45 protein-coding genes and 8 pseudogenes (1 of these 53 running past the window's edge) are annotated in these 57227 nt (G+C 73.4%); 36 read left to right on the top strand and 17 right to left on the bottom strand.

Going from position 1 to position 57227, the window contains the following annotated elements:
- The 3 genes and pseudogenes from ACQEUR_RS20940 to ACQEUR_RS20930 form a co-directional block, all read right to left on the bottom strand.
- Nucleotides 1-1015 carry the 5' portion of a PQQ-dependent sugar dehydrogenase gene (locus tag ACQEUR_RS20940; protein ID WP_433033834.1) on the bottom strand. Its footprint begins 14 nt before the window's first position, so 1015 of the gene's 1029 nt are visible here — the first part of the coding sequence; its start codon is at nt 1013-1015; its stop codon lies beyond the left edge, outside the window.
- A gap of 100 nt (nt 1016-1115) precedes the next feature.
- Nucleotides 1116-1400: a GNAT family N-acetyltransferase gene (locus ACQEUR_RS20935; RefSeq protein ID WP_433033802.1), complete on the bottom strand. Its 285-nt coding sequence runs from the start codon at nt 1398-1400 to the stop codon at nt 1116-1118.
- 112 nt (nt 1401-1512) lie between these two features.
- Nucleotides 1513-2721: pseudogene (locus ACQEUR_RS20930) on the bottom strand (cysteine desulfurase-like protein); the annotation flags it as partial.
- Nucleotides 2722-2795: 74 nt separating this feature from the next.
- Between ACQEUR_RS20930 and ACQEUR_RS20925 the strand changes: the two are divergent.
- From ACQEUR_RS20925 to ACQEUR_RS20895, 7 genes are all read left to right on the top strand, one after another.
- Nucleotides 2796-3158: a hypothetical protein gene (locus ACQEUR_RS20925; RefSeq protein ID WP_433033799.1), complete on the top strand. Its 363-nt coding sequence runs from the start codon at nt 2796-2798 to the stop codon at nt 3156-3158.
- Between the two features lie 87 nt (nt 3159-3245).
- The gene (locus ACQEUR_RS20920) at nt 3246-4067 is read left to right on the top strand and encodes a DUF1206 domain-containing protein (protein WP_433033796.1); all 822 of its coding nucleotides are present in this window, start codon (nt 3246-3248) and stop codon (nt 4065-4067) included.
- A 131-nt stretch (nt 4068-4198) separates the two neighbouring features.
- Complete coding sequence (locus ACQEUR_RS20915; protein WP_433033793.1) at nt 4199-5413, top strand: mechanosensitive ion channel family protein; 1215 nt, start codon at nt 4199-4201, stop codon at nt 5411-5413.
- Nucleotides 5414-5795: 382 nt separating this feature from the next.
- Nucleotides 5796-6227 carry a phage holin family protein gene (locus ACQEUR_RS20910; RefSeq protein WP_433033790.1) on the top strand — a complete coding sequence of 144 codons (432 nt, stop codon included), beginning with the start codon at nt 5796-5798 and terminating at the stop codon, nt 6225-6227.
- Entirely contained in the window at nt 6224-6535 is a 312-nt protein-coding gene (locus tag ACQEUR_RS20905; RefSeq protein WP_433033787.1) for a DUF3618 domain-containing protein, read from the top strand. Before ACQEUR_RS20910 ends, ACQEUR_RS20905 begins: the two co-directional genes overlap by 4 nt.
- Complete coding sequence (locus ACQEUR_RS20900) at nt 6532-6804, top strand: DUF4235 domain-containing protein (RefSeq protein WP_433033784.1); 273 nt, start codon at nt 6532-6534, stop codon at nt 6802-6804. Before ACQEUR_RS20905 ends, ACQEUR_RS20900 begins: the two co-directional genes overlap by 4 nt.
- A gap of 497 nt (nt 6805-7301) precedes the next feature.
- Nucleotides 7302-7505 (top strand): cold-shock protein, encoded by a 204-nt coding sequence (locus ACQEUR_RS20895; RefSeq protein WP_007075740.1) that lies wholly within the window; start codon nt 7302-7304, stop codon nt 7503-7505.
- A gap of 93 nt (nt 7506-7598) precedes the next feature.
- Here the strand turns inward: ACQEUR_RS20895 and ACQEUR_RS20890 are convergent, their stop codons facing one another.
- Together ACQEUR_RS20890 and ACQEUR_RS20885 are read right to left on the bottom strand one after the other, a co-directional pair.
- Nucleotides 7599-7841 carry a hypothetical protein gene (locus ACQEUR_RS20890; protein WP_433033778.1) on the bottom strand — a complete coding sequence of 81 codons (243 nt, stop codon included), beginning with the start codon at nt 7839-7841 and terminating at the stop codon, nt 7599-7601.
- A gap of 23 nt (nt 7842-7864) precedes the next feature.
- Nucleotides 7865-8848 (bottom strand): aldo/keto reductase, encoded by a 984-nt coding sequence (locus tag ACQEUR_RS20885; protein ID WP_433033775.1) that lies wholly within the window; start codon nt 8846-8848, stop codon nt 7865-7867.
- A gap of 98 nt (nt 8849-8946) precedes the next feature.
- Here ACQEUR_RS20885 and ACQEUR_RS20880 point away from each other — a divergent pair, with 98 nt between their 5' ends.
- Together ACQEUR_RS20880 and ACQEUR_RS20875 are read left to right on the top strand one after the other, a co-directional pair.
- Nucleotides 8947-9750, top strand: a complete 804-nt coding sequence (locus ACQEUR_RS20880) for a trans-aconitate 2-methyltransferase (protein WP_433033772.1) — start codon at nt 8947-8949, stop codon at nt 9748-9750.
- 40 nt (nt 9751-9790) lie between these two features.
- The gene (locus ACQEUR_RS20875; protein ID WP_433033769.1) at nt 9791-10807 is read left to right on the top strand and encodes an adenosine deaminase; all 1017 of its coding nucleotides are present in this window, start codon (nt 9791-9793) and stop codon (nt 10805-10807) included.
- Nucleotides 10808-10849: 42 nt separating this feature from the next.
- Here the strand turns inward: ACQEUR_RS20875 and ACQEUR_RS20870 are convergent, their stop codons facing one another.
- From ACQEUR_RS20870 to ACQEUR_RS20855, 4 genes are all read right to left on the bottom strand, one after another.
- Nucleotides 10850-11386, bottom strand: coding sequence for a hypothetical protein (locus ACQEUR_RS20870; protein WP_433033766.1), 537 nt, complete (start codon nt 11384-11386; stop codon nt 10850-10852).
- Nucleotides 11387-11953: 567 nt separating this feature from the next.
- The gene (locus ACQEUR_RS20865; RefSeq protein ID WP_433033763.1) at nt 11954-13348 is read right to left on the bottom strand and encodes an ATP-binding protein; all 1395 of its coding nucleotides are present in this window, start codon (nt 13346-13348) and stop codon (nt 11954-11956) included.
- A gap of 29 nt (nt 13349-13377) precedes the next feature.
- A complete protein-coding gene (locus ACQEUR_RS20860) occupies nt 13378-14067 on the bottom strand; it encodes a response regulator transcription factor (RefSeq protein ID WP_433033760.1) in 690 nt (229 codons plus the stop codon).
- 82 nt (nt 14068-14149) lie between these two features.
- On the bottom strand, nt 14150-16015 hold the full coding sequence (locus ACQEUR_RS20855) for a glycoside hydrolase family 3 protein (RefSeq protein ID WP_433033757.1): 1866 nt from the start codon (nt 16013-16015) through the stop codon (nt 14150-14152).
- 313 nt (nt 16016-16328) lie between these two features.
- Between ACQEUR_RS20855 and ACQEUR_RS20850 the strand changes: the two genes are divergently transcribed.
- On the top strand, nt 16329-18068 hold the full coding sequence (locus ACQEUR_RS20850; RefSeq protein WP_433033754.1) for an ArnT family glycosyltransferase: 1740 nt from the start codon (nt 16329-16331) through the stop codon (nt 18066-18068).
- A 74-nt stretch (nt 18069-18142) separates the two neighbouring features.
- Here the strand turns inward: ACQEUR_RS20850 and ACQEUR_RS20845 are convergent, their stop codons facing one another.
- Nucleotides 18143-19294 (bottom strand): class I SAM-dependent methyltransferase, encoded by a 1152-nt coding sequence (locus tag ACQEUR_RS20845; protein WP_433033751.1) that lies wholly within the window; start codon nt 19292-19294, stop codon nt 18143-18145.
- 135 nt (nt 19295-19429) lie between these two features.
- Between ACQEUR_RS20845 and thrS the strand changes: the two genes are divergently transcribed.
- From thrS to ACQEUR_RS20830, 3 genes are all read left to right on the top strand, one after another.
- On the top strand, nt 19430-21481 hold the full coding sequence (gene thrS / locus ACQEUR_RS20840) for a threonine--tRNA ligase (RefSeq protein WP_433033748.1): 2052 nt from the start codon (nt 19430-19432) through the stop codon (nt 21479-21481).
- 185 nt (nt 21482-21666) lie between these two features.
- Nucleotides 21667-22146: an HIT family protein gene (locus tag ACQEUR_RS20835; protein ID WP_433033831.1), complete on the top strand. Its 480-nt coding sequence runs from the start codon at nt 21667-21669 to the stop codon at nt 22144-22146.
- A 49-nt stretch (nt 22147-22195) separates the two neighbouring features.
- Nucleotides 22196-22735, top strand: a complete 540-nt coding sequence (locus tag ACQEUR_RS20830; protein ID WP_433033745.1) for a shikimate kinase — start codon at nt 22196-22198, stop codon at nt 22733-22735.
- On the opposite strand, the gene ACQEUR_RS20825 is transcribed toward ACQEUR_RS20830, so the two are convergent.
- A complete protein-coding gene (locus tag ACQEUR_RS20825; RefSeq protein ID WP_433033743.1) occupies nt 22674-23648 on the bottom strand; it encodes a bifunctional DNA primase/polymerase in 975 nt (324 codons plus the stop codon). The genes ACQEUR_RS20830 and ACQEUR_RS20825 overlap by 62 nt on opposite strands.
- A gap of 101 nt (nt 23649-23749) precedes the next feature.
- Complete coding sequence (locus ACQEUR_RS20820; RefSeq protein ID WP_433033740.1) at nt 23750-24280, bottom strand: hypothetical protein; 531 nt, start codon at nt 24278-24280, stop codon at nt 23750-23752.
- Nucleotides 24281-24408: 128 nt separating this feature from the next.
- On the opposite strand from ACQEUR_RS20820, the pseudogene ACQEUR_RS20815 reads away from it, so the two are divergent.
- Nucleotides 24409-25427, top strand: a pseudogene (locus ACQEUR_RS20815) (aldo/keto reductase).
- Nucleotides 25428-25571: 144 nt separating this feature from the next.
- Here ACQEUR_RS20815 and ACQEUR_RS20810 read toward each other — a convergent pair.
- Nucleotides 25572-27731: an elongation factor G-like protein EF-G2 gene (locus tag ACQEUR_RS20810; RefSeq protein WP_433033737.1), complete on the bottom strand. Its 2160-nt coding sequence runs from the start codon at nt 27729-27731 to the stop codon at nt 25572-25574.
- 252 nt (nt 27732-27983) lie between these two features.
- Here ACQEUR_RS20810 and pgsA point away from each other — a divergent pair, with 252 nt between their 5' ends.
- The 11 genes and pseudogenes from pgsA to ACQEUR_RS20755 all read left to right on the top strand — a co-directional run bounded on the left by pgsA (nt 27984) and on the right by ACQEUR_RS20755 (nt 39077).
- Complete coding sequence (pgsA, locus tag ACQEUR_RS20805) at nt 27984-28613, top strand: phosphatidylinositol phosphate synthase (protein WP_433033734.1); 630 nt, start codon at nt 27984-27986, stop codon at nt 28611-28613.
- Nucleotides 28614-28632: 19 nt separating this feature from the next.
- Nucleotides 28633-29535, top strand: a pseudogene (locus tag ACQEUR_RS20800) (phosphatidylinositol mannoside acyltransferase); the annotation flags it as partial.
- 118 nt (nt 29536-29653) lie between these two features.
- Nucleotides 29654-30814: a glycosyltransferase family 4 protein gene (locus ACQEUR_RS20795; RefSeq protein WP_433033731.1), complete on the top strand. Its 1161-nt coding sequence runs from the start codon at nt 29654-29656 to the stop codon at nt 30812-30814.
- Nucleotides 30815-30883: 69 nt separating this feature from the next.
- Complete coding sequence (locus ACQEUR_RS20790) at nt 30884-31387, top strand: hypothetical protein (protein WP_433033728.1); 504 nt, start codon at nt 30884-30886, stop codon at nt 31385-31387.
- Nucleotides 31388-31759: 372 nt separating this feature from the next.
- Complete coding sequence (gene pdxS / locus ACQEUR_RS20785) at nt 31760-32680, top strand: pyridoxal 5'-phosphate synthase lyase subunit PdxS (protein WP_433033828.1); 921 nt, start codon at nt 31760-31762, stop codon at nt 32678-32680.
- Nucleotides 32677-33297, top strand: a complete 621-nt coding sequence (gene pdxT / locus ACQEUR_RS20780) for a pyridoxal 5'-phosphate synthase glutaminase subunit PdxT (protein WP_433033725.1) — start codon at nt 32677-32679, stop codon at nt 33295-33297. Before pdxS ends, pdxT begins: the two co-directional genes overlap by 4 nt.
- A gap of 189 nt (nt 33298-33486) precedes the next feature.
- Complete coding sequence (locus ACQEUR_RS20775; protein ID WP_433033722.1) at nt 33487-34236, top strand: YebC/PmpR family DNA-binding transcriptional regulator; 750 nt, start codon at nt 33487-33489, stop codon at nt 34234-34236.
- Nucleotides 34237-34294: 58 nt separating this feature from the next.
- Nucleotides 34295-35695, top strand: a complete 1401-nt coding sequence (locus tag ACQEUR_RS20770) for a hypothetical protein (RefSeq protein WP_433033720.1) — start codon at nt 34295-34297, stop codon at nt 35693-35695.
- A gap of 350 nt (nt 35696-36045) precedes the next feature.
- Complete coding sequence (locus ACQEUR_RS20765) at nt 36046-36747, top strand: HAD family hydrolase (protein WP_433033716.1); 702 nt, start codon at nt 36046-36048, stop codon at nt 36745-36747.
- 139 nt (nt 36748-36886) lie between these two features.
- Nucleotides 36887-38458, top strand: a complete 1572-nt coding sequence (locus tag ACQEUR_RS20760; RefSeq protein ID WP_433033713.1) for an MFS transporter — start codon at nt 36887-36889, stop codon at nt 38456-38458.
- A 10-nt stretch (nt 38459-38468) separates the two neighbouring features.
- Nucleotides 38469-39077, top strand: coding sequence for a TetR/AcrR family transcriptional regulator (locus ACQEUR_RS20755; protein WP_433033710.1), 609 nt, complete (start codon nt 38469-38471; stop codon nt 39075-39077).
- Between the two features lie 50 nt (nt 39078-39127).
- Here the strand turns inward: ACQEUR_RS20755 and ACQEUR_RS20750 are convergent, their stop codons facing one another.
- Both ACQEUR_RS20750 and ACQEUR_RS20745 read right to left on the bottom strand, forming a co-directional pair.
- Complete coding sequence (locus tag ACQEUR_RS20750) at nt 39128-41050, bottom strand: helix-turn-helix domain-containing protein (RefSeq protein ID WP_433033707.1); 1923 nt, start codon at nt 41048-41050, stop codon at nt 39128-39130.
- 38 nt (nt 41051-41088) lie between these two features.
- Nucleotides 41089-41943, bottom strand: coding sequence for a 3-hydroxybutyrate dehydrogenase (locus ACQEUR_RS20745; RefSeq protein WP_433033704.1), 855 nt, complete (start codon nt 41941-41943; stop codon nt 41089-41091).
- A gap of 201 nt (nt 41944-42144) precedes the next feature.
- On the opposite strand from ACQEUR_RS20745, the pseudogene ruvC reads away from it, so the two are divergent.
- The 8 genes and pseudogenes from ruvC to ACQEUR_RS20705 form a co-directional block, all read left to right on the top strand.
- Nucleotides 42145-42660 (top strand): annotated as a pseudogene (ruvC, locus tag ACQEUR_RS20740) (crossover junction endodeoxyribonuclease RuvC); the annotation flags it as partial.
- Between the two features lie 83 nt (nt 42661-42743).
- Nucleotides 42744-43346, top strand: coding sequence for a Holliday junction branch migration protein RuvA (gene ruvA / locus ACQEUR_RS20735; protein WP_433033702.1), 603 nt, complete (start codon nt 42744-42746; stop codon nt 43344-43346).
- Nucleotides 43343-44410, top strand: coding sequence for a Holliday junction branch migration DNA helicase RuvB (gene ruvB, locus ACQEUR_RS20730; protein WP_433033699.1), 1068 nt, complete (start codon nt 43343-43345; stop codon nt 44408-44410). Before ruvA ends, ruvB begins: the two co-directional genes overlap by 4 nt.
- Before the next feature lie 135 nt (nt 44411-44545).
- Nucleotides 44546-44872, top strand: a complete 327-nt coding sequence (gene yajC / locus ACQEUR_RS20725) for a preprotein translocase subunit YajC (RefSeq protein WP_433033696.1) — start codon at nt 44546-44548, stop codon at nt 44870-44872.
- Nucleotides 44873-45024: 152 nt separating this feature from the next.
- Nucleotides 45025-46926: a protein translocase subunit SecD gene (gene secD / locus ACQEUR_RS20720; protein ID WP_433033693.1), complete on the top strand. Its 1902-nt coding sequence runs from the start codon at nt 45025-45027 to the stop codon at nt 46924-46926.
- Nucleotide 46927: 1 nt separating this feature from the next.
- A complete protein-coding gene (gene secF, locus ACQEUR_RS20715; protein ID WP_433033690.1) occupies nt 46928-48154 on the top strand; it encodes a protein translocase subunit SecF in 1227 nt (408 codons plus the stop codon).
- Nucleotides 48155-48272: 118 nt separating this feature from the next.
- On the top strand, nt 48273-48791 hold the full coding sequence (locus ACQEUR_RS20710; RefSeq protein WP_433033825.1) for an adenine phosphoribosyltransferase: 519 nt from the start codon (nt 48273-48275) through the stop codon (nt 48789-48791).
- Between the two features lie 518 nt (nt 48792-49309).
- Nucleotides 49310-51821, top strand: a pseudogene (locus ACQEUR_RS20705) (RelA/SpoT family protein).
- Between the two features lie 121 nt (nt 51822-51942).
- On the opposite strand, the pseudogene ACQEUR_RS20700 reads toward ACQEUR_RS20705, so the two are convergent.
- Nucleotides 51943-52777 (bottom strand): annotated as a pseudogene (locus ACQEUR_RS20700) (peptidylprolyl isomerase).
- Nucleotides 52778-52847: 70 nt separating this feature from the next.
- Nucleotides 52848-53773 (bottom strand): annotated as a pseudogene (locus tag ACQEUR_RS20695) (peptidylprolyl isomerase).
- A gap of 302 nt (nt 53774-54075) precedes the next feature.
- Between ACQEUR_RS20695 and ACQEUR_RS20690 the strand changes: the two are divergent.
- The 3 genes and pseudogenes from ACQEUR_RS20690 to ACQEUR_RS20680 all read left to right on the top strand — a co-directional run.
- Nucleotides 54076-54822 (top strand): annotated as a pseudogene (locus tag ACQEUR_RS20690) (MBL fold metallo-hydrolase); the annotation flags it as partial.
- Between the two features lie 91 nt (nt 54823-54913).
- Entirely contained in the window at nt 54914-56176 is a 1263-nt protein-coding gene (gene hisS / locus ACQEUR_RS20685) for a histidine--tRNA ligase (protein WP_433033687.1), read from the top strand.
- Nucleotides 56177-56269: 93 nt separating this feature from the next.
- Entirely contained in the window at nt 56270-57214 is a 945-nt protein-coding gene (locus ACQEUR_RS20680; RefSeq protein WP_433033684.1) for an acyl-ACP desaturase, read from the top strand.
- Nucleotides 57215-57227 lie beyond the last annotated feature (13 nt).

The raw sequence follows: 57227 nt of genomic DNA, 5'->3' as shown, positions 1-57227 counted from the left end.
GCAGGATCCGGTCGTCGCCCTCGTCCGGCGAGCCGCGCCCGTCCCGGTTCGAGGTGAGCACCCAGAGCGACCCGTCCGGCGCCGCCGCGACATGCCGCAGCCGGCCGTACTCGCCGCTCAGCAGCGCCTCCGGGCCGGTGCCGTCGGTGCCGATCCGGTAGAGCCGCTGACCGCGCAGGCACGCCAGCCAGGCCTGGTCGCCGACCACCGCCAGACCGCTGGGCGAGGCCTCGTCGGTGGCCCAGGTGGCCAGCGGGGTGACGTACCGGGAGTCGTCCGAGGGGCCCTCCACCAGCGGCCAGCCGTAGTTGCCGCCGGGCGAGATCCGGTTCAGCTCGTCGTAGTGGTTCTGCCCGAACTCGGCCGCGAACAGGGTGCCCCTGGCGTCCCAGGCGATCCCCTGGACGTTGCGGTGGCCGAGGCTGTAGACCAGCGAACCCTCGTCCGGATTGCCCGGGGCGGGCTGGCCGTCCGGGGTCATCCGCAGGATCTTGCCGGCCAGGCTGCCCCGGTCCTGCGCGGCGTCGCGCTCACCGGCGTCGCCGGTGCCGGCGTAGAGCATCCCGTCCGGCCCGAACGCGATCCGGCCCCCGTTGTGGGTGCGGCTGCCCCGGGGGATGCCGGTGAGGACCGGCTCCGGGCGTTCGCCCAGGCGCAGCCGGGCGATCCGGTTGTCCCGCTCGGCTGTGTAGTAGACGTACACCCACCGGTCCCGGGCGTAGTCGGGGGAGACGGCGATGCCGAGCAGCCCGCCCTCGCCCGCCGGCGCCGCCTCGTCGATCCGGGCCACCTCGCGGGCCGTACCCCCGGAGACCTGGAGGATCCGCCCGCTGTCCCGCTCGGTCACCAGGGCGGAGGAGTCGGGCAGGAAGGCCAGGCCCCACGGCGCGGCGAGGTCGCCGACCACCGTCTCCACCGCGCCGGCCCGGGCGCGCGGCGCGTCGGAGACCGACGGGTCCGCGAACCAGCCCCGCCACACGCCCACCCCGACGACGGCCCCGACCACCGCGGCCACCGCGATCGCCGCCACCACCACCCGGCCGGTCCGGCCCGTCCCGCGCGCTGTCGACTCCGTCACGGGTACGACGGTAGCCGCCCCGCCGCGCGGGCGCCGCTCAGCCTCCGTCGACGATCGAGGCGTACTCGGGGTGACGCTCGACGAACGTGAGCAGGAACGGGCAGGTGATCCGCACCGTGTCGCCGCGCTCGCGGAGCTGGTCCAGGGTGCCGGCGGCGAGCCTGCTCCCCACCCCCTGCCCCTCGAACCCCGGGTCGACCTCGGTGTGTACCAGCACGGTCGTGCCGGACTCGACCTGGTAGCCGATGAAGCCGGCCAGGCTGTCGTCGAGCAGGATCTCGAAGCGCCGCTGCGCGGGATTGTCTTGCACCAGGAGGTTCACCGGACCGATTCTCCTCCCGGACGCCCGGTCCCGCCCGTCATCCCGCCGCCACCTCGTCACCGAGCCGGCCGTCCGGCGAGCCGCCCGGGGCCGGCACGTCCGGGCCGCCCTGGCCGGAACCGGCCACCCGGCCGAGTTCGGCCAGCAGCCGGTCGATCTCCTCGACCGTGTTGTAGTGGTAGACGCTGGCCCGCACCGCCCCACCGCGCTCCCGCAGGCCCAGCGACTGGAAGTACTCGTAGGCGTAGTAGTCACCGGCCGAGACGCAGACGCCCCGCTCGCCCAGTGCGGCGGCGGTCCGCGCCGGGGCCTGGTCGGTCACCCGGAACGAGACCGTCGGGCAGCGCCGCCGGGCGGCGCCGTACACGGTCACCCGCGGCAGCGCGCCGAGCCCGGCGAGCAGTCGGGCGAAGAGCCGCTCCTCGTGCGCGCGGGCCGCGCTCAGCCCGGCGAGCAGCCGGGCCCGCCGGTCCCCGGTCGCGGCGGGATCCAGCCCGGCGAGGTGGTCGACGGCCGCCCGCAGCCCGGCCAGCAGCGGGAAGCTCGGGGTGCCCAGCTCGAACCGGTCCGGCACCCGGTCCGGGGAGGGCAGCAGCTTCGCCGGGCGCAGCTCCGCCCACTGCTGCGCGGTGGCGACCACCGCCGCCACGTGCGGGCCGGACCACTTGTAGGCGCTGGTGACGTAGAAGTCGGCGCCGAGCGTGGCGACGTCGGTGGGGCCGTGCGGGGTGGCGTGCACCCCGTCCACGTAGACCAGGGCGCCGGCCGCGTGCGCGATCCCGGCGACGGCGGCCACGTCCGGCACCGTACCGACCGCGTTGCTGCCGGCGGTCAGCGCGACCAGCCGGGTGCGGGGGCCGACCAGCTCCGCGTACTGCCCGGCGGGCAGCTCGGCGGTCTCCGGGTCGACCTCCGCCCAGCGCACCACGGCACCGGTCGCCTCCGCCGCCTGCACCCAGGGGCGGACGTTGGCGTCGTGGTCCAGCCGGGAGACCACCACCTCGTCGCCCGCGCGCCAGCCCCGACTCAGGGTCCGGGCCACCTGGTACGTCAGCGCGGTGGCGCTCGGCCCCAGCACCACCCCGTCCGGGGCCACCCCGAGCAGGTCGGCGACCGCCCCCCGCGCCTCGTCGACCAGTTCCCGGGAGCGCCGGCCCGGGACGTGCGCGGGGCTCAGGTTGGCCACCGCGCCGCGCATCGCGGCCGAGACCGCGTCGGCGACCGGCGCCGCGACCTGGGTGCCGGCGGCTCCGTCGAAGTGCGCGTAGCCCTCGGCGAGGGCGGGGTAGGCGGCCCGGACCCGGGCGACGTCGAAGGACATGCCGGCACCCTAGTCAAACCCGGGCCGGATGATGTTGATCAGTCGCCTGGATCACTCCGGCTATCCTGTTAAGGGTGACGAACCCTCCCGCGTACCGCCAAATGACCCCCGTCCGTCGTGCCGCCGGCCTTTTCGCCGGCCTTGCCCTCGGAGCGGCCGTCCTGGCCGGCTGCAGTTCCGAGGGGACCTCCACCGACTGCGGGCTCGACGCCTGCACGGTCACGTTCGACCGAGGTGTCAACGCCCAGACCAGCGTCCTCGGCGTCGAGGCGAAGCTGATCGGCGTCGACGGCGACAAGGTGACCATCGAGGTGGCCGGCGAGCAGTTGACGCTCACCACCGGCCAGCAGGCGACCGAGGTGGGTGGCCTCTACGCCACGGTCGAGAGCGCCACCGCGGAGCAGGTGGTGGTCCGGATCGGCCGCAACGCCGGCTGAGCACCGGCGGCGGTGGCGCCGGAGGTGCTGGTCCGGGCCGGAGCGGCGGACGTTTGGAAATCTTGCCGACCGGTGAAATGACACGCCATGTCAGTGACCAGTAACGCCGGCGCCACCGCCAGCCGGGCGGCAAACAGCAGGACCCTGGAACTTCTCGCCCGGGCCGGGTTCGTGGGCTACGGGATCGTGCACCTGCTCTTCGCCTGGCTGGCGTTGCAGATCGCGTTCGGTCGCCCCGCCGCCGACGGCGACCAGTCCGGCGCGCTGCGCACCCTGGCCGCGCAGCCGCTGGGGCGGTTCCTCGTCGGCGCGGTCGGAGTCGGCCTGCTGGCCATGGCGATCTGGCAGGCGTTCGAGGCCACCATCGGACACCGTGAGGAGCGCGGCGGCCAGCGCACCGTGGAGCGGCTGACCTCGGTCGGCCGGACCCTGGTCTACTTCTACTTCGCCTGGACCTCGTACCAGGTGATCCAGCACGCCAGCTCGTCGAGCGCCGACAAGCAGCAGGCGCTGACCGAGAAGTTGATGACCTCGGACGGCGGCCGCTGGCTGGTCGGGCTGGCCGGGCTGGCGCTCACCGCGCTCGGCGTCGGGCTGATCTGGTACGGCTGGGTCAAGCGCTTCGAGAAGCACCTGCGGACCGGTCAGATGGACCACCGGACCCGTACCCTCTCGCGGCGTCTCGGCGTCGCCGGTTACGTCGCCAAGGGCGTCGCGTACGGCATCGCCGGGGTGCTGGTGCTGACCGCCGCGGTGACCTACGACCCGGACCGGGCCCGGGGGCTGGACGCCGCCCTGCACGCCCTCCGGGAGCAGGCGTACGGATCGATCCTGCTCACCCTCGTGGCGCTCGGCATCGCCGCGTTCGCCGCCTTCTGCCTCGTCCAGGCGAGGTACCGCAAGGTTTAGTCCCGGCCCATCGGGCTAAGTTGGGCATTCTACATTTTTTCCGATGCCCCGACGACAGCTCCGACAGGCCCGCCGGGCCGCCCGCCGACTCCGGGGGCGGCCACCGGCCGGGCGCGGGAGGGAGAACCTTGGTGGAGAGCTATCTGTGGACGATCGCCGTCGCGCTGGGCGCGGCGGCGATCGCGCTGATCGTGGTCGAGGTGGTGCACCGGATCGTGCGCCGGCTCGGCCGGCGGTCCGTCCTGCTGACCGAGTTGTCCGAGCACTCGCACCGTCCGTTCCAGGTGGCCGGGACGGTGGTCGCGGTCCAGTTCGGCGTCCGGTTCAGCACCGGGTACGGCGTCGGCACACCGTGGCGGCAGACCCTGCTGCACCTCCTCGTGCTGGCCGTCATCGGGGCGACCGCCTGGCTGGTCGCGTCGCTGCTGCTGGTGAGCGAGGACACCGCGCTGGCCCGGTTCCGCACCGACGTGCCGGACAACCGCCAGGCCCGGCGGATCAAGACCCAGATCGTGATGCTGCGCCGGATCACCATCGCGGTGATCGTGGTGCTCACCCTGGGCACGATGCTGATGACCTTCCCGAGTGTGCGGGGGATCGGCGCGAGCGTGCTCGCCTCCGCCGGGGTGATCGGCGTGGTCGCCGCGCTGGCCGCGCAGAGCGTGCTCGGCAACGTCTTCGCCGGGCTGCAACTGGCGTTCAGCGACGCCGTCCGGCTGGACGACGTGGTGGTGGTCGAGGGGGAGTGGGGCCGGATCGAGGAGCTGACCCTCAGCTACGTGGTGGTGCAGATCTGGGACGACCGCCGGCTGATCCTGCCGACGTCGTACTTCACCACGAAGCCGTTCCAGAACTGGACCCGTACCCAGGCGGCCGTGCTCGGCACCGCCGAGTTCGAGGTGGACTGGTCGGTGCCGGTGCAGGAGATGCGCGAGGAGCTGCGCCGGCTGGTGGAGGGGACCGAGCTGTGGGACGGCCGGACCTGCGTGCTCCAGGTGACCGACGCGGTCGGCGGCATGGTGCGGCTGCGGGCCCTGGTCAGTGCCGCCGACGCGCCCCGGCTGTGGGACCTGCGCTGCCTGGTCCGCGAGCACCTGGTCTGCTGGCTGCGCGACCGGCGGCCGACCGCGCTGCCCCGGCTGCGTACCGAGATCGGGGACGCCTCCAGCGCCCTGCCCTGGCAGTGGGTGCAGACCCGCCCGCCGGACCGCCCCACCAACGGCCGCCGGCCGCCGGACAACGAACCGGCGGAGGACGCCCGGCTCTTCGGCGGCAGCGACGACGGCGACGCCCGCAGCAGCGCCTTCGTCGGGCCGGACGAGCCGGCCGAGGCCCCGCCCCGCTGATGCCGTCCCGCCGCGCTGATCCCGCCGTCCGGTGAGAGCCGGTCCGCGGTCGTCCCCGCCGTCCGGTGAGGGTCGGCCCGCGTCACGGCGGCGCCGGCCCGCCTGAGGGGATTCCGGGCCGGCTGACGGGTCACCGTCCGGTCCGCCGGGTCTCCGCCGGGCCGGGCCGGTCTGGGCCGACCTGCCGGATCCGCCGGCACCGGGGCGGTCGGTGGCGGACACTAACGACAGCGGGATCACGCGGTGGGATCCACCTCGTCGGCTCCCGCCCAGGTCGGTCCCGGCCCGCGCGGTGCGAAACCGCGGCAGCCGGCACCGGCTCGCAGGGTTGACGGCCGGCCGGCCGGGGCATAGACCCCAGGGACTGGGAAAGGAGGACACCATGGCCGATGTGGTACGGGATTCTTCCCGCCCGGTCGCGGAGCAGTCCACCGCCGAGCTGGTGCAGCGCGCGACCGAGCAGCTGTCCCGACTGGTGCGCGACGAGCTGGCACTGGCCCGGATCGAGCTGGCCGACAAGGGCAGGCACGCCGGGATCGGGGTCGGTCTCTTCGGCGGTAGCGCGGCGTTGGCGCTCTGCGGGCTGGGCGTGCTGGTCGCCGCCGTGGTGCTGGCCCTGGCGTTGGTGCTGCCGGCCTGGGCGGCCGCCCTGCTGGTGGCCGTGCTGCTCTTCGCGGCGGCCGGGGTCCTCGCGCTGATCGGCAGGCGGCAGGTCCGCCGGGCCGTGCCACCGACGCCGAGCGCGGCGGCGGAGAGCGTGCGCGCGGACGTCAAGACGGTGACCGCCGCGGTACGCGACAGGGGGCGGGCATGAGCGGGGACAACGGAACCGGCAACCCGGAGGCCCTCCGGGCCGAGATCCGGCAGACCCGGGCCGAACTGGGCGAGACGGTGCAGGCGCTGGCGGCCAAGGCGGACGTCAAGGCGCGGATCAAGGGCTCTGCCGCGCAGACCCGGGAACGGGTACTGCAGCGGGCGGGGCAGACCACCACCACGGTCCGGTCGACCGTGCACGACGCGGGCTCGGTCGCGTTGCGCAATCCCGTCCCCTGGGCCGTGATCGCGGCCGGCGCACTGGCCCTGACCATCGTGGTGCTCGTCGTGCGGGGGAGGCGAGGATGAGGGCCCGGATCGACAAGGTGGCCTACCGGCCCGTCGGCATCCTGCTCGGCATGGCTGCCGGGGTCGCCGCCGGCGCTCTGTTCCGCCGGGTCTGGCAGTTCACCGCCGGAGACGGCGAGGCACCGGACGCCACCGACGAGGACCGCGGCTGGGGCGAGATCCTGGCCGCCGCCGCCCTCCAGGGCGCCATCTTCGCGGTGGTACGGGCGGCGGTGGACCGGGGTGGCGCGGTCGGCGTCCGCCGGCTCACCGGCCGCTGGCCGGACTGAACCCGGCCCCTCCGGTCGCCCCCGGCGTTCCGCCGCCGGCGCTGTCGCCCCGCGCTCTGCGGCCGTCGCCCCGCGCTCTGCCGCTGACGCCCCGCGTCCAGCCACCGCCATCGCTGCATCCTTGTCGCCGTGCCGTCCCGGGGCCCTGCCGTCCCGTCGATTCGTCGCGGTGATTTCTCGCCGCCGCCCGACGCCCGGCAACCGCCCGCAATCCCTGTGGGCGCAACCGTTCTGCCTGGTCAACACCCCCTCCCGGGCGTGCCCCGGCATCGATGGCGGTCCCCTTCCTTCCCCCGCCGTCAGGTCACATGTCGGAGAATTTCGTCGGCTGGGCTATGCGAAGTTTTTGCGTACGTGGTTTGCTGTTCCACGCTGTTGAGAGACGGCGTGGGTCGGGAGAAGTCCTCCTTCGTGGGGGCCGCTCAAGGCGCCGCTGCTCGAAAACGGCCAACCGGCCGCACGGCGTGCTCGGCCGCCAGTTTTAGAAGGAGATACACATGGCGCAGGGAACCGTGAAGTGGTTCAACGCAGACAAGGGCTTCGGCTTCATCACCGTCGACGGCGGGGGTGCTGACGTGTTCGTCCACTTCTCGGCCATCCAGACCAGCGGCTACCGCACGCTGGAGGAGAACCAGCGGGTGGAGTTCGAAATTGCTCAGGGCCAGAAGGGGCCGCAGGCTGAGCAGGTTCGTCCCATCTGATCCGTGACGGCCGGCCCGCCGGCCAGAGCCACGATCCGAAGTCGGATCACGTCGAGCCCCGCGCCCCGCGCGGGGCTCGACGCGTTTCCGGGCTCAGCCGGGCGGTTCGTCCTCGGTCACGTGCCGTGGGCCCGGTCCGGGGTCGGCGCGGCGGCGCAGCCGGAGGCCGACGACGAGCATGACCAGCCCGGCCACGCCGACGACCGGGCCGACCACCACCCACAGCCGCTCGCCACTCATCGCGCTGCCGTCCAGGTAACCCAGCCCCTGCACCGTCCACAGGGCGCCGACGACCACCCCGAGCAGCCCCACCGCGAGTGGAAACCAACCCCTCATCGTGCGTACCTCCCGAACGGCGGTCACCAGCGGTCGTGCACCTGCGGCCGGATCAGCTCGTCGTACACCGCGTCCACCGTGGTCCGCGCCTCCGCCGACAGCGGGGCCAGGCCGGCGGCCGCGACGTTGCCACGGGCCTGCTCCGGGTTGCGGGCACCGGGGATCACGACGGTCACGCCGGGCTGGTCGAGGATCCAGCGGAGCGCGAACTGCGCCATCGTGGCCCCCTCCGGGACCAGCGGCAGCAACCGGCGTACGGCCCGCAGACCGGTCTCGTAGTCCACCCCGGAGAAGGTCTCGCCGACGTCGAACGACTCGCCGTGCCGGTTGTAGTTGCGGTGGTCGTCGCTGGGGAAGGTGGTGTTCTCGTCGTACCGGCCGGAGAGCAGGCCGCTGGCGAGCGGGACGCGGGCGATGATGCCGACTCCGGCGGCGCGGGCGGCCGGCAGCACCTGGTCGGTCGGCTTGTGCCGCAGGGCGTTCAGGATGATCTGCACGCTGGCCACCCCGGGCCGGGCGATGGCGGCGAGCGCCTCCGCGCAGGTCTCCACGCTCACCCCGTACGCGGCGATACGCTCCTCGGCGACCAGGGTGTCGAGGGCGTCGAAGACGGCGTCGGTGTGGAACACCGGGGTGGGTGGGCAGTGCAGCTGCACGAGGTCGAGCACGTCGACCCCGAGGTTGGTGCGGGACCGGTCGGTCCAGGCCCGGAAGTTCTCCAGGACGTACGCCTCGGGGGTCTGCGGGACGCGACGGCCCATCTTGGTGGCCACCGTGAGCCCGGCGTCGGGCCGCTCGCGCAGGAAGCGGCCGATCAGCCGCTCGCTGCGTCCGTCGCCGTACACGTCGGCGGTGTCCAGAAAGGTGACCCCGCCCTCGACGGCGGCGCTCAGCACCGCCAGGGCTTCGTCCTCGCTGACCTGGCCCCAGTCGGCGCCGAGCTGCCAGGCGCCGAGGCCGATCACGCCGACGTCGCGGCCCAGCCGGGAGAAGATGCGTTTTTCCACGCGGCCGAGCCTATGCCCCGGGGCCGCCCGACCCCGACGGGCCTCCCGGCACGGCCCGGAGGTACGGTAACAAGACGTACGTACGGTTTGGAGGCGCCATGTGGGATCCGGCCAGCTACCTGCGCTACGGCGACGAACGATCCCGCCCCTTCCTCGACCTGGTCGCCCGGGTCGGCGCGGAAGCACCCGGGGCGGTGGTCGACCTCGGCTGCGGACCCGGCAACCTGACCGCGACCCTGGCCCTGCGCTGGCCCGCCGCCCGGATCACCGGCCTGGACTCCTCGGCCGAGATGATCGCGTCGGCCCAGGCGCAGGACGACACGGTGCCGGGCGCCTCGTCGGTCGGCTTCGCGGTGGCCGACGTACGCACCTGGTCGCCCGAGCCGGAGGTCGACGTGGTGATCTCGAACGCGGTCCTGCAGTGGGTACCCGGGCACGAGGCACTGCTGGAACGCTGGGTGGCCGAGCTCGGTGCCGGCGCCTGGCTCGCGGTCCAGGTGCCGGGAAACTTCGACGCGGCGTCGCACCGGGCCCTGCGCGCGGTCGCGGCGGACCCGCGCTGGCGCGACCCGGTGACCCCGCTGCTGCGGGCGGCACCGGTCCTGGACGCCGCCGGCTACGCGGAGCTGCTCACCCGGCTCGGCTGCGAGGTGGACGCCTGGGAAACTACCTACATGCACCTGCTGCCGGTCCGGGACGCCGACCATCCGGTGCTGGCCTGGATGGAGGGGACCGCGCTGCGTCCGGTCCGTACGGCGCTGCGCGGGTCGGGCGAGGCGTGGGCCAGGTTCCGCGCGGCTCTCGCCGAACGACTGGCCGAGGCCTATCCGGTCCGGGACGGGCTGGTGTTCTTCCCGTTCCGCCGGATCTTCTTCGTCGCGCGGACCGGCACCCGCCGGTAGCCCGCACCACCTCGACACCGAACGTCAAATGGGAGTAGCCGTGACCGATCTCTCCGCCTTCATCGCCGGACTGCCCAAGGTGGAGCTGCACGTGCACCACGTCGGGTCGGCCCTGCCCCGCATCGTGGCGGAACTGGCCGCCCGGCACGAGGGCCGTACCGCCGTGCCGGCGGATCCGGAGGCGCTGGCCGACTACTTCGCGTTCCGCGACTTCGCGCACTTCGTCGAGATCTACCTCAGCGTCGTGGACCTGATCCGGGACCAGGAGGACGTCCGGCTGCTCACCTTCGAGGTGGCCCGGGAGCTGGCCCGCCAACAGGTCCGGTACGCCGAGCTGACCGTCACGCCCTACTCCCACGTGCACCGGGGAATCCCCGCCCCGGCGTTCTGCGAGGCGATCGAGGACGCCCGCAAGAGCGCCGAGTCCGAGCTGGGCGTCTCGCTGCGCTGGTGCTTCGACATCCCGGGCGAGGCGGGGCTGCCGGCGGCCGAGGAGACCCTGCGGATCGCCCTGGACGAGCGGCCGGACGGCCTGATCGCTTTCGGGCTGGGCGGCCCGGAGATCGGCGTGCCGCGGCCCCAGTTCAAGCCGTACTTCGACCAGGCGCGGGCGGCCGGCCTGCGCTCGGTGCCGCACGCCGGGGAGACCACCGGGCCGGAGACCATCTGGGACGCCGTCCGCGAACTCGGCGCGGAGCGGATCGGACACGGCATCTCGGCCGTACGCGATCCCGAGCTGCTCGCCCTGCTCGCCGAGCGGCAGATCCCGTTGGAGGTCTGCCCCACCTCCAACGTGCGGACCCGGGCGGTCGCGACGATCGAGGAGCACCCGCTGCCCCAGCTCGTCGCCGCGGGCCTGCTGGTCACCGTCAACTCCGACGACCCGCCGATGTTCGGCACCACGCTCAACGACGAGTACGCGGTCGCCGCCCGGCTGCTGGACCTCGACGCCGCCGGGGTGGCCGGGCTGGCCCGCAACGCGGTCACCGCCTCCTTCCTGCCCGCGCCGGAGAAGGCCCGGATCCTCACCGAGATCGACACCTACACCACCCCCTGAGCGCGGTGATCACGGTGTTCCGCCGCCGGCGTGCTGGGAGGGTCAGGTCGTCGGGGTGCGGAGCCGGCGCCGGACGAGCACGACGGCGGTCACGGCCGCGGCGGCGACCGCGCCCACGGCGACGAGCGTGACGACCAGGTTCGTCGCGCCGCCCGCTTCGTCGGATACCGCCGCCGGGGCGTCAGCGCAGGCGACCGACTCGGGCCCCCGGTCGGGTCCGACCGTGAGCACGGCCGTGCAGCTGCCGCGTCCCGGCCGGTCGGCGTCGACGGTCACCGTCCAGCGGCCGGCGGCGAGGGTGCCCGGGTAGACGACGGTGCCGGTCGACGGCCCCGGTCGCATCGGCTCCGGTGCGATCAGGCGGCCCGCGGACTCCCGGGCGCTGACGGTGGCCGAGATCACCTCGGTCACCGGATGGCCGTCCCGCCAGACCGCCGTCACCCAGACGGAGCCGTGCCCGTCGTGCTGGACGGTGAGCCGGAGGCTGTCGTGGGCGTAGCCGGGCGCCGACCACCAGACGAGGGTGGCGAGGAGGAACGCGCCGATCACGGCGGTCCGGCGCGGCAGCGAGCGGGTCATCGTTCACCTCGTACGACGGTGATGGCTGGCCCGGCGCGGGGTGCTGCGGGCGGCCGCGCCGGGCCAGCGATCGGGGGGCGGTCGACCGGCGCCCGGTGCGGCACGACGAGCGTGCGCGGCGGTACGCGGGATGGCGGTCGGTCGCCAGTATCGCGCGAAGTCGATGTTGGTGCAGCCGGAGCCGCCGGGGATATGCGCGCGCGGCGGGAACCAGGTGTGGGGGACCGTGTTCCCGCCGCGCGCACGGCTCCACCGGACCGGGGTTGGGGCACATCTGTGGGTGACGACCCGGTGGAGCGGTTGGGATCTTCCACGATCGTGCCACCGGGCGGCGGAGGTGGCCCGACCGTTAACCGAGACCTAAGGAAGACTTGCGGCAGACCAGAACCAGCCTCACGACGAGCGAGGTCGCTACGGCGCCGCGCACCTGTAGAGCTGCCCCGCCGGCGCGCCCACTGCCGGCAGCGCCGGACCCCGGGCCGAGCCTGCCCCGTTCGTGCGCCCAGCTCTACAGGCGCTCCCACCCCTGGTCGCCGCGCCCCGTCGGCCCGTCGACGGGTACGGGCGTCAGTCGCTCGGCGGGCGAGGGCGGGACCAGGGGCGGCGGGTGTCCGGGTCCTTCTCCCGGGCCAGCCGGCCGACCAGTCCGAACCGGCTCACCTGCCGGGGGGTCGCCTCGGGATCGGCCAGCAGCATCACCACGCTGGCGCCGCCGAGCCGGGCCCGGTCGATGCTGACGGAGCCGTTCGCCTGCTGGGAAACCCGGCGGGCGATGTCCAGGCCGAGGCCGGTGGAGCCCTGGTCGCTGCTGCCCCGCCGCAGGGCCCGGTCCGGATCGGGGATGCCGGGACCCGCGTCGTCGACCCGGACGGCGACGTAGCCGTCCCGCCGGGTGACCGCCACCTCGAACGCGGTCCCCTGCGGGGTGTAGCGGAAGACGTTGCCGAGCACCGCGTCCAACGCCGCCGCCAACTCGGCCCGGGGGACCGGTACCGGGATGCGGGTGTGCGCGCCGATGACCCGGTGGGAGCGGTTCTGGTCGCCGGCCAGGGCGGCCCAGAAGACCATCCGGTCCCGGACCACCTCGCTGACGTCGCAGCTGCCCGGCGCCGCCTCCTGGGCGACCGTCTTGCGGGTCGTGTTGATCAGTACGTCGATCTCGCCTTCCAACGTCACGATCGCCTGCCGGATCCGGCGGATCGTCCGGCGCCGGTCCAGCTCGGCGGCGCTGAACGAGCCCACGCTGGTGTCGTCGGAGTCCAGCGCGTCGGCATCGAGCCGCAGCACGGTCAGCGGGGTACGCAGCCGGTGCGACAGGTCCGCCACCAGTTCCCGTTCGTCGGTGCGCGAGGTGACCAGCCGGTCCGCCATCCGGTTGAAGGCGTACCCGGCCTCGGCCAGCTCGCGGGGCCCGCTGGGCTGGATGCGCAACTCCAGGTTGCCGTCGCCGACGGCGAGGGCCGCCTCGACCAGGCCCCGGGCCGAACCGACCGCCCGGGCGGCGAGCCGGTCCACGATGATCACCGACGCCACCACCAGCCCGATCGCCACCAGGACCAGCATCAGCCAGGTGCCCCCGGTGCCGGCGTGCAGGGCCGCGTCGGTCACGAAGACCTCCACCACGGCGACCGCGCCGGCCAGCGGGACCGGTTCCAGCCGGACGACCCCGCCCGGCACCTCGGCGACGACCGGGGTGCCGGTGCGGGTCGCCCGGTTCACGTCGGCGGCACCGGCCCGGGGCTTGCCCCCGGTGGCCAGCCCGTGCACGACGGGCGGCTCGGCGGCGTTGCCCCGGTCGGCCTCGACCACCCGGCGGATCACCGCCGGATCCCGGCTGACCCGCAACGCGCCGGCGACCGCTGCGCTGCGCCGGGCCGCGTCGCCGAGCGCCTCCTCCCGGGCGTCGCGCTGGAGCGCGGAGCCGAGGGGGATCAGGAAGACCAGCGCCACGATGGTGGTCATCCCGGCGCCGAGATAGGCCAGCGAGAGTCTTAGTCCGGTACCACCAACCGGAATCCGACCCCCCGCACGGTGCGCAGGTAGCGCGGCTTCGCCGCGGACTCGCCCATTTTGCGGCGGAGCCAATACAGATGTACGTCGATGGTCTGATCCTCGCCGACCGATGGCTGCCGCCATACCTCCTCCAAGAGTTCCCGGCGGGACACTACCCGGCCGGGTCGGGCCGCGAGATAAGCCAGCAGGTCGAATTCCTTGCGGGTCAGCGCCAGCGGCACCCCGTCGAGGTGCGCGCTGCGCTCGCCGACGTCCACCCGCAGCCCGCCGACCGAGTGCACGGCCGGCTCGACGGTGCGGCTGGCCCGCCCGACCCGGCGCAGCACGGTGGTGATCCGGGCGTCCAGATGGGCGCCGGTGAAGGGCTTGACCATGTAGTCGTCGGCGCCCGCCCGCAACAACCGGACGATCGCCTGCTCGTCGTCGCGGGCGGTGGCGATGATGATCGGCACGTCGGTGATGCCGCGGAGCATCCGCAGCGCGTCGGCGCCGTCCAGGTCGGGCAGTCCGAGGTCGAGGACGACCAGGTCAGGCGTTTCCGCGGCGACCCGGCGCAGGGCGTCGAGAGCCGTACCGACCGCGTGCACCGCGTGCCCGCGGTCGGCCAGGGAACGCAGCATCGCGCCGCGCACGACATGGTCGTCTTCGACCAGCAGGACCGTGGCCACCTGATGACCGTACTGCCCATGGCAAGTCGGGTGAATCGGTGCCCGGGGCGTCGGGTCGACCCGGGGGAGCGGGGCTGGCCGTTCAGGATGAACCCGGTCGACCGGAGTAGTCCAGCCCGAAGCCGTACGGGAAGAGCGGCGCCTTGCCGTCGCCGTCGTTGATCGGCTGCTGGCTCGCGCTCGCCATCCAGCTGACCGGAAGGGTGCCGGTCGGTGGCTGGGCGCCGAAGAGGACGTCGGCCACTCCGGCCCCCTCGGTGCCGGGGAGCCATGCGGCGAGCAGGGCGTCCCACTCGGGCAGCTGCGCGGCGATGTCCAGGGGTCGGCCGGAGACCAGGACCACGACCACCGGCACCCCGGAGGCGCGCAGGGTGGCCAGGGTGGCCAGGTCGGTGGCGTCGAGTCCCATCCCGCCGGGCCGGTCCCCGCGCCCCTCGGCGTACGGGGTCTCGCCGAGCACCGCGACAGCGACCCGGTACGAGCTGTCGATGCCGGTGCCGCCCGCCTGGTAGGTGACGGTGCTGGACGGCGCGACGGCGTCGCGGATGCCCTGGAGGATCGAGGTGCCGGGGGTGATCGCGCCGCTGCCGCCCTGCCAGGTCACGGTCCAGCCGCCGCTGGCGTACCCGATGTTGTCCGCGCTCCTGCCGGCCACGAAGATCTTGTTGCCGGCGGTGGCCAGCGGCAGGATGCCGCCGTCGTTCTTCAGCAGCACCTGCGAGCGGGCCACCGCCTCCCGGGCCAGCGCCCGGTGCGCGGCGCTGCCGACCGTGGGGGTGTAGGAGCGGTCGGCCAGCGGCCGCTCGAAGAGGCCCAGCTCGAACTTCTTCGTCAGGATCCGCCGGTTCGCGTCGTCGATCCGGGCCTGGCTGACCCCGCCGGACTGCACCTCGGCCCGCAGGTGGGTGATGAACTGCCGCCACCCGGTCGGTGCCATCACCATGTCGATGCCGGCGTTCACCGCCTGGCGGACCTCGGCCGCGGTGAACCCGGTGGCGCCGTCGAGCTGGTCGATGCCGTTCCAGTCGGAGACCACGAAGCCGGTGAAGCCCAGCTCGCCCTTGAGCACGTCGTTGATCAGGTACGCGTGTCCGTGCAGCTTCTGTCCGTTCCAGCTGCTGTAGGAGACCATCACCGAGCCGACGCCCCGGCGTACCGCCTCGGCGAACGGCGGCAGGTGCACGGCGCGCAGCTCGGCCTCGGCGAGTTGGGTGTTGCCCTGGTCGGTGCCGTTGGTGGTGCCGCCGTCGCCGAGGTAGTGCTTGGCGGTGGCCAGCACCGATGCCGGGCCGGCCAGCGAGGCGCCCTGTAGACCCTCGATGACGCTGGTCATCGAGCTGACCAACGCCGGCTGCTCCCCGAAGGACTCGTATGAGCGTCCCCAGCGGTCGTTGCGGACGACGCAGAGACACGGGGCGAAGGTCCAGTTCACGCCGGTGCCCGCGACCTCCTCGGCGGTGGCCCGGCCGATCCGCCGGACCAGCTCCGGGTCGCGGGTCGCGCCGAGACCGATGTTGTGCGGGAAGATCGTCGCCCCGACCACGTTGTTGTGCCCGTGCACCGCGTCCGAGCCGTAGATCATCGGGATGCGCAGCGGGGTGGCGAGGGCCCCGTTCTGGAACCGGTCGTACATGTCGGCCCAGCTTGTGGCGTTGTTCGGGGTGGGCGCGGAGCCGCCGCCGGAGAGCACCGACCCGAGCCGGTACGTGGTGATGTCGGCGGGGGTCACCGAGGCCCGCTCGCCCTGGGTCATCTGGCCGATCTTCTCGTCCAGGCTCATCCGGCCGAGCAGGTCGGCGACCCGGGTCGGGACCGGCAGCGTCGGATCCTCGTACGGCAGTGCGGCGGCGCTGGCGGGCGGCGTGGGCGTGCCGACCCCGGTGAGGGCGAGGGCCAGGGCGGCGGCGAGCAGTACGCGGCGCGGGGCGGCGGTGGGTCGGGTAGGCACGGGAGTTCCTCCGGTGGCGTCCCGTACGCCCGGCGCCGCTTCCCGCCGTACGGTGACCCCAGAGATCGATGACCGTCAAAATCTCGGCTCCCGTCGACCATATTCGGGAGCGCTCCCATGCGCGTTTGATGATCGGTAACAATCAAATAACAGCATCGTTACCCGGCCATCCCGCGCCGGGGCAGCGCCGTAACTACCGACGGTGAACACTGTGCCCCGTCTGTCCGACCGGGCGCCCGGTGGGCCGTTCGCTCGTGCCGGCCCCGGTGGCGCCCGGGCACCGTTGCCCGACCTCCGGAGGAGGCGCAGCGCCATGACCGCGACCAGCGCGGGCGAGTCCGGCACCCGCCGCCTCGCCGAGACCGCCGACGACCCGGAGCCGGGCCCCGGGCGGGGAACACCGGCCGGCTTCCTCCGCCGGCACGGCCGCCGGGTGCAGGCGCTGCTCGTCCTCGCGCTGCTCGGCCAGATGGCGCTGGGCCTGGTCACCGCGGCCCGCGAACAGTCGCCGACGGCCGACGAACCGGTGTACATCGGGGCGGCGGTCAGCTACGTCCAGCAACACGACCTGCGGCTCAACCCCGAACACCCGCCGCTGGCCAAGCTCCTCGCCGCGGCCGGGTTGAGCTTCCTGGACGTACGGCTCGACCCCGGCTACCGGGGCACGCAGTGGGAGGTCGGCGCCCGGGTGCTCTACGGCGAGGGCAACGACCCGGAGCGGGTGCTGTGGTCGGCCCGGCTCCCGTTGATCGTGCTGACCCTGCTGTTCGGCCTGGTGGTCTTCGCCTTCGCCCGGGACCTGTTCGGGGTCGGGGGCGGCCTGCTGGCCCTCGCGCTCTACTCGTTCTCGCCCGACGTCATCGCGCACGGTTCGCTCGCCACCAACGACGTGCCGCTGGCGGGTTTCCTGCTCACCACGGTGTGGCTGCTGTGGCGGGCCCGGCACCGGCCACGCTGGTACCTGCCGCTGGCCGGGGCGGCCTTCGGCTGCGCGCTGGCCACCAAGATGACGGCCCTGCCGGTACTGCCGGTCGTGCTGCTGCTGGCGGCGCTGCCCGCCTGGATCTCGGCGCGGTCCGCCCGGACCTCCGCGGAGCCGGCCGGCCGGTGGGTCCGACCGGACCGCCGCCGGGTGCTGCGGGGTCTCGGCTGCGCGGCCGCCGTCGGCGTGATCGCGGTCGCCGTCGTGTGGGCCAGCTACCTGGTGGTCGACCCCGCCCTGCGGTACGAACCGGTCGCCCGGTTCGACGCCGGACCGAAGAGGTACCTGGCCGGCCTGCTGCCGTTCCCGGAGCCGTACCGGGACGGGCTGCTCGTCCAACTCCGCTTCGAGGGGCGGGAGTTCAACGGCTACCTGTTCGGCGAGCGGTACCACGGCGGCCGGTGGTATTACCTGCCCGCCGCCCTGCTGGTCAAGACCCCGCTCGGCATGACGGCACTGTGGCTGGGCTCGGTCGTGGCGCTGCTGTCGATCCGGCGGCTCCGGCCGATCGCGCTCTACCTGCTGCTGCCGTTGGCGATCCTGCTGCCGGCGGCGATGACCGGGTCCCGCAGCTTCGGCTCCCGGTACGCCATCTGGCTGCCGATCTTCCTCGCCGTGGCCGTCGCGGCGATCCTGGCGTACCGCCGCCGCTGGGTGCTCCCGGCCGTGCTGGCCCTGGTCGCCTTCGTCGCGGTCAGCTCGCTGCGCACCTTCCCCTACTACCTGCCCTACTCCAACGAGGCCTTCGGCGGCCCGGCCAACACCTACCGGCACCTCAACGACTCGAACGTCGACTGGGGGCAGGACCTGGGCCGGCTCGGCGACTACCTGGCCGAGCGGGGCCTGAGCCAGGAGCGGGTCTGGCTGGTACACAAGCAGCGCGCGAACGCCGGGCACTGGGGGATCAACGCCGCCGACCCGACGGGGGTACCGCCGGAGCAGGTGCACGGGCTGCTCGCGATCTCGCTCGTGCGCCTCGTGGCCCGCCCGGGCGGCTACGCCGCGCTGATCCGTGGACAGCAGCCGATCGCCACGATCGGCCACACCCTGCGGCTGTACCGCATCCCCTGATCCGGGGGCCCGACGTGTTAGGAGGGGGCCCTTCCTATGCAGAAAGCGATAAGAAGGGGCCCTTCCTTACCCGCTCAGCGGGCGGGGGGCAGTTGCAGCACCCAGCGGTACGCCTGCACCAGGCCGGTGTCGAAACCGGCGGCCGACCCCCAGAGGAAGAGCCGGAACCGCCGGTAGAGCGGATCACCCCAGCGCCGGCCGATCTCGTCCCGGGCCCCGTCCAGTCGGCGGGCCCACTCCCGGCAGGTCAGGTAGTAGTTGTGCCGGTCGTCCACCAGGCTCAGCAGCTCGAACGGGGAGTGCGCCACGTGCCGCAGGTACTGGTGCAGCAGCAGCGGGGCGGAGCCGCCCGGGTAGACGTAGCGCTTCATGAAGGTCGACACGATGTGCTTGCGGCGCATCGCCAGCGCGTCGAGGTAGACCCGGCCGCCGGGACGCAGCAGTTCGGCGTACTTGCGCAGGGTGGTGCGGTAGTCGGGGAGGTGCTCGGTGACGCCCATGTTGACGATCGCGTCGAAGCGCTCGGGCGGCGAGTAGCCGAAGATGTGCTCCCGGACCACCCGCACCGGCAGCCGCTCGCGGTCGAACAGCTCGGTCAGGAAGCGCTCCGACTCCCTCGACAGCGTGGTGGTGGTGACCCGGATCCCCTTCCGGGCGGCGTACTCCGAGAAGGCGCCCCAGCCGCCGCCGACCTCCAGCACGTGATCACCCGGCTTGACCGCGATCGCCTCCAGCGCCAGGTCCATCTTCCGGGTCATCGCGTCCTCCAACGGCTCGTCGTCGGAGGCGAAGACACCCTCGGTGTAGCAGCGGTGCCGGTGGTCGAGGAAGGTCAGGAAGAAGTCGGAGTCCTCGTCGTAGTGGTGCGAGATCGACCGGCGGTCGTCCTCCCGTCGCCCGCGCAGCAGCGCCGGCACGAACCGGCCCAGCCAGGCGATCGGATGCCGGTCGGTGAAGAACGACCGCATCCGCAGCGCCGCCGCCAGGTCGCCCTCGACGTCCAGCGACCCCTGCAGGTAGGCCACGGCGACGGCGAACTGGTCCAGCGCGGCGAGCGCCTTCGCACCCCGGTCGTCCTTGACCAGGATGGTGAACTGCGGGTCGTCGCCGCCGAGGGTGTGTGCCGGGCCATCGGCCGGAGCCACCGCGAACGGCACCGCCGGGCCGGTGGCGAAGAAGGTCTGGTATCTGCGCTCCAGCGCACTGATCGCGTCCACGAGTGCCACGGCGTCAATCTAACTCCGTGGTAGCCCCCTGGCAGGCGGAAAAAGGCCGCCGGGTGGTGGAAAAAGCAGGACCGATAGCATCGCAGCAGCCGAAGAGCCGGCGTCGCCCGATTCGTCCAGATCGAAGGAGCCACCGTGTCCGAAGCCCGTACCCCCGCCGCGGCCGACCCCGTCGTCGTCCCGGCCGGGACGACGGCGGCCGAGGCGGTGGCCGCGGCCGGGCTGCCGGCCGCCGGCCCGGGGGCGATCGTGGTGGTCCGCGACCCGGACGGGCGGCTGCGGGACCTGGACTGGAGCCCGGAGGCCGACACGCCGGTGGCACCGGTCCGGCTCGACTCGCCGGACGGGCTCACCGTGCTGCGCCACTCGACCGCGCACGTGCTCGCCCAGGCGGTCCAGGACCTCTTCCCGGAGGCGAAGCTCGGCATCGGCCCGCCCATCGACAACGGCTTCTACTACGACTTCGACGTCGACCGGCCGTTCCAGCCGGACGATCTCGGCAAGCTGGAAAAGCGGATGCAGGAGATCGTCAAGTCCGGACAGCGGTTCCGGCGGCGCCGCTTCGACAGCCTGGAGGCGGCCCGCACCGAGCTGGCCGACGAGCCGTTCAAGCTGGAGCTGATCGAGATCAAGGGCGCCGGTGACGCCAGCGGCGGCACGGGGCTCGACGCGGGCGAGGTGATGGAGGTCGGCGCCGGCGACCTGACCATCTACGACAACCTGGACGCCGAGTCCGGCAAGGTCTGCTGGTCCGACCTGTGCCGGGGACCGCACCTGCCGACCACCCGGCTGATCGGCGCCTTCAAGCTGATGCGTTCGGCCGCCGCCTACTGGCGGGGCAACGAGCGCAACCCGCAGCTCCAGCGGGTGTACGGCACCGCGTGGCCGACCCGGGACGGGCTGAAGGCGTACCTGAAGCTCCTGGAGGAGGCCGCCCGCCGCGACCACCGCAAGCTCGGCGCGGACCTCGACCTGTTCAGCTTCCCCGACGAGATCGGCTCCGGCCTGGCGGTCTTCCACCCCAGGGGCGGGATCATCCGTCGCGAGATGGAGGACTACTCGCGACGCCGGCACGAGTCGGCGGGCTACGAGTTCGTCAACTCCCCGCACATCACCAAGGCCCAGCTCTTCGAGACCTCCGGCCACCTGCCGTACTACGCCGAGACCATGTTCCCGCCCATGAAGCTGGAGGGCGCGGAGTACTACCTCAAGGCCATGAACTGCCCGATGCACAACCTGATCTTCAGGGCGCGCGGGCGGTCCTACCGGGAGCTGCCGCTGCGGCTCTTCGAGTTCGGCACCGTCTACCGGTACGAGAAGTCCGGCGTGGTGCACGGGCTGACCCGGGTGCGCGGGCTGACCCAGGACGACTCGCACATCTACTGCACCCGGGAGCAGATGCCCGGCGAGCTGACCACCCTGCTGGCGTTCGTGCTCGACCTGCTCCGCGACTACGGCCTGGACGACTTCTACCTGGAACTCTCCACCCGCGACGACTCGCCGAAGTTCATCGGCGCGGACGCCGACTGGGCGGAGGCGACCGAGGCGCTGCGGACCGCCGCCGAGGCCTCCGGGCTGGACCTGGTGCCGGATCCGGGCGGGGCGGCCTTCTACGGGCCCAAGATCAGCGTGCAGGCCAGGGACGCGATCGGCCGGACCTGGCAGATGTCCACCATCCAGGTCGACTTCAACCAGCCGGAGCGGTTCGGGTTGGAGTACCAGGCCGCCGACGGCACCCGGCAGCGCCCGGTGATGATCCACCGGGCGCTCTTCGGCTCCATCGAGCGGTTCTTCGGGGTGCTGACCGAGCACTACGCCGGGGCCTTCCCGGCCTGGCTGGCCCCGGTGCAGGTGGTCGGCATCCCGATTCGCGACGAGCACGCCAGCCACCTGGCCGGCTTCGTGGCGGCGCTGCGGGCCGAGGGGATCCGCGCCGAGGTGGACGCCTCCGACGACCGGATGCAGAAGAAGATCCGCACCGCCCAACAGCAGAAGATCCCGTTCATGGCCATCGCCGGCGACGCCGACGTGGAGGCGGGGGCGATCTCGTTCCGCTACCGGGACGGCTCGCAGCGCAACGGCGTACCGCTGGCCGAGGCGGTCGCGCACGTGGTGGAGGTGGTCCGGACCCGGACCAACGTCGGGCCCAGCGCCGAGCCGACCGCGACCGAGGCCGCGGCCGATTAGCGCCGGAGGGCCGCACCGATGCCGGTCGTAGGATCGTCGCCGTGACAGGCGGTGCGCAGCACGCGCAGATCAGGCAACCCGGGTCGGCCGGTCCCCCCGGGGACGCCGGCGAGCCCGGGGACCCGGGCGCTCCGGCGAGCCTCGGCGTCCCCGACGGGCTGGACCGGCTCTGGACCCCGCACCGGATGACGTACATCGCCGGAGAGGCCCGGCCGGGGGAGGGGCACGAGAAGCCGGCCGGTTGCCCGTTCTGTCTGGCACCGGAGCGCGAGGGCGAGGACAACCTCGTGGTGCACCGCGGCGAGCGGATCTTCGTGGTGCTCAACCTCTACCCGTACAACCCCGGTCACCTGCTGGTCTGCCCCTACCGGCACGTCGCCGACTACACCGATCTCGATCTCGCCGAGACCGCCGAACTGGCCGCCGCCACCCAGACCGCGATGCGGGTGATCCGGCGGGTCAGCAGCGCGCACGGCTTCAACATCGGCATGAACCAGGGCGGGGTGGCCGGTGCCGGGATCGCCGCCCACCTGCACCAGCACGTCGTGCCGCGCTGGGGCGGGGACGCCAACTTCATGCCGGTCATCGCCCGGACCAAGGTGCTGCCCCAGCTGCTCGCGGAGACCCGTACGCTGCTGGCCGACGCCTGGCCCGCCTCGGTCTGACCCGTCGGCGGGCGGTCCCCGGCCGCCGTTGCCGGTAGCGTCGAGCGTCATGCGGCGGGTCGCGGTGGTGGGCAACTCCGGCTCGGGCAAGACCACGCTCGGCCAGGCCCTCGCGGAGCGGCTCCGGGTGCCGTTCGTCGAGCTGGACGGCATCTACCACCAGGCGGGCTGGCAACCGCTGCCGGTGGCGGACTTCCGGCGGCGGGTCGCGGCGCTGGTGGGCGGCCCGGCCTGGGTGATCGACGGCAACTACTCCGCGGTCCGGGACCTGGTCTGGGCGTACGCGGACACGGTGGTCTGGCTGGACCTGCCCCGCCGTACGGTGATGCGGCAGGTCCTGCTCCGCACGGTGCGCCGGGCGGTGATCCGGACCGAGCTGTGGAACGGCAACCGGGAGTCGTTGACCGGGCTGTTCCGGCTGGATCCCGCCGAGTCGGTGCTCCGGTGGTCGTGGACCCGGCACGAGGTCTACCGCCGCCGGTACGCCGACGCGATGAACGATCCCCGGCACGCACACCTCGGCTTCGTCAGGATCGCCTCGCGGGCGGACGCGGCGCGTCTGCTGGCCGGGGCGGTCCCGCCGGGCTAGCCAGCCGGCGCGGCCGCCGGTGCCCGGCGCGCAGCCCGGACCGGATGGTGGCGGCGGTCTCCCGCCGACCGAGTCCGGCCCGCCGCGCCGCGTCGGTCAGCGCCAGGTCGATGTCGTGCACGTCCAGCAGGTCCGCGCCGGCCAACTGGCCGAGGTGGTAGGCGGCGCGGTAGAGGGTGTCGTTGCGGGTGCCGACCCGCGCGCCGGCCACCGCGTTCGCCTCGGCCGTGAGCGCCGCGCTCGCGTACCGGTCGGGGTGCCGGACCGGCACCGCGATGCCGGGTCGGACGCCGGCGCTCCCGCCGGGGATGCCGTGCACGGGCTCGCCGGCGCCCCCGCCGGAGATGCCGTGCACGGGCGGCGGGAAGAGCAGCCGGGCCAGCGCGGCCGGGCAGTCGGCGAGCGGGGTGGCCAGCGGGCGTACCCAGCGGTAGTGCGCGCCGCTGGCGTGCCGGGACGGCGGCACGACGACGTAGCCGCCGACGCCGCGCCAGTCGACCCCGGGCAGCAGGCCGGCCCGGTTGCCGGTGCCGGTCGGAGCCAGGTAGACGTGCCAGCCGCCGGAGCCGGTCCGGACGACCGGCCCGGGGACCGGACGGTCGCCGAGGCGGTCGCGGAGCGCGGCCAGGCCGGCCCGGCCGTCGATGTCGCAGACGTCGAACCGGATACCGGTGCGCAGGCCGAGATTGGCGCCCGGCCAGCGGGCCCACCACTGCCGGATCCGGTCGGGCCGGGTGGTGGCGTCGTGCAGGCCGTGCCGGAGCAGCGTGCGGTGCCACCGGGGATGCTTGCCGGGGCGGTCGCAGTCCGGCCGGCCGCAGTCGCAGCCGGTGGCGGTCGGCGCGTGCAGCGGAAGGACGGGCACGCCGGCGGCGGCGTACTCCAGGGCGGCGCGGAGCAGAGGCGACATCATCCGACCTCCTCGCCCACCAAGGGTATTCGAACGGGCGTTCGATTGGCGAGGGTCGCGCAGCGGCGTCCACCGGTGGTGGCGCCCCGGGCGGGCGGACGCGCTCAGCCGTCGGCGCCCGCCGCAGGGACGAGGCAGGTCACCAGTTCCGGCCACGACTCCACCCGCCGTACCGTCGCCAGGTGCTCCCGGTGGGCGCGTACCTCGGGCTCCCGGGGACGGAAGAGGAAGCGGTGGGGCACGGTCTCCAGGTAGGAGAGCACCTCCAGCCGGTCGTCGACGAAGTGCGTCAGTCCCAGCGCGGCGGCGATCGGCGCCTTCGCCTGTCGGGTACGGCAGAAGTGCACGTTCCCGGGGTCGATCCCGGTACGGGAGTGGAAGTCGTGGTACGCCAGCCACTCCCGGGTGCGCCGCTCGACCCGCTCGCCGCACTTCGACACCAGGTGCACGTGCGCACCGAACACCCGGTCGACCAGGGTCGCCAGCGCCTCGAAGACGCCCGGCATCGGCGGCGTACGCCCCACGTCGGCCAGCAGCGAGGTGTCCGTCTCCGCGTGCCCCTCCGCCGGACCGGCCGGATAGAGCTGGTCGACCGGCTGGATGATCACACCACCGATGTCCACGCCCAGTCGCATGTGCCAGATCGTCCCCCGGTCACCGGCACCGGCGCCAGTGGGTCACCGGGTGCCGCCCGGTTTCGCCTTCGACCACCCTCGATGTGGTCCTTGCCTTCGACCGCCCTCGATGTGTCACGCTGGCCGGCATGGATGTGAAGACGACGCGCGTACTGGGCCGCAGCGGCATCGAGGTCAGCGCCCTCGGCCTGGGCTGCTGGGCGATCGGCGGCCCCTGGTACGAGGGTGACCAGCCGCTGGGCTGGGGGCAGGTGGACGACGAGGAGTCGGTGCGGGCCATCCGGCGCGGCCTCGAACTCGGTGCCACCCTCTTCGACACGGCCGACGTCTACGGCGCCGGGCACAGCGAGCGGGTGCTGGCCCGGGCCCTCGCCGGGCACCGGGACGAGGTGGCGATCGCCACCAAGTGGGGTTACACCTTCGACGAGGCCGCGAAGCAGGCCACCGGCCCGGACCCGTCCCCGGGGTACCTGCGCCGGGCGGTCACCGCCTCCCTGGGGCGGCTGGCCACCGACCGGATCGACCTCTACCAACTGCACCTCGGCGACCTCCCCGTCGGGCAGGCCGACGAACTGCTCGGCACGCTGGAGGAGCTGGTCTCCGAGGGCCTCATCCGCTCGTACGGCTGGAGCACCGACGATCCCGACCGGGCCGAGGCGTGGGCGACCGGGGGAGCGCACTGCACCGCCGTCCAGCACTCGTTCTCGGTACTCCAGGACGCCCCGGAGGTGCTGGCGGTCTGCGAGCGCCACGACCTGGCCAGCGTCAACCGGGGACCGCTCGGCATGGGGCTGCTGACCGGCAAGTTCTCCACCTCCTCGACGCTGGCCGCCGACGACGTACGCGGGATAGCGCCGGTGTGGCTGGACTGGTTCCGGGACGGCCGGCCGGCGCCGGAGTGGCTCCTTGGGTCGCCGCCGTACGGGAGACGCTGACCGTGGACGGCCGGACGTTGGCGCAGGGCGCGCTCGGCTGGCTCTGGGCGCGCAGCGGCAGGACCGTACCGATCCCCGGCTTCCGTACGGTCGCCCAGGTGGAGGAGAACGTCGGCGCGCTGGCGTACGGGCCGCTGCCGGCGGAGCGGGTCGCCGAGGTCGACCGCCTCCTCGCCGAACTGCGGGCCGGCCCGCCCGTCACGGCGAGCTGACGCGCGGCTAGCGCCCCGCGCCGCCGCGCCCCGCCCCGCCGCGCAAGATCGCCGTGATCAGGGAGCCGAATCGCGACGCGCCGAACGACACGCGGAACCAGCCCTGATCATAGATCTTCAGGGCGGGGGTGGTGGTGACGGGGGTTAGTGGGGGGTGTGGTCTTTGCGTAGCTGGTCGGAGAGGTGGGCGGGCATCGGGTCGTGGCGGGCGAAGGTACGGCGGAAGGTGCCGCTGCCGGAGGTCATCGAGCGCAGCTCGACGGCGTACCGGACCAGTTCGGTGGCCGGCACCTCGGCCCGGACCAGCGTGTGCGCCACGGCGGCCGGATCCGGCTCGGTGCCCAGCACCCGGCCCCGGCGCCCGGACAGGTCGCCCAGCACCGCGCCGACCGCGGTGTCCGGCACCCGGATCACCACCTCGTCGACCGGCTCCAGCAGGGTCACCTGCCCCTTCTCGGCCGCGTCGCGCAGGGCCAGCGAGCCGGCGGTCTGGAACGCCGCGTCGGAGGAGTCGACGCTGTGCGCCTTGCCGTCCACCAGCGTCACCCGGACGTCCACCATCGGGTAGCCGGCGACGATGCCCCGGTCCAGTTGGCTCCGTACGCCCTTCTCCACCGACGGGATGTAGTTGTGCGGCACCGCGCCGCCGACCACCCGGTCGGCGAACTCGAAGCCACCACCCCGGGGCAGCGGCTCCACCTCGATGTCGCAGACGGCGTACTGGCCGTGGCCGCCGGACTGCTTCACGTGCCGGCCGTGTCCCTTCGACGCGACCGCGAACGTCTCCCGGAGCGCGACCCGGACCGGTTCGGTGTCCAGCTCGACCCCGCCGGCCCGGAGCCGGTCGAGCACCACCTCGGCGTGCGCCTCCCCCATGCACCAGAGCACCAGTTGGTGGGTCTCCGGGTTGCGCTCCAGCCGCATCGTCGGGTCGCCGGTGACCAGCCGGGACAGGTTCTTGGCCAGGGCGTCCTCGTCGGCCCGGCTGTGGGCCACGATCGCCACCGGCAGCAGCGGCTCGGGCATCTCCCAGGGCTCGATGAGCAGCGGGTGCTCCTTCGCGGAGATCGTGTCGCCGGTCTCCGCGCTGCCGGACTTGGTGATCGCGCAGATGTCCCCGGCGACGCAGTGCGGCACCTCGCGCAGAGCGGCGCCCAGCGGCGCGTAGACGTGCGCGATCCGCTCGTCCGCGTCGTGGTCCGGGTGGCCGCGTTCGGCCATGCCGTGGCCGGAGACGTGCACCGTCTGGTCCGGGCGCAGCGTGCCGGAGAAGACCCGCACCAGGGAGACCCGGCCGACGTGCCGGTCGATGGTGGTCTTGACCACCTCGGCCACCAGCGGCCCGTCCGGGGCGCAGACCAGCGGCGGCTGCGGCGAGCCGTCGACGCCGGTGACGGTGGGCAGGTCGTGCTCCAGCGGCGTCGGGAACGCCGAGGTCAGCACCTCCAGCAGGGCGTCGACGCCGAGCCCGGTCTCGGCGCAGACCGGTACCACCGGGTAGAAGTGCCCGCGCGCGACGGCCTTCTCCAGGTCGTCGATCAGGACCTGGACCTCGATCTCCTCCCCGCCCAGGTAGCGGTCCAGCAGGGTCTCGTCCTCGCTCTCGGCGATGATCCCCTCGATCAGCTCGTTGCGGGCCTCGCCGATCGCCGGCAGGTGCTCGGGGTCCGGTTCCCGCACGGCGGGCGGGAGCCCGCCGGAGTAGTCGAAGACCCGGCGGGTGATCAGCCCCAGCAGACCGGCCACGCTCGTGCCGTCGTCGGCCAGCATCGGCAGGTAGAGCGGGAGCACGTTGTCGCCGAAGACCCGCTGGCACAGTGCCACCGTCTCGTCGAAGTCCGCCCGCTGGTGGTCCAGCCGGGTGACCGCCACGGCCCGGGGCATGCCGACCGCGGCGCACTCCTCCCAGAGCGCGGCGGTGGCGGCGTCCATGCCGTCCACCGACGAGACGACGAAGAGCGCGGCGTCCGCGGCCCGCAGCCCGGCCCGCAGCTCGCCGACGAAGTCCGCGTAGCCGGGGCTGTCCAGCAGGTTGACCTTCACCCCCCGGTGCATCAGGGGTGCGCAGCAGAGGGTGATCGAGCGCTGCTGCCGTACCGCGGCGGGATCGTGGTCGCAGACCGTGGTGCCCTCGACGACCGAACCGGCCCGGGAGATCGTGCCGGTCGCCGCCAACAGCGCCTCGACCAGCGTCGTCTTCCCCGCGCCGGAGTGGCCGACCAGCACCACGTTGCGAACCCTGCCGGGCTCGTCCACCACCGGCGCCGGGCCGGTGAACCCCTTCTCCTGACTCTTCTGCGCCATCGGGCGCACCTCCCTGTGCCGGTGGTTGGTGGCGACCGCCGCGTGCGACGGGGGAGCTGCCCTGGCGACTCCGCGGCGATATCCTCGGGTGGCCTGCTGTGCACGGGGGAACGCGCGGGGTGTCGAGGTGAGCCACGTCACGTTCCTCCCCCGATCTCACACCCGTACAACACGTGACACAACCCCGCACGGCCAACTAGGCGCCACCGGGCGTACCGCCGAGTGCCGGCCGCCCGTTATGGTGGGACCGCCATGGCGAAGATCTTCCAAGTGTCCGCCCGCGCGGGCCTGACCCGAGTCGTCGAACCCATCGCCCGGACCCTGCTGCGGGTCGGGGTGACGCCCAACGCCGTCACCGTCGCCGGCACCCTCGGGGTGCTGGCCGGCGCGATCGGCCTGGGCGCCCGGGGGCATCTGGTGGCGGGGGCGCTGGTGGTGACCTTCTTCGCGCTGACCGACCTGCTCGACGGGACCATGGCCCGGATGCGCGGCGGGTCCACCCGGTTCGGCGCGTTCCTCGACTCGAGCATGGACCGGGTCGCCGACGGCGCGGTCTTCGGCGCGGTCGCCTACTGGCTGGCCACCCAGGGCAACCGGGTCGGGGTGGCCGCCGCGCTGGTCTGCCTGGTCGCCGGTGGCCTGGTCTCCTACGTCAAGGCGCGCGCCGAAGGGCTCGGCATCAGCTGCAACGTCGGCATCGCCGAGCGCACCGAGCGGCTGCTGATCGTCGGGGTGGGTGGCCTGCTCACCGGCCTCGGGCTGGACTGGGCGCTGACCGCCGCGCTCTGGCTGCTCGCCGCCGTCTCGATCTTCACCATCGGGCAGCGGATGCTGCACGTCTACCGGCAGGCACAGCGGGCCGAGCTGGGCGTGGACGCGTGACCGGGCGGCGGGCACGGCGGTGACGCCGGTCGAGTTCGCCTACCTGGCGGGCTGGCGCGCGGTGCGCGCGCTGCCCCGGCCGGTCGCCGCGGCCATGTTCCGGGCTGCCGCGGACCGCGCCCACCGCCGGCGGGGCCGTGGGGTGGAGCGGCTGGCCGGCAACCTGCGCCGGGTGGTCGGGCCGGAACTGCCCGAACCGGAGCTGGACCACCTGGTACGCCAGGGGCTGCGCTCGTACGCCCGGTACTGGATGGAGATGTTCCGGCTGCCCTCGCTCAGCCGCGAGCAGGCCCGGGAGAACTTCCGGCTGGAGGGGGTCGAACTCCTCGCCGCCGACATGGCCGCCGGTCGGGGAGCCGTGGTGGCCCTGCCGCACGCCGGCAACTGGGACGCCGCCGGTGCCTGGGTGGCGGCGATGGGCTGGCCGATGGTGACCGTGATGGAGCGGCTCAAGCCGGAGGGGGTCTACGAGCGGTTCGTGGCCTTCCGGCGGACGCTCGGGATGGAGATCCTGCCGGTCTCCGGCGGCGGGCGGCCCTCCTTCGACGTGCTGGTCGAGCGGCTCCGCGAGGGGTACGTCGTCCCGCTGCTGGCCGATCGGGACCTGTCGGCGCGCGGGGTGGAGGTGCGCTTCTTCGGCGGCCGTACCCGGATGCCCGCCGGACCGGCCCTGCTGGCCATCCGGACCGGCGCGCCGCTCTACGTGGCCTCGATGTGGTACGAACCGGACGGCCCGCGGGCCCGGCTGGAGGGTCCGCTGGAGCTGCCCGAACCGGACAGCGCGCCACTGGACCAGCGGGTCCGGGCGGTGACCCAGCGGATCGCCGACGAGCTGGCGGCCGGGATCGCCCGGCATCCGGAGGACTGGCACATGCTCCAGCGGTTGTGGCTGGACGATCCCGGGGCGGCGGAGGCCGCCGGCCCGGCGCGGGCCGGATCGGCGGCCGGGCACCCGGTGCCGGGTTCGGCGACCTCGGCGGCGACCTCCCGCGCGACGGGTCCGGCGTCCGGTTCCGGGCCGGCCTGAGGGAAGGGGCCCAGTGCGGATCGGCATCGTGTGTCCGTACTCCTTCGACGTGCCGGGCGGGGTGCAGAACCACATCGTCGACCTGGCCGAGGCGCTGATCGGTCTCGGACACGAGGTGAGCGTGCTCGCCCCGGCCGACGAGGACTCGCCGCTGCCGCCGTACGTGGTGCCGGCCGGGCGCTCGGTGCCGCTGCCGTACAACGGGTCGGTGGCCCGGATCACCTTCGGGCCGGTCTCCACCGCCCGGGTACGCCGGTGGTTGTCCCGGGGCCGGTTCGACGTGCTGCACGTGCACGAACCGTTCGCGCTCAGCCTCTCGCTGCTCGCCGTCCTCTCCGCCCGGGGGCCGGTGGTGGCCACCTTCCACACCGCGATGACCCGGTCCCGGGCGCTGGCCGCCGCCCAGGGCGTCCTCCAACTCGTCCTGGAGCGGATCACCGCCCGGATCGCGGTGAGCGCGCTGGCCCGCAAGGTACAGGTGGAGCACCTGGACAGCGGCGCGGTGGAGATCCCCAACGGGGTCGCGGTGGCGAAGTTCGCGCACGCCGAGCCGCTGCCCGGCTGGCCGGGGCCGTGCGGCCGGGGCGAGGGTGGCACGCTGGGCTTTCTCGGCCGGTTCACCGAGCCGCGCAAGGGGTTCGGGGTGCTGCGGGAGGCCTTCGTCGGGCTCGCGCCGCGGCGGCCCGGCCTGCGGCTGCTGGTCGCCGGCCCGGGTGACGTCGCCGAGCTGCACGACGGGGTACCACCGGAGCTGCGCGACCGGATCACCTTCCTCGGCCAGGTCTCCGAGGAGGACAAGGCGCGGATGCTGCGCAGCGTGGACCTCTACGTCGCACCGAACGTCGGGGGCGAGTCCTTCGGCATGATCCTCACCGAGGCGATGGCCGCCGGGACGACGGTGGTCGCCAGCGACCTGGACGCCTTCCGGCGGGTGCTGGACGGTGGCCGGGCCGGCGAACTCTTCCCGACCGGGGACGCGGCGGCGCTGCGGCGTACGCTCGCGACGCTGCTGGACGACCCGGTGCGCCGCACCGAGCTGTCGGGCTGCGCCGCGCAGGTCGTCGCGGCGTTCGACTGGCCGACGGTGGCCCGCCGGGTCCTGGAGGTGTACGCCACCGCGATCGAGGCGACCGACGGCCGGGTGCTGGACGAGGAGTGGACCGGGCCGGCCTGAGCCGGGCTCGGGAGTGGCCACGCGACCGCGATGGACGCGTCGGGACCGGGAGAGCGAGGCCGCACTACGATGCCGGGCATGTGGTGGGTGGTGGGCGCGGTCGTCGTGGTCGTCCTGGTTTCGGCGTACCTGGCCTGGACGGCGGCCCGGGTCGACCGGCTGCACCACCGGGTGGAGTCGGCGGCCCGCGCGCTCGACGCCCACCTGCTGCGCCGGGCCGCCGCCGCCGCGGTGCTGGCCGAGGAGCGGTACGCCGTCGAGCTGTACGCGATCTCCCGGATCGCGCTCGACGCCGAGGGTGACGAACGGATGGCCGCCGAGAACGACCTGACCCGGCATCTGCGGTTGTCGCCGCTGGATCCGGAGGATCCGGCCGCCGGGGCGGTCATCGGGGCCAGCCGGCGACTCGGGCTGGCCCGGCAGGTGCACACCGACCTGGTCCGCGACGCGCTCTCGGTGCGGCGGCGGCCGCTGGTCCGGCTGTGCCGGATGGCGCGCCGGCACGAGTGCCCGCGCTACTTCGACATCGACGACCCGACCCTGAGCACCCGTCCGGGGCTGTCCGTCGGCTGAACCGCTCCGCCGGCTGATCCGCTCCGCCGGCTGATCCGCTCCCCGGCGCCCCGCTCGGCGGCGTCGGGCGCCTCGGCGGCCCGCCCGGCCGGCGCCCCGCCGCTTGAGGGCGCCCCTGCCCGGTCGGCGCCCGGCCGCCGCGGCGCGGGTCGGCGCCGAGCGGGCCGCCGCCCGTGGGGGACGTCGGCGTGAGCCGGGCCACAGGGCAGGCCACGAGAGGGTTGATTGGCTGTCGGTGCCGGCCGGGATCGCGCGTAGCATCGAATGCGGACCTGAGTCGCCGGCCCCCGAGGTCGGCCGTCCAGCCACCCGAACCGATTGCCGAGGAGCGAGAACGCCGTGCCCGAATCCAGCGCCCAGTCCGGTTCCGAGCTGTCCACCCCGGCTGCCGAGCAGACGGCCACCGCCGCGCCGGTGATCGGCACCGCGCGGGTCAAGCGGGGCATGGCCGAGATGCTCAAGGGCGGCGTGATCATGGATGTGGTCACCGCCGAGCAGGCGAAGATCGCCGAGGACGCGGGCGCGGTCGCGGTGATGGCCCTGGAGCGGGTGCCGGCCGACATCCGGGCCCAGGGCGGGGTCTCCCGGATGAGCGACCCCGACATGATCGACGGCATCATCAACGCCGTCTCCATCCCGGTGATGGCCAAGGCCCGGATCGGCCACTTCGTCGAGGCCCAGGTGTTGCAGGCGCTCGGCGTGGACTATGTGGACGAGTCCGAGGTGCTGACCCCGGCGGACTACGCCAACCACATCGACAAGTGGGCGTTCACGGTGCCGTTCGTCTGCGGGGCCACCAACCTGGGCGAGGCGCTGCGCCGGATCACCGAGGGCGCGGCGATGATCCGCTCCAAGGGTGAGGCCGGCACCGGTGACGTCTCCAACGCGACCACGCACATGCGGAAGATCCGCGGCGAGATCCGCCGCCTCAGCTCGCTGGCCCCCGACGAGCTGTACGTCGCGGCGAAGGAGCTCCAGGCGCCGTACGAGCTGGTCAAGGAGATCGCCGAGACCGGGAAGCTGCCGGTGGTGCTCTTCACCGCTGGCGGCATCGCCACCCCGGCGGACGCGGCGATGATGATGCAGCTCGGCGCGGAGGGCGTCTTCGTCGGGTCCGGCATCTTCAAGGCCGGCAACCCGGCCCAGCGCGCCGCCGCCATCGTCAAGGCGACCACCTTCCACGACGACCCGGACGTGCTGGCCAAGGTGTCGCGCGGGCTCGGCGAGGCGATGGTCGGGATCAACGTCGACGACATCCCGGTGCCGCACCGGTTGGCCGAGCGCGGCTGGTGAGCGCGGGGAGGACGGACGTGACGATCGGAGTGCTCGCGCTCCAGGGTGACGTACGTGAGCATCTGCACGCGTTGACCTCGGCGGGCGCGACCGCCCGGCCGGTCCGCCGGCCGGAGGAGCTGGAACGGGTCGACGGCCTCGTCATCCCCGGCGGGGAGTCGACCACGATGAGCAAGCTGGCCGACGTCTTCGAGCTGCGGGAGCCGATCCGCAAGCGGATCGAGGGCGGCATGCCGGTGTACGGCTCCTGCGCCGGCATGATCATGTTGGCCACCGAGGTGCTGGACGGCCGCCCCGACCAGCAGGGCTTCGGCGGCATCGGGATGACGGTGCGGCGCAACGCCTTCGGTCGGCAGGTCGACTCGTTCGAGGCGCCGGTCGAGATCACCGGGGTGCCGGGGCCGCCGTTCCACGCCGTCTTCATCCGCGCCCCCTGGGTGGAGCGGGTCGCCGACGGGGTCGAGGTGCTCGGGCGGGTGAGCGCGGGGCCGGCCGCCGGCCGGATCGTGGCGGTCCGGCAGGGCAACGCGGTCGCCACCGCCTTCCATCCGGAACTCACCGGCGACCTGCGGGTGCACCGCTACTTCGCCGAACTGGTCGGCGAGGCGGCCGGCTGAGCCGTCCGGCCCGACCGGCGGCACCGGGCGGTCTCGTCCCGCCCCGATTGGCGCAGTGTTCGACTCGGCGACGCCAGGCGTGAACCCGGCGGCCGGGCGTCGGTAGGATTGTCGCTGGTTTCGGCGATTCACGACGGCGATGGCGCGCGGTGCGGTCGACGCAGGCAGCGGGTAGCAACGGAGGTATTCATGTCCGGCCACTCAAAGTGGGCGACGACCAAGCACAAGAAAGCGGTCATCGACGCCAAGCGCGGCAAGATGTTCGCAAAGCTCATCAAGAACGTCGAGGTCGCGGCGCGTACCGGTGGCGGCGACCCGGCGGGCAACCCGACGCTGTACGACGCCATCCAGAAGGCGAAGAAGAACTCGGTACCCAACGAGAACATCGACCGGGCGGTGAAGCGCGGTTCGGGTCTGGAGGCCGGCGGCGCCGACTGGCAGACGGTGATGTACGAGGGGTACGGCCCCGGCGGCGTCGCCCTGCTCATCGAGTGCCTGACCGACAACCGGAACCGGGCGGCGACCGAGGTGCGCACCGCGCTGACCCGCAACGGCGGCTCGCTGGCCGACGCCGGCTCGGTGTCCTACATGTTCTCCCGCAAGGGCGTCGTGATCGTTCCCAAGGCGGGGCTCTCCGAGGACGACGTGCTGCTGGCCGTGCTCGACGCCGGGGCGGAGGAGGTCAACGACCTCGACGAGGCGTTCGAGGTGATCTCCGAGCCGGGCGACCTGATCGCGGTACGGACGGCGCTGCAGGAGGCCGGCATCGAGTACGAGTCGGCGGAGTCCTCACTGGTCCCCAGCGTCACCGTCCCGCTGGACGAGGAGGGCGCGCGCAAGGTGTTCAAGCTGATCGACGCCCTGGAGGACTCCGACGACGTGCAGAACGTCTTCGGCAACTTCGACGTCTCCGACGAGGTCATGGCGGCGGTCGGCTGAGCCTACCGGCGGTCCGCCCGGTTAGGATCAACGGACGCCACTGTCCGGGGGAGGCGCCGTGGGTGAACGCCGGGAGGCCTGGTTCTGCCGCCTCGACCGGTCGGCCCTGCGCCATGACGACGCCGACGAGCTGAGCCTGTACCTGGGGCGCACCGAGGCCCCGGGGTGGACACCGGTGCGAGCCCGGGACGTCACCGACGTGCCGGGCGCGGACGGGCACTACCGGCTCCAGGTGATCGGGTCGCTGCCGGTGACCGACGGGGAGCTGCGGCGCTGGAACGAGGCCGCCGAGGCGTCCCTGCGCGAGCTGGCCGGGGCGGAGGGCGACCTGTCGCGGGTACGGGACCTCGCCCGGACGTGGCGACACATCCGGATGGTGCCGTTGGCGGGCGCCCGGCTCCGCCGACGGGAACGCCTCGGGGAGGAGCGCTTCCGCCAGCGGTTCCGGGCGGTGGCGGCGGCGTACCTGCCGGTCCGGCGGGAGGTCGAGGAACGGTTGGCGCAGCGGCACGCCGAGCGGCAGGAGAAACTGCGGCGCGGGCGGGAGCGCGCCGAGGCGAGCCGCCGGGCGTACCAGGCGAGTTTCGACGCGTACTGGGCCCGGTTCGAGCGCTTCGACGCCGCCGCCCGGCTTCCACTGTGGAGCTACGAGGTGCGGGACGGCACCGCGTACGTCTCGGTGGCCCCGTCCCCGACCTCGGCGGTGGACGCGACCGAGCTGGCCGGAACGCTGCTCGGCGGCCCGGTCGAGTGGGCCGAGGCGGCTCGCCGGGCGGCGGAGCAGACCGTCGGGGCCGGCGAGTTCGACAGCTGGTGGCGCCGGGTCGACGGTCGGGTGCGCAACCAGCGGGCCCGGGACGAGGCGGTGGCGCTGGTCGTCGAGGCGATCGACGGGACCTGCCGGGCGTTGGAGGCGGCCGGCCGGCCGGATCTGGTGGCCATCACCGGCGACTCGTCGCCCCGGCAGAGCGTCCTCGGCTGGCAGGTCGGCTTCGACTGCTCCGCGCTGACGGTGGCGCCGCCGGTCGTACCGCCGCCGCCGCTTCCCCTGCACCAGGACAGCGGGGGCCGCTGGTGGTACCGGACGTTCGACAAGGACCACGGCAGGCCGGGGCACGGCAGCGCGGTCCGGGACGTGGTGCTGGCGGCGGGCCGGCCGCGCGGGGGCCCGACCGGGCAGCCGTACTGGTTTCCCGACGGTTACCGCGTCGCCGAGACCAGGACCGACGGCTACACCGACTACACCCGGCACCGGCGCCGCTGGGAGTTCGAGAGCCCGCAACGGTTCGCCGCCGTCCTCTTCGAGGACGAGGTGCGGTACTGGAGCTCCACCTCGTCCCACCGGGGGACGTACTCCTTCCGGCTGGCCGAGTTCGCGGACCCGGCGGAGTTCGGTCCGTTCGTCCGGGTCGTGGCGCGGGTCGTGGCGGACGGCTTCCTCCGGCTCGTTTCGTCCTGACCGCCGGCTCGGCCGGGTGACCGGCGCCCGGCCCGTGCCGACCGGGCGCACCCCGAGCGACCCGTCGGGCGCCGGGCGTCCGGTATCGGGCATCGGGTTCGCTGCCTGTAGAGCTGGGCGCACCACCGGGGCAGCCAGCGGGCGCACCACCGGGGCACCTCTACAGGTCGCGTCGCCTCGCGTCGGTCGCCGACCCCGGCGGGCGGCCCACGGCGGGAACGCCAGCGCGCGTCCGGTGCGGTACGTCGCGATCTCGTGGCCGGGACGGCCGGCGGGGTGCGGGCCGGACGTGACAGGCTGGACCTGCCGGTCCACCTGCGGCGCCGGCGCGGCGGGACGCGGGAGGACGGATGTCGTCGATCAGGGCCGTCTTGCTGGACTGGCGGGGCACCCTCGTCTTCACCCCGCCGGAGTCGGTCTGGGTGCAGCGCTCGCTGCGCCGGGCCGGGCTGGACTGTTCGACGCCCGAGGTGCGCCGGATCGAGGCGGCGCTGGGGGACGCCCTGCGCCGTCCGGAGGTCCAGCGGCTCTGGGACCGCGCCGACCAGTCCGTGGCGCTGCACCGGGAGAGCTACCGCCGGCTGTTCGCCGCCGCCGGGATCCCCGACGAGATCGCCGCGGCGCTGTACGCGGTCGAGTCCGATCCGGCCGAGAACCCCTTCGCGCCCGACGTACCGGCCACGCTGGCGGCGCTGGCCGGGGCGGGGATCCGGATCGCGGTGATCAGTGACATCCACTTCGACCTGCGGCCGGTCTTCGCGGCGGCGGGCCTGGACCGCCATGTCGACCGCTACGTGCTGTCGTTCGAGCGCGGCGTCCAGAAGCCGGACCGGGCCATCTTCCGGATCGCGCTGGCAGAGCTGGGGGTGGAGCCGGCCGAGGCGCTGATGGTCGGTGACCGCTCGGGCCACGACGGCGGGGCGGTGGAGGCCGGCATCCCGACCCTGCTGCTGCCGCCGCTGACCGACCCGGGCCAGGAGCGGCTGCACCTGGTGCTCGCGACCTGCGGAATCGCCGCTCGCCCGGTCCAGCTGCCGGGGGCGCTCCGGTGATCTGACCGGAGGTGAGCCCGCTCACAATACGAAACGATACGGTCCCGTTTCGGTTCTTCTCTCGTTATGGTCGGAGCGGTTCGAGAAACTTCCCCGCGGCCCGATCCGGGCACGCGGGATGTCGGGGGGACACCAAAGCATGGAATTAACCCACAACACCGGGCACCCGAGGCGCTGGGCCATCCTCGGGGTGCTCGTCGTCAGCCTGCTGGTGATCGTGCTGGACAACACCGTCCTGAACGTCGCCCTGCGGACGCTGGCCGACCCGGTGCACGGCCTCGGCGCGACCCAGGGCCAGCTGGAGTGGTCCATCAACTCCTACACCCTGGTCTTCGCCGGGCTGCTCTTCACGTTCGGCGTGCTCGGCGACCGCTGGGGGCGCAAGTGGTTCCTCCAGGCCGGTCTCGCGCTCTTCGGACTGGCCTCGCTGCTCTCCGCGTACGCGCAGAGTCCCGGTCAACTGATCGGCGCCCGGGCGCTGATGGGCATCGGCGCCGCCGCCGTGATGCCGGTGACCCTGTCGATCATCTCCAACGTCTTCGACCCCCGCGAGCGCGGGCGGGCCATCGGGGTCTGGGCCGGGGCCGTGGGCCTCGGCGTGGCCATCGGCCCGGTGCTGGGCGGGCTGCTGCTGGAGAACTACTGGTGGGGCTCGGTCTTCCTGATCAACGTGCCGGTGGTGCTGATCGGCATGGTCGCGGCGGCGCTGCTGGTGCCGAACTCGCGGGACCCGAAGCCCGGCCGGATCGACGTGGTCGGCGTACTGCTCTCGGTGGTCGGTCTGGTCCTGCTCTCGTACGGCATCATCGACGGTGGTGAGCACGGCTTCGGCCGCCCGCTGGTCTGGGCCTCGATCGTCGGTGGCCTGGTGGTGCTGGCCGCGTTCGTGGCCTGGGAACGGCGGGTTGCCTACCCGTCGCTGGACGTACGGCTGTTCCGGGTGCCCCAGTTCGCGGCCCCGGTGGCGGTGATCGGTCTGGTCTTCTTCGCCGCCATGGGCGTGATGTTCTTCAGCGCCTTCTACCTCCAGCTCGTCCGCGGCTACAGCCCGTTGCAGACCGGCCTGCTGATGCTGCCGTTCGCGGCCGCCCAGCTGGTCTTCGCACCGCGCAGCGCGGCCATGGTCAAGCGGTACGGCGGCCGGACCGTCGCCGTGGTCGGCCTGGTGCTGACCGCCGGGGCGCTGGGCGCGTTCGCCTTCGCCACCGCCGACACGCCGATCTGGATCATCGGGGTGATCTTCTTCGCCCAGGGCGTCGGCATGGCGAACATCATGCCGCCGGCCACCGAGTCGATCATGTCGGCGCTGCCCCGGGAGAAGGCCGGGGTGGGCTCGGCGGTCAGCAACACCGTCCGCCAGGTCGCCGGCGCGCTCGGCGTGGCGGTGCTCGGCTCCGTGCTCTCCGGGGTGTACCGCGACCAGATCGCACCCGCCGCCGAGGCGCTCCCGGCACCGGCCCGGGACGCGGCCACCGAGTCGGTCTCCGGCGCGTACGCGGTGGCGGAGCGGCTCGGCCCGGCGGGCCAGGCGGTGATCTCCGCCGCCAACGACGCCTTCGTCTCGGCGATGCACTGGGCGGCGGGACTCTCGGCGATCTTCGCCGCGCTCGGCATCGTCGTGGTGCTGCGCTGGCTGCCCGGCCGCCCGGTCGAGGAGCCGGCGCGGCCGCCGGAGCCGGCGGTCGATCCCGAGTTGGCCGTGGTCTCGTAGCCGCGCGACAATGGTTTACATGACCGAAACAACGGATGCTCCGCGGGCGCCTGGACGCCCGCGGAGCATCCGCGCGGACGAGGCGATCCTGGAGGCCGCACTCGACCTGCTCGCCGAGGGGAGCACCATCGAGGCGCTGTCGATCGAGGCGATCGCCACCCGGGCCGGGGTGGGCAAGGCGACGATCTACCGGCGCTGGACCGGCAAGGAGGCGTTGCTCCAGGACGCGCTGCGCCGGCTCAAGCCGCCGCCGTCGGAGCCCCCGGGCCGGTCGGTCCGGGAGGACCTGGTCACGCTGGTCGGCGCGTCCGGGCACAACCCCGACCCACGGGTCGGGCGGATCATGCCCTGCCTGATGCCCACGATCAACCGCAGCCCCGAGCAGTACCGGCTCTACCAGGAGCTGGTCGAGCCGCGCCGGCGGATGCTGCGCGAGGTGCTGCGCCGGGGCGTCGAGACCGGCGAACTCCGCGCCGACCTCGACCCGGAACTCACCGTCGCGCTGCTGACCGCCCCGCTGGTGATGCAGCGACTGCTGCGCGCCAACCCCAACCTGGACGAACAAGACCTGCCGGAGCGGCTCGTCGACGCGGTCATCGCCGGCATCGCCGCCCGCTGAGGCGGCCACCCGCCGACCCGACCGGCGCGCCGCCGGCCCGACCGGCGGCGCTAGCCCGGCGGGGTGCCCCGGAGCCGGTGCAGCCGCAGCGCGAGCTGCACCTCCAGGGCCCGGTCCGGCTTCTGCCACTCCGGGCCCAGTAGCTGGCCCACCCGCTCCAGCCGCTGGGTGACGGTGTTGACGTGCACGTGCAGCACCTCCGCCGCCCGGGCCAGGCTGCCACCCACCCCGAAGTACGCCTCCAGCGTCTTCACCAGCGCGGTGCCCCGCCGGGCGTCGTAGTCGACCACCGGCCCCACCGTGCCGGCGAGGAACCGGCCCACCTCCCGGTCGCCGCCCTCGTCCACCGCGCCCAGCAGCAGGCCCACGAAGCCCAGCTCACCGCTGCTCGCCCCCTCACCGGTCCGGCCCAGCGCCCAGAGCGCCCGCAGGCACCGGTCCGCCTCCCGGAACGCCTCCGCCAGCGACGCCGGTCCGGTGGAGGGCCCGCTCGCCCCGGCGGTCACCGGTCGGTTGACCACCCGGGCCAGATCCCGGGCCACCGACCGGGCCGCCACGCCCGCGTCCCGCCCCGGCAGCATCAGCACCACCCGGCCGTCCCGGGCCGCGGCCAGGCCGCCGAGCGTCGAGGCGTACGTGACGGCCCAGGAGGCGACCCGCTGCCGGACCGAGACGCTGCCGGCCAGCGCGTCGTCGCCGACCGCGACCAGCACGTGCGGGGCGTCCAGGTCCACGCCCAACCGGCCGGCCCGGCCCCGCAGCGCCGCCACGTCGCGCACCGGCCGGGCCAGCAGGTCGTCGAGCAGCTCGCCCCGGACCCGCCCCTCGGCCTCGGCCACCGTCTGCCGGAAGAGCAGCAGCAGCGCGGTGACCAGCGCCGCCCGCTCCAGGATGCGCTGGTCGGCGTCGACCAGGTCCTCGTCCGGGCGCAGCACCAGCGCGCCGAGGTTCTCCGTACCGGCGACCACGGCGGCGTACCAGAGCGCACCCCGCCGGACGCTGCGTCCCTCCGTACGGGAGGCGACCACCGCCTCGTCCAGGGCCGTCCGCTCCGGCTCGTCGATCTCGCCGACCCGGGCCAGCGGTCGCCCGTGCGCGTCCAACGCCAGCAGGGCCCCGCCGAGCACCTCGGTCACCGCCGCCGCCACGTCCTCCACACCCCCGCCGCGCAGGACCAGCCGGGTCATCCGGTCGTGTGCCGCGGCGGCCCGCTCCACCGAGGCGCTGTGCGCCTGGATCGTCGCGTTCGCGGCGGAGAGCTCCGTCAGCGCGTCCCGGGTCTCGGCGAGCAGCCGGGCGGTGTCGATCGCCACCGCCGCGTGCGCCGCGAGGGAGAGCAGCAGCGAGACCTCCTCCCGGGCGAACGGCCGGGCCGACCGGTTGGCCGCGTAGAGCACCCCGATCACGCTCGACCCGAGCCGCAGCGGCACGCCCAGGATGGCGACCAGCCCCTCCTCGCGTACCCCGGCGTCGATCTCACCGGTGTGGTGGAAGCGCTCGTCCTCCGGATAGTTCGCCGTCACGTACGGCGTGCCGGTCTGCGCGACCAGGCCGCCGAGGCCCGCCCCCATCGGCAGCCGCAGCCCCTGGAACCGCGCCGAGATCGAGCCGTCGGTGACCCGCATGTAGGTGTCACCGCGCTCGTCGTCGTTGAGCGTCATGTACGCCACGTCGGTGCCGAGCAGGTGCCGGGCCCGGTGCACGATCGCGCGCAGTACGGCGTCCACGTCCCGCAGTCCGGCCAGGTCACCGGCGGTGTCGTACAGGCCGGAGAGCTCCACCTCCCGGCGCCGGCGCCGCTCCAGCAGCCCGCGGACCCGCAGTGCCACCAGCTTCGCCTGCTCCAGCTCGGCCAGCCGGTCCGCGGTGGTGCCGGCCGCCCGGGCAGCCAGCAGCGGACCCTCGAACTCCACCGGGGCGGCCTCCCGGGCCAGCAGTTCGAGGAACTCGATCGGCGAGGTCACGGCGTCCATTCTGCGGAGGGGATCGCCAGCTCGCGGCGCGGGGCCGCTCAGTTGGCCGTCCAGCCCCCGTCGAGGGGGATCGAGGTGCCGGTGATGAAGGAGGCCGCCGGCGAGCAGAGGTAGGCGAGCAGTTCGGCGACCTCCTCCGGTTCGATCAGTCGCTTGATCGCCGCCCGGGCCAGCATGATCCGCTCGATCACCTCGTCCTCGGCGATGCCGTGGTTGCTCGCCTGCGCGGCGATCTGCCCCTCGACCAGCGGGGTGCGCACGTACGCCGGGTTCACGCAGTTGGCGGTCACCCCGTGCGCGGCACCCTCCAGGGCGACGACCTTGGAGAGGCCCTCCAGCGCGTGCTTCGCCGAGACGTACGCCGCCTTGTACGCCGAGGCGCGCAGCCCGTGCACCGAGGAGATGTTGACCACCCGGCCCCAGCCCCGGGCGTACATGTGCGGCAGCGCGCGCCGGACGAGCAGGAACGGCGCCTCCACCATCACCCGGTGCAGGTACGCGAAGCGTTCCGGCGGGAACTCCTCGACCGGCGCGACGTGTTGCAGGCCCGCGTTGTTGACGACGATGTCCACCTCGGCGTCGATCCGCGCGATGGCCCGCGGGTCGGCCAGGTCCACCCCGACCGCCCGGCCGCCGATCTCGGCCGCGACCGCCTCGGCCCGTTCCGTGTCCCGGTCCAGCACCGTGACCGCCGCCCCGGCCGCCGCCAGCCGGACGGCGCAGGCCCGGCCGATCCCGCTGCCGCCCCCGGTGACCAGGGCGGTCCGGCCGGACAGGTCGAGCCGTACGACGTGGGGGACGGCCACATCCCGCCGCCGGCCGCCGTCGCGTCCGGGGCCGTCCGGCGGGACGCTCTGGTCGGGCTGGTGACCCGGCCGGGGTTCTACCGTCATGGCGGAAGAAGTTACGAGCCTTCCGGTCGGTGGCACATGGGCGGCGCACACATATCCCGGCCCGCCGCTATGTGCCCCGGGAGCCCGGCCCGGCGGGCACCGCCGCGTCGGGCGGCACCGGGCGTGTCACCCGCCGGGGCCGTCACGCCGACCAGTAGGGTGTCGAACACACGTACGTGCTGCGGCAGGGGAGGGGGCGGCGTGCGGGTGCTCGGCGTCGACCCGGGGCTGACCCGGTGCGGGGTCGGCGTGGTCGAGGGCGTCCCCGGCCGGCCGTGCACGCTGGTCGCCTACTACGTCATCCACACCGACCCGGGTGACGAGCTGCCACTGCGGCTGCTGCACCTGGACCGCACCCTGGCCGACCTGGTCGCCGAGCACCAGCCGGCCAGCGTCGCCGTGGAGCGGGTGTTCAGCCAGCACAACGTCCGTACCGTGATGGGCACCGCGCAGGCCAGCGCGGTCGCCGTGCTGGCCGGTGCCCGGGCCGGGCTGCCGGTGCAGACCTACACCCCGAGCGAGGTGAAGGCCGCGGTGACCGGCTCGGGGCAGGCGGACAAGGCCCAGATGACGGCGATGGTCACCCGGCTGCTGCGGCTGGACGCCCCGCCCCGCCCGGCCGACGCCGCCGACGCGCTGGCGCTGGCCATCTGCCACATCTGGCGGGGCGGCACCCGGGCCCGGTTCACCGAGGCGGCCGCCGCGGCCCGCGCACGGGCGGCGACGCCGGACGGGACGCGACCCGCGCCGGCCCGGCAGCGGGCGGCGCGGCCGGGCACGCCACCCAGGAGAGGATCAGCATGATCGCCAGTCTGCGCGGAGTCGTCGCCGGGCTCTCCCCGGACGGCGCGGTGATCGAGGTCGGCGGGGTCGGCCTGACGGTCCAGTGCGCGCCGGGCACCCTGGCCGGGCTCCGGGTCGGCGCGCCCGCCCGACTGGCCACCAGCCTGGTCGTCCGGGAGGACTCGCTGACCCTCTACGGCTTCGCCGACGACGAGGAGAAGCAGCTCTTCGAGCTGCTCCAGACCGCGAGCGGGGTCGGGCCGCGCCTGGCCCAGGCCGTGCTCGCGGTGCACACCCCGGACGCGGTACGCAAGGCGATCGCCAACGCCGACACCGGCGCCCTGACCCGGGTGCCCGGGATCGGCAAGAAGGGCGCCGAGCGGCTGGTCCTGGAGCTGCGGGACCGGATCGGACCGGTGCCGGTCGGGGCGGACGGCGCGGCCGGGGTGACCGCCGGGGCCTGGCCGGAGCAGGTGCGCCAGGCGCTGGTCGGGCTCGGCTGGACGGCCGGGCAGGCCGACCAGGCGGTCGCCGCCGTCGCGGAGACCGTCGACGGCGAGACGCCACCGGTGCCGGTGCTGTTGAAGCAGGCGATCCGGCTGCTGGGCAGGACCCGGTGACCGAGGCGGAGGGGCTGGTCTCGGCGTACGCCAGCGACGCCGAGCGGGACGCCGAGGCCACCGTACGGCCGAAGCGGCTGGCCGAGTTCGTCGCCCAGCACCGGGTACGCGACCAGCTCGACCTGCTGCTGCGCGGCGCCATGGGCCGGGGCACCCCGCCGGACCACATCCTGCTGTCCGGCCCACCCGGCCTCGGTAAGACCACCCTGGCCAACATCGTCGCGGCCGAGCTGGGCAGCGGGATCCGGGTCACCAGCGGCCCGGCGATCGAGCGCTCCGGCGACCTGGCCGCGATCCTGACCAGCCTGGCCGAGGGCGACGTGCTCTTCATCGACGAGATCCACCGGATCGCCAAGCCGGCCGAAGAGCTGCTCTACAGCGCGATGGAGGACTTCCGGGTCGACGTGGTGGTGGGCAAGGGGCCGGGGGCGACCGCCATTCCGCTGGACGTCGAGCCGTTCACCCTGATCGGCGCGACCACCCGGTCCGGGCTGCTCACCGGGCCGATGCGGGACCGCTTCGGGTTCGTGGCCCACCTCGACTTCTACACCGCCGAGGAGCTGGACGTGCTGCTGCGGCGCTCGGCGCGGATCCTCGGGGTGCCGATCGACGACGCCGGGTCGGTGGAGATCGCCGGGCGGTCCCGGGGCACGCCGCGGATCGCCAACCGGCTGCTGCGCCGGGTCCGGGACTTCGCCGAGGTCCGGGCGGACGGGATGGTCACCCTGGAGGTGGCCCGGGCCGCGCTGCGGGTCTACGACGTGGACGACCTGGGGCTGGACCGGTTGGACCGGGCGGTGCTGACCGCGCTGGTCGACTCCTTCCGGGGCGGGCCGGTGGGCCTGAGCACCCTCGCGGTGGCGGTGGGGGAGCAGCCGGACACCGTGGAGGAGGTCTGCGAGCCGTTCCTGGTCCGGGCCGGCCTGCTGGCCCGTACGCCCCGGGGCCGGGTCGCCACCGAGCGGGCCTGGCACCATCTGGGGCGTACGCCCCCGAACGGGGCTTTTGGTGCCGCCCCTGCCCCGGCGCCCGACCTCTTCTCCGCAGCCCCGCCGGACGCGTGATACGAACGTGATCCGTGCCGCATTCGGTGTTCTCAGGCACAGGGACTAGACTCGCCCCGGTTTGTACAGGACGTGAGTTCCTGCCTCCGCTCCGGCATCCCGGACGAGGCCGATGGGAAGGTCATAACAGTGCCAATGGCAGCACAGAGCGGTGGGGCCGGCAGTCTGATGCCGATCCTCATGATTGTCCTGCTCTTCGGCGTCATGTACTTCATGATGATCCGTCCGCAGCAGAAGCGGCGTCGCGAGGCCGAGCAGATGCAGTCCGCGATCGGCCCCGGCGACGAGGTGGTCACGATCGGCGGCCTCTACGGCACGGTGACCTCGGTCGACGACGAGACCGTGATGCTCGAGGTGGCGCCCGGAGTGCAGACCCGCTACGCGCGGCCCGCGATCGCCCGGGTCACCAAGCAGGTCGAGCGCATCGAGCAGGTGCCGGACGAGGTCGAAGCCAAGGAGTGACCCCGCCCGTCGGGTGGGTCATGCCATCGAAAATAATAGATAGCCGGACCGGTGGTACGCGCCACCGGTGCGGTACGCACGTCGCCGGACAGGCCGGCGCCCCGTACGCCGCCCACCACTAGCGGCCGACCGCGCAGGGAGACAGGACAGCCGTGGCACCACCTCAGGGACAGATGCGACCCGGACGGCAGCTGGCCGTGCTCGGGTTGATCTTCACCGTCCTCTACCTCTTGGTGTTCTTCGCCGCAGGAGCCAAGGGCAGTTGGGCGGACCGGCTCGAGCCCAAGCTCGGTCTGGACCTCATCGGCGGCACCCGGATGACCCTGGAGGCGACGACCGAAGCGGGTCAGGCGCCGCCGGCCGGGTCGCTGGAGCGGGCCCGCGAGATCATCCAGGCGCGGGTGGACGGCCGTGGCGTCGCCGAGGCCGAGGTGGTCACCGAGGGCAACCGCAACATCGTGATCTCGGTGCCCGGCCAGAACGCCGACCTGAACGACGTCGGTACCCCGGCCGAGCTCCGGTTCCGCAAGGTGCTCAAGACCGCCGACGGTGCCGGCCCGAGCGCGGCCCAGCCGGCCCCCTCGGGCAGCCCGGCGCCGTCCGGCAGCCCCGCCCCGTCCGGCAGCGCCTCGCCGCCGGCCGGTGGCGCGGCGGCGACCGGCTCCCCGGGTGCCGGCGGTGGCCAGGGCGGAATGGCGCCGGCCCCGACGCCCAGCGGCTCCGCGCCGGCCTCGCCGAGCGCCAGCGCGAGCCCGAACGCGCCCCCGCCGCCGGTCGACCAGACCACCGAGCAGCTCCGCGCCGCCGTACAGCAGAAGGTCGGTCCGGAGGCCTGGGCGGCGGCCACCGCGCTCCAGGCGCCGGCGGACTTCGCCGCCGACCCGGCGCTCGCCGCGAAGCTCAAGCCGTTCGAGGGCCTGACCGCGCAGGAGATCCGGGTCCTGCCCGCGAACATCCAGTTCAACGTGCCGACGATCACCTGCGAGAAGCTGGACCAGCGCCCGCCGGGGTCGATCAAGGCCGAGGACCAGCAGGTCGTCGCCTGCGAGGACGGCCAGTTCAAGAACCTGCTGGACGTGGCGAAGGTGCAGGGCACCGACGTCGAGGACGCCGACGGCGTGCTCGACCAGACCAGCAGCCAGTACGTGGTCAGCCTGGACTTCAGCAGCGACGGCCAGGGCAAGTGGACCAACCTCACCCGGGAGGCCTTCAACAACGAGGGCGGCGCCTGCGACCAGGCGGCCCTCGGTGACAGCGGCAAGTGCCGGGTCGCCGTGGTGCTGGACAACGAGATCATCTCCTCGCCGGAAATCCAGGGCGTGCTGACCAGCAACTCGATGATCACCGGCGACTTCACCAACGCCACCGCGAGCGAGCTGGCCAGCCAGCTGCGCTACGGCGCGCTGCCGCTGACCTTCGAGCCGCAGGAGGCGCAGAACATCACCGCGACGCTCGGCACCGAGCACCTGCGGGCGGGCCTGCTCGCCGCCGGCATCGGCATGCTGCTGGTCGTCGTCTACGCGTTCTTCTACTACCGGCTGCTCGGCTCGGTGATCTTCCTCAGCCTGGTCCTCTCCGGCCTGCTGGTCTTCGGTGCGCTGGTCGTGCTCGGCCGGCAGATCAACTTCACCCTGACCCTGGCCGGGATCGCGGGCTTCATCGTCTCCCTGGGCGTGGCGGCGGACTCCTTCGTCATCTACTTCGAACGCCTGAAAGACGAGATCCGGGACGGCCGGAGTCCGCGCAGCGCGGTGCCCCGGGCCTGGGTCCGGGCCCGCCGGACGATCATCTCGGCGAACGCCATCTCGATCCTGGCGGCGGTCGTCCTCTATCTGGTCTCGGCCGGCACCGTGAAGGGCTTCGCCTTCGCGCTCGGCCTGGCCACCGTTCTCGACCTGGTCGTCGTCTTCCTGTTCCGGCATCCGATCATGACGATGTTCGCGCGTACCCCGGCGTTCCTCTCACCACGGGTCAGCGGGCTCGGCCGGGCACTGCACCAACCCGGTGACGGGGAGATCCAGACCACCGGCAAGACCCGTGTGAAGGAGGCCTGAGATGAGCAGGAGTGGTCTCGCCAGCCGCTTGTACCGCGGTGAAGCCGGCCTCCGGATCGTGCCGCGCCGCAAGCTCTGGTTCGGCATCTGCGGCGGCCTGGTGCTGCTGACCGTGCTGAGCTTCGTCATCCAGGGCTTCATCCTGGGCATCGAGTTCAAGGGCGGCAACGAGTTCCAGGTGCCGACCAGCGTCGGCACCATGCAGCGGGCCGAGGGCGCGGTGGAGGAGGCGCTCGCCGACGTGTCGACCCCGGAGGGGCCGGCCGAGGTGGTCTCCAGCCAGCGGGTCGGTGACGCCACCTACCTGTTCCGTACCTCGCCGCTGGACCAGCAGCAGGCCACGGACGTACGGGCCGAGCTGGCCGCCGATCTCGGTATTCCGGCCGACGACGTCAGCGACAACCGGGTCAGCGCGGCCTGGGGTAGCCAGGTCACCGAGCGGGCCCTGATGGGTCTGGCGATCTTCCTGGTGCTGGTCACCGGCTACCTGGTGCTCCGCTTCGAGTTGCGGATGGCGATCGCCGCGGTGGCGGGTCTGGCCCTCGACCTGATCCTCACCGCCGGGGTCTACTCGGCGGTCGGCTTCGAGGTCACCCCGTCGACGATCGTCGGCTTCCTGACCATCCTCGGTTTCGCCCTGTACGACACGGTCGTGGTGTTCGACAAGATCCAGGAGAACACCCGGGGCATCACGGGCGGCAGCACGCAGACGTACGCCGAGGCGGCCAACCTGGCGCTGAACCAGACCCTGATGCGGTCCATCAACACCTCGGTGGTGGCCCTGCTGCCGGTCGGTGGTCTGCTCTTCATCGGTGCCGGCCTGCTCGGCGCCGGCACCCTGAAGGACCTGGGCCTGGTGCTCTTCGTCGGTATGGGCTGCGCGTTCTTCTCGTCGATCTTCCTGGCCACCCCGCTGCTGGTCACGCTCAAGGACCGGGAGCCGAGGATCAAGTCGCACACCCAGCGGGTGCTCGCCCGCCGGGCCAGTGGCGGCCGGGAGACCACCGCCGCGCGCCGGCCGGCCCGGCAGCAGCCGAGCCAGTCGAGCCCGGCCGACGAACCGGCGGCCGTGCCGGTCGCCGCGGAGCCGGCGGCGGAGACCGCGGGGACGGCGTTGGCCGGCACCTCGCCGAAGGTCGGATCCCGGCCGTCCGGCAAGCGGTCCGGTGGCGCCCGGGGCGGTCGCTCCGGTGGCAGCCGGCCGGGTGGTGGCGGCAAGCGCCGCTGAGCCCGGCACGAACGATGACGTGAGCGTCCCACGGGCCGACACCGGTCCGTGGGACGCTTCGCCGAGAGGAGCACCCGTGACGGAGACCCGCGAGGTACGCGGCGACAGCGGCCTGGCGATGGCCCGGCTGGTGGCCAGCCGGGTGCTCGACGTGCCCGACTTTCCCAAACCGGGCATCGCGTTCAAGGACCTCACGCCGCTCTTCGCCGACGGGGCGGTGTTCCGCCAGGTGATCGACGGGATCGTGGAGCACCACGGGCGGGACTCGTTCGACGTGGTGGTCGGCATCGAGGCGCGGGGCTTCGTGGTGGCCGCCGCCATCGCGTACGCCACCGGGGTCGGGGTGGTGCCGGTGCGCAAGGCCGGCAAGCTGCCCCGGGCGGCGCACTCCGCCTCGTACGAGCTGGAGTACGGCGAGGCGACCCTCGAGGTGCACGAGGACGCGTTCACGGCCGGGCACCGGGTCCTGGTGGTGGACGACGTACTCGCGACCGGCGGGACGGCTCGGGCGACCCTGGACCTGGTCGAGCGGGCCGGCGGAACAATCGCCGGTTTCACCGTGCTGTTGGAGTTGAGTTTCCTGGGCGGCCGGGAGCGGCTGACGTCCCGACCGGTTCATGCCCTTCTGACTGTTTAGCCGAGTGCCGGTGTGCCTCGGTCGGTCCGCCCGGCGGACGGCCGGCAGGGCCCCGGGGCGGGTACGATTGCCCTTCTGGTCTGGTGTCGCGAGGTGCGCCCGGCTGGCGTAGGACCGGGTCGACCGGCTACGGTCGGCTCATTCCCGGCGAGGTGTTGAGGAGGCCGGTGTCCCACGATGTCGCCCCTCCGGCGGAGGGCACGGTGCACCCCACCAACGAGGCTGACGGCCACGTCGAGGCGTCTGCCGCCGAGGTGGCCGAGCCGACCCCGGCGACCGGACGGGCCCTACCCGCCGACGGCACGCCCGGGCGTACCGATGACACGGACGACACCGGAGCCGCCGAACCGGCCGGCCCCGCCGCCGTGTCCGGCCCCGCCGCCGTGTCCGGCCCCGCCGCCGTGTCCGGCCCCGCCGTGGCCAGTTCCGCCGCCGGGTCCGGCTCGGTGACCCCGGCCAGCCCCGCCCCGGCCAGCCCGGCCGCAACCAGCCCGGTCCCGGACGGCTCCGCCACGTCGGTGCGGACCATCGAGGCGGCCGACGCCGACGGCCAGGCGGCCGATCCGCCGCCCCGGTCCACGGACGGTCCCTCGGCCAACGGCGGCGCCGGTGCCCCGGTCGCTCCCACCAACGGCTCGGCTCCGGGCGGCGCGCCCGCCGCGGGCACCGGCCTGCCCGTCAACGGCGCCGGCGTTCCGGCTGGGCCGGTCAACGGCGCCGACACCCCGGACGGCACGCTCAACGGCGCTGCCGGGTCGAGCTTCGCGCTGGCCAACGCGCCCACCGGCCGACGGGTCCGCGCCCGGCTGGCGCGGTTCAACGCGCCCTGGCAGACCTCGCAGGTGAGCGAGGTGCTGGAGCCGCTGATCGCGACGCACCGGATGGCCCATCCTGTCCGCGGACGCCCGAGTGCTGCAACGCGCCTTCGACACCGCGGCCCGCTGGCACACCGGGCAGTACCGCAAGTCCGGTGACCCGTACATCACCCATCCGCTCGCGGTCGCCACCATCCTGGCCAACCTGGGGATGGACACCACCACCCTGGTGGCGGCGCTGCTGCACGACACCATCGAGGACACCGACTACGGTCTCGACCAGATGAAGCTCGACTTCGGTGCCGAGGTCGCGCTGCTGGTCGACGGCGTCACCAAGCTCGACAAGGTCAAGCTGGGCGACGCGGCCAAGGCGGAGACGATCCGCAAGATGGTCGTCGCGATGGCCAAGGACCCGCGGGTGCTGGTGATCAAGCTCGCCGACCGGCTGCACAACATGCGGACCCTGACCTTCCTGCCCCGGACCAAGCAGGAGCAGAAGGCGAAGGAGACGCTGGAGATCCTGGCCCCGCTGGCCCACCGGCTGGGTATGAACACGATCAAGTGGGAGCTGGAGGACCTGGCCTTCGGCACGCTGTTCCCCAAGCGGTTCGAGGAGATCAACCGGCTGATCGGCGAGCACCAGCCGCAGCGCGAGGCACTGCTGCGGCAGGTCACCCAGAAGGTGCAGGTCGACCTGAGGTCCGCCAAGATCAAGGCGGAGACCACCGGCCGGCCCAAGCACCTCTACTCGATCTACCAGAAGATGATCGTCCGGGGCCGGGACTTCAACGACATCTACGACCTGGTCGGCGTGCGGATCCTGGTCGACACGGTCCGGGACTGCTACGCGGCGCTCGGTGTGATCCACGCGAACTGGCAGCCCGTACCGGGCCGGTTCAAGGACTACATCGCGATGCCGAAGTTCAACATGTACCAGTCGCTGCACACCACGGTCATCGGGCCGAGCGGCAAGCCGGTCGAGATGCAGATCCGCACGTACGCGATGCACCGCACCGCCGAGTTCGGTATCGCCGCGCACTGGAAGTACAAGGAGAAGAAGGGCGAGACCGTCGTCGGCCCGCCGGCCCACATCGACGAGATGACGTGGCTGCGGCAGCTGCTGGACTGGCAGCGCGAGGCGAGCGACCCGAGCGAGTTCCTCGACGCGCTCCGCTTCGACCTGTCCAGCCAGGAGGTCTACGTCTTCACCCCCAAGGGTGACGTGATCCCGCTGCCGACCGCCTCGACGCCGGTGGACTTCGCCTACGCCGTACACACCGAGGTCGGGCACAAGTGCATCGGCGCGCGGGTCAACGGCAAGCTGGTGCCGCTGGAGTCGACCCTCTCCAACGGCGACGTGATCGAGATCTTCACCTCGAAGTCGGACACCGCCGGGCCGACCCAGGACTGGCTGGGCTTCGTCAAGAGCCCCCGGGCCCGGACGAAGATCCGGCAGTACTTCAACAAGGAACGGCGCGAGGAGGCGATCGAGGCCGGCAAGGACGCGATCGTCAAGGCGATGCGCAAGCAGGGCATGCCGTTGCAGCGGATGCTGACCTCGGACAACCTGATGACCATCGCCCGCGACCTGCACCTGGCCGACGTCGCCTCCCTCTACGCGGCGGTCGGCGACAGCCAGGTCTCCGCCCAGACCGTGGTCCAGCGCCTGATGGCGGGCTACGGCGGGGAGGAGGGCGCGGCCGAGGACCTCGCCGAGACCGCCGTCGCCACCCGACCGCCACGGCGCGGCGGCAGCAACAGCGACCCGGGCGTGGTGGTCCGGGGGGTCAGCGACGTCTGGATCAAGCTCGCCCGCTGCTGTACGCCGGTCCCGCCGGACACCGTGTTCGGCTTCGTGACCCGCTCCGGCGGGGTGAGCGTGCACCGCGACGACTGCGCCAACGCCGAGGACCTCAAGGTGCAGACCGAGCGGATCGTCGAGGTCAGCTGGCGGCTCACCTCGGCCTCCACGTTCCTGGTCAACATCCAGGTCGAGGCGCTCGACCGGCACAAGCTGCTGGCCGACGTGACCCGGGTGCTCTCCGAGGAGCGGGTGAACATCCTCTCCGCGACGGTCACCACCACCCGGGACCGGGTGGCGGTGAGCCGGTTCAGCTTCGAGATGGCCGACCCGAAGCACCTGGGCCACCTGCTCGCCGCGGTCCGCAAGGTGGACGGGGTCTTCGACGCCTACCGGGTCACCTCCGGCGCCTGACCCCCGGTCGCCTGGCGCGCCGGGGGCCGCCCGTTCGTTCCGTACCCCGAAACGGCGCGTCCGCCGCCCCCGGCCCTGCGGCCGGGCGACGGCGGACGCGTGGTCTGCCGGGGTGCCGGAGTTACCCGACCGGAGCGCTCATGCTGAGGCTCTTGATCAGGACTTCCTTCTTGGGGTGGCCGCCGCCGGCCTGCTGGGCGAAGGCGTTGTCGTGGCCGGCCGCGCCGACCTGCGCGACCAGGTCGAGGCCCGTGGTGACGGTGCCCAGCACGGTGTACGAGGCGGGCAGCTGCGAGTCGCCGTAGACGATGAAGAACTGGCTGCCCGTGCTGCCCGGCTGACCGGAGTTGGCCATCGCGACCACACCCGCCGGGTACGGCGGCCGCTTGTCGGTCGGCAGGTTCTCCTCGGCGAACCGGTAGCTGGGACCGCCGGTGCCGTCGGTCTCCTTCCACCCGTTGCCGGTGACGCCCGGGTCGCCGCACTGGAGGACCTGGAGGCCCTCGGTGACCAGCCGGTGGCACTTGGTGTTGTCGAAGAACTTCTTCTCGGCCAGGTGGGTGAAGCTGGCCGCGGTGCACGGTACGGCGGAGAGGTTGAGCTTCGCGGTGATCGGACCGAGGTTGGTGTCGATCGTCATCGTCTGGCTGCCGGTGTTCTTGGCGGTGCCGGGCGGGAGGCCGACGTCCTTGGTCTGCGGGCTGCGCTGCTCGGCCGGGATCTCCGTCCACGAGCAGGTGGCGCCGGCGGCCTGGTTGGTGCCGGTGTCCCCGTCGTCGCCGAGGTTCACCACCAGCCACACGGTGCCGGCGACCACCAGCAGCAACGCCACACCCGCGCCGATGCTCGCCTGTAGTTGGCGACGCTTGCGGGCCGCAGCGGCGCGCTCGGCCATTTCCCTCTCGAGAGAAAGCGGCCCGCGCCGCGGCGCGTTGCCGCTCTCTGGTGGACGTCACGGTGGCTCCTCCTGGGCTATGTACAGCGCGCGGCTCCGTCCGCCGCTGAGCTGGCTGATCTCGAACAGTGTCAGGGCTGCCCGGCGACCGTCGGGTCGGCCGAGGGCGACCCCGCCGGGGCCGACGGGGTGGCGCCGGCACCGGAGTTGGGCTCGCCCACGGTGAGGCTCTGGATCACCACGTCGGTCTTCGGCTTGATTTTGGTCCCGGAACCATTGTCCACGGTTTCCATGGCACCGATCTTCTTGATCACGTCGAGCCCACCGGTGACCCTGCCGACGATCGGGTAGCCGGGCTCGGCCGGGCTGAAGTCCTTGAAGAAGATCAGGAACTGGCTGCCGTTGGCGCCGGGCGCGCTGCCGATCAGCGCGACGGTACCGGCGGGGTAGAGCGGGGGCTGCCCGGCCGGGCCGCTCGCCGACGGGCTCGGGCTGGCGGAGGGGCTGGCCGAGGGATCCGGCTGGGGGCGTCCGGGACGTTCTCGCTGAAGAAGGTGTACGTGGGGCCGCCCATGCCGGTGCCGCTCGGGTCGCCGCAGCGCAGCGCTCCCTCGGCGGTGATCTCGTGGCACGTGGTGTTGTCGTAGAACGACTTGCCGGCCAGGTGCGCGAAGTTGGCGGCGGAGCAGGGCGCGTTGGCCAGGTCGAGGTCCACCGTGACCGGCGCACCCTGGTTGGTGGTGATCGTCATCGGCCGGGTCCCGCTGTCGGGCAGGTCGCGGGTGGGGGGTGTGCCGACGTCCTTGAGGTTGGGGTTCGACTGCGCGTCCTGACTGGTCCAGGCGCAGATGTCCGATCCGGCGGTGTCCTCGGACGGCTCGCGGTCGAACCCGCCGAGCGCCCAGAACGAGCCGAGCACGATCAGCAGCAGCGCCACGGCGGACCCGATGCCGGCCCGGACCTGCCGCTTGCGGCGCGTGGTGGCGGCCCGCCGGGCCATCTGGCGGTCGAGCTTGGCCCGCGCCAGTTTGCGCTGCCGGTCCCTGCTGGAAGCCACCCGCGCTCCCCTTTCCATTTACCCGTGAGGGCCCACCCCTGAATGTCGGCCCCTGGATGCGTTGTCGCCGCTGGTCGCCGTGCTGTCGCCCGAGCGTCGAAGTGCGGCACGCCACACGCCCGCCAGAGTGTACGGGTATCGGCTGGGAAAGTCGTGTACGAGGTCGCCGGGAAGCCATCGGAGGTCATGAGTGTGACCCGTGGTGCCCGCCGGACGGGTATCTGGCTCGGGCCACCGGACCGGTGCCGATAGGGTGGGCGAAACCAGTCGTGCAGGGACCAGTCGCAGGGAGAGGAACGGACGTGCTCGTCGCCGGCTTCCCCGCGGACGCCTTCGGCACCAACTGCTACGTGGTCGCGACGGCGCCCGGAGAGCAGTGTGTCGTCGTCGACCCGGGCATCGGGGTGGTGGACCAGCTCGACGCCCTGCTGGCGGAGCATCGGCTGCGCCCGGCCGCCGTGCTGCTGACCCACGGCCACCTCGACCACACCTTCTCGGTCGCGCCCGTCTGCGACGCCCGGGGGATCACCGCCTACGTGCACCCGGGGGACCGGGAGATGCTCGCCGACCCGACCAAGGGGCTCTCCGCCGACCTGACGCGGCTCTTCGGCGGCCGGCTGCCGTACGCGGAGCCGGAGGACGTGGCGGAGCTGACCGACGGGGCGACCCTGGCACTGGCCGGGTTGGAGATCACCGTCGACCACGCGCCGGGCCATACCGGCGGGTCGGTGCTGTTCCGGCTGCCGGGCGTGGGCCCGGCCATCCGGTCCGACCTGCCCCTTCCACCCGGGGTGGACTGGGCGGCGGAGCAGATCTGCCTGGCGGGCGATGTCCTGTTCGCCGGTTCGATCGGCCGCACCGACCTGCCGGGCGGCAGCCTGCCGACGATGATGACCAGCCTGCGGGAGAAGATCCTCCCGCTCGCCGACGACACCGTCGTGCTGCCCGGCCACGGCCCCGCGACCACCATCGGCCGCGAGCGGGCGAGCAATCCGTACCTGATCGAGGTGGCCGACCTCGACGGGCCGCGGCGCCCACCCGCGGCTGGTAATCCCGCTCGCGCCCAACCGGCGCGGAGATCCGGCCGAGAACATCGCAACCTTCTCCGATCCGGCTTCCCGGTGAACTGCGCCGCAGCGGATGATCGAGCAGTACGTCCTCGACCGGATCCGCCGCACCTTCGAGCTGTACGGCTTCGCGCCGCTGGAGACCCGCGCGGTGGAGCCGCTGGACCAGTTGCTGCGCAAGGGCGAGACCTCCAAGGAGGTGTACCTGCTCAGCCGGCTCCAGGAGGAGGGGGCACCACCTGCGGGTGAGAGCGCCCTGGGGCTGCACTTCGACCTGACCGTGCCGTTCGCCCGGTGGGTGCTGGAGAACGCCGGGCGGTTGCAGTTCCCGTTCCGCCGGTACCAGATCCAGAAGGTGTGGCGCGGCGAGCGTCCGCAGGAGGGGCGTTACCGCGAGTTCGTCCAGGCCGACATCGACGTCGTCGACCGGGACACCCTGCCGGCGCACTACGAGGCGGAGCTGCCGCTGGTCCTCGGTGACGCGCTCGGCGGGCTGCCGCTCGGCGCGTCCGAGGGCCTGCCGATCCTGATCCAGGTGAACAACCGCAAGGTCTGCGAGGGCTTCTACCGGGGTGTCGGGCTGACCGATCCGGTGGCCGCGCTGCGCGCGGTGGACAAGCTCGACAAGATCGGTCCGGACCGGGTGGCGGCGCTGCTCGCCGAGACCGCCGGGGCGAGCGAGGCGCAGGCCAAGGCGTGCCTGGCGCTGGCCGAGATCTCCGCTCCGGACACCTCGTTCGTCGACGCGGTGCGGGCGCTGGGCGTGACGGACCCGCTGCTGGACGAGGGACTGGCCGAGCTGGTGGCGGTGATGGAGACCGCGGCCGAGCACACCCCCGGGCTCTGCGTGGCCGACCTGCGGATCGCCCGCGGCCTGGACTACTACACGGGCACGGTCTACGAGACCCAGCTGCGCGGGTACGAGCGCTTCGGCTCGATCGCCTCCGGTGGCCGGTACGACGACCTGGCCAGCGACGGCGGCAGCCGGTTCCCCGGGGTCGGCATCTCGATCGGGGTGACCCGGCTGCTCGGCCTGCTCTTCGGGGCGGGCGCGCTGTCGATCTCCCGCAGTGTGCCCACCTGCGTGGTGGTCGCCCTGCCGGCCGAGGAACGCCGGGCGGAGTGCAACCGGATCGCGGACGTGCTGCGGCGGCGGGGCATCGCGACCGAGGTCTCCCCGTCGGCGGCGAAGTTCGGCCGGCAGATCCGGTACGCCGAGCGGCGCGGTATCCCGTACGTCTGGTTCCCGGGCGCGGACGGTGCCGGTGACGAGGTCAAGGACATCCGTTCCGGCGACCAGGTCCAGGCGACCCCGGAAATGGCGCTGCCGGCGTGACCTACTTCGGCAAGTCGGCGCCGAGTCTTGCGGTGGCCGGGGTGACGGTCTTGACCTACGCTTGCGTAAGTTACGCCACCGTAGGGAGAGCTCGTGACCGTCACCCCCACCGCCCCGCTCAGCCAGACCGCCCTGCTCGTCGAGTTGGAGCCGGTCGTCGCCCGTAACCTGGACCGGCATCTTGAGGTCGCCAGGGAGTGGTTCCCGCACGAGTACGTGCCGTGGAGCGAGGGGCGGACCTTCGACGGGATCCTCGACGGCGAGGCCTGGACGGCGCAGGACAGCGTGATTCCCGAGGTGGCCCGGACCGCGCTCGTGGTCAACCTGCTCACCGAGGACAACCTGCCGTCGTACCACCAGCACATCGCGACGCTCTTCGGCCGGGACGGCGCCTGGGGGACCTGGGTGCACCGGTGGACCGCCGAGGAGGCGCGGCACGGCACGGCGATCCGGGACTACCTCACGGTGACCCGGGCGGTCGACCCGGTGGCGCTGGAGCGGGCCCGGATGGCACACATGTCCGCCGGCTACGTCAACCCGCACGACGACGAGGTGCTGCACTCGCTGGCGTACGTGTCGTTCCAGGAGCTGGCCACCCGGATCTCGCACCGCAACACCGGGCGGGTGACCGGTGACCCGCGCTGCGAACAGCTGCTGGCCCGGGTGGCCGCGGACGAGAACCTGCACATGCTCTTCTACCGCAACCTGCTCGCCGCCGCCTTCGAGCTGGCACCGAGCCAGGCGATGCGGGCGGTGGCCGACGTGGTCGCCGACTTCCAGATGCCGGGCAACGGCATCGAGGGGTTCGCCCGCAAGTCGGTGGCCATCGCCCTGGCCGGCATCTACGACCTGCGGCTGCACCGGGACGAGGTGCTGCTGCCGGTGCTGCGGCAGTGGGACATCTGGAACGTCACCGGACTGGACGGCGACGGCGAGGCCGCCCGCGAGGAGCTGACCGGCCAACTCGATGTGCTGGAGCGGGCGGCGTCCCGCTTCGAGGAGAAGCGGGACGCCCGTCGCGCGCGGCTGGCGCGTTAGGAGGGGCCCTTCC

The organism is Plantactinospora sp. CA-290183, from assembly GCF_050936375.1.
In the GTDB taxonomy this organism is placed as follows: domain Bacteria; phylum Actinomycetota; class Actinomycetes; order Mycobacteriales; family Micromonosporaceae; genus Plantactinospora.
This window is presented reverse-complemented; position numbering and strand designations above follow the sequence as displayed.

What these genes read in the sequence shown, in the direction of transcription:
- ACQEUR_RS20920 (WP_433033796.1), top strand. Translation starts at nt 3,246, where the DNA reads ATGTCAGTGACCAGTAACGCCGGCGCCACCGCCAGCCGGGCGGCAAAC.
- ACQEUR_RS20910 (WP_433033790.1), top strand. Translation starts at nt 5,796, where the DNA reads ATGGCCGATGTGGTACGGGATTCTTCCCGCCCGGTCGCGGAGCAGTCC.
- ACQEUR_RS20905 (WP_433033787.1), top strand. Translation starts at nt 6,224, where the DNA reads ATGAGCGGGGACAACGGAACCGGCAACCCGGAGGCCCTCCGGGCCGAG.
- ACQEUR_RS20900 (WP_433033784.1), top strand. Translation starts at nt 6,532, where the DNA reads ATGAGGGCCCGGATCGACAAGGTGGCCTACCGGCCCGTCGGCATCCTG.
- ACQEUR_RS20895 (WP_007075740.1), top strand. Translation starts at nt 7,302, where the DNA reads ATGGCGCAGGGAACCGTGAAGTGGTTCAACGCAGACAAGGGCTTCGGC.
- ACQEUR_RS20890 (WP_433033778.1), bottom strand. Translation starts at nt 7,841, where the DNA reads ATGAGGGGTTGGTTTCCACTCGCGGTGGGGCTGCTCGGGGTGGTCGTC.
- ACQEUR_RS20880 (WP_433033772.1), top strand. Translation starts at nt 8,947, where the DNA reads ATGTGGGATCCGGCCAGCTACCTGCGCTACGGCGACGAACGATCCCGC.
- ACQEUR_RS20870 (WP_433033766.1), bottom strand. Translation starts at nt 11,386, where the DNA reads ATGACCCGCTCGCTGCCGCGCCGGACCGCCGTGATCGGCGCGTTCCTC.
- ACQEUR_RS20865 (WP_433033763.1), bottom strand. Translation starts at nt 13,348, where the DNA reads ATGACCACCATCGTGGCGCTGGTCTTCCTGATCCCCCTCGGCTCCGCG.
- ACQEUR_RS20850 (WP_433033754.1), top strand. Translation starts at nt 16,329, where the DNA reads ATGACCGCGACCAGCGCGGGCGAGTCCGGCACCCGCCGCCTCGCCGAG.
- ACQEUR_RS20835 (WP_433033831.1), top strand. Translation starts at nt 21,667, where the DNA reads ATGACGTACATCGCCGGAGAGGCCCGGCCGGGGGAGGGGCACGAGAAG.
- ACQEUR_RS20830 (WP_433033745.1), top strand. Translation starts at nt 22,196, where the DNA reads ATGCGGCGGGTCGCGGTGGTGGGCAACTCCGGCTCGGGCAAGACCACG.
- ACQEUR_RS20825 (WP_433033743.1), bottom strand. Translation starts at nt 23,648, where the DNA reads ATGATGTCGCCTCTGCTCCGCGCCGCCCTGGAGTACGCCGCCGCCGGC.
- ACQEUR_RS20820 (WP_433033740.1), bottom strand. Translation starts at nt 24,280, where the DNA reads ATGCGACTGGGCGTGGACATCGGTGGTGTGATCATCCAGCCGGTCGAC.
- ACQEUR_RS20810 (WP_433033737.1), bottom strand. Translation starts at nt 27,731, where the DNA reads ATGGCGCAGAAGAGTCAGGAGAAGGGGTTCACCGGCCCGGCGCCGGTG.
- pgsA (WP_433033734.1), top strand. Translation starts at nt 27,984, where the DNA reads ATGGCGAAGATCTTCCAAGTGTCCGCCCGCGCGGGCCTGACCCGAGTC.
- ACQEUR_RS20790 (WP_433033728.1), top strand. Translation starts at nt 30,884, where the DNA reads ATGCCGGGCATGTGGTGGGTGGTGGGCGCGGTCGTCGTGGTCGTCCTG.
- ACQEUR_RS20775 (WP_433033722.1), top strand. Translation starts at nt 33,487, where the DNA reads ATGTCCGGCCACTCAAAGTGGGCGACGACCAAGCACAAGAAAGCGGTC.
- ACQEUR_RS20765 (WP_433033716.1), top strand. Translation starts at nt 36,046, where the DNA reads ATGTCGTCGATCAGGGCCGTCTTGCTGGACTGGCGGGGCACCCTCGTC.
- ACQEUR_RS20760 (WP_433033713.1), top strand. Translation starts at nt 36,887, where the DNA reads ATGGAATTAACCCACAACACCGGGCACCCGAGGCGCTGGGCCATCCTC.
- ACQEUR_RS20755 (WP_433033710.1), top strand. Translation starts at nt 38,469, where the DNA reads ATGGTTTACATGACCGAAACAACGGATGCTCCGCGGGCGCCTGGACGC.
- ACQEUR_RS20750 (WP_433033707.1), bottom strand. Translation starts at nt 41,050, where the DNA reads ATGGACGCCGTGACCTCGCCGATCGAGTTCCTCGAACTGCTGGCCCGG.
- ACQEUR_RS20745 (WP_433033704.1), bottom strand. Translation starts at nt 41,943, where the DNA reads ATGACGGTAGAACCCCGGCCGGGTCACCAGCCCGACCAGAGCGTCCCG.
- ruvA (WP_433033702.1), top strand. Translation starts at nt 42,744, where the DNA reads ATGATCGCCAGTCTGCGCGGAGTCGTCGCCGGGCTCTCCCCGGACGGC.
- yajC (WP_433033696.1), top strand. Translation starts at nt 44,546, where the DNA reads ATGGCAGCACAGAGCGGTGGGGCCGGCAGTCTGATGCCGATCCTCATG.
- secF (WP_433033690.1), top strand. Translation starts at nt 46,928, where the DNA reads ATGAGCAGGAGTGGTCTCGCCAGCCGCTTGTACCGCGGTGAAGCCGGC.
- ACQEUR_RS20710 (WP_433033825.1), top strand. Translation starts at nt 48,273, where the DNA reads ATGGCCCGGCTGGTGGCCAGCCGGGTGCTCGACGTGCCCGACTTTCCC.
- hisS (WP_433033687.1), top strand. Translation starts at nt 54,914, where the DNA reads ATGATCGAGCAGTACGTCCTCGACCGGATCCGCCGCACCTTCGAGCTG.